This is a genomic window from Pseudomonas sp. NPDC086581 (genome assembly GCF_044746165.1).
Taxonomy (GTDB): Bacteria; Pseudomonadota; Gammaproteobacteria; order Pseudomonadales; family Pseudomonadaceae; genus Pseudomonas.
On the sequence record NZ_JBIVBR010000005.1, the window covers coordinates 225,185 to 282,855 of the forward strand.

39 protein-coding genes (2 of these 39 running past the window's edge) are annotated in these 57,671 nt (G+C 65.4%); 24 read left to right on the plus strand and 15 right to left on the minus strand.

The window, feature by feature from the left end; all coding sequences use genetic code 11:
* The 9 genes from ACIPK7_RS12670 to ACIPK7_RS12710 all read left to right on the plus strand — a co-directional run.
* Positions 1 to 1,096, plus strand: the 3' portion of a protein-coding gene (locus tag ACIPK7_RS12670) for a nitrate/nitrite transporter (protein WP_401088038.1). Its footprint begins 206 nt before the window's first position; only the last 1,096 of its 1,302 coding nucleotides appear in the window; its start codon lies beyond the left edge, outside the window; it ends in the stop codon at positions 1,094 to 1,096.
* Positions 1,097 to 1,108: 12 nt separating this feature from the next.
* Positions 1,109 to 2,512, plus strand: a complete 1,404-nt coding sequence (locus ACIPK7_RS12675; RefSeq protein ID WP_401088040.1) for a NarK family nitrate/nitrite MFS transporter — start codon at positions 1,109 to 1,111, stop codon at positions 2,510 to 2,512.
* Positions 2,513 to 2,607: 95 nt separating this feature from the next.
* Positions 2,608 to 6,387, plus strand: a complete 3,780-nt coding sequence (locus ACIPK7_RS12680; protein WP_401088041.1) for a nitrate reductase subunit alpha — start codon at positions 2,608 to 2,610, stop codon at positions 6,385 to 6,387.
* Positions 6,388 to 6,398: 11 nt separating this feature from the next.
* The gene (gene narH / locus ACIPK7_RS12685; RefSeq protein ID WP_401088043.1) at positions 6,399 to 7,934 is read left to right on the plus strand and encodes a nitrate reductase subunit beta; all 1,536 of its coding nucleotides are present in this window, start codon (positions 6,399 to 6,401) and stop codon (positions 7,932 to 7,934) included.
* A 5-nt stretch (positions 7,935 to 7,939) separates the two neighbouring features.
* Positions 7,940 to 8,680: a nitrate reductase molybdenum cofactor assembly chaperone gene (gene narJ / locus ACIPK7_RS12690; RefSeq protein WP_401088046.1), complete on the plus strand. Its 741-nt coding sequence runs from the start codon at positions 7,940 to 7,942 to the stop codon at positions 8,678 to 8,680.
* A 2-nt stretch (positions 8,681 to 8,682) separates the two neighbouring features.
* Entirely contained in the window at positions 8,683 to 9,369 is a 687-nt protein-coding gene (gene narI, locus ACIPK7_RS12695; protein ID WP_401088049.1) for a respiratory nitrate reductase subunit gamma, read from the plus strand.
* A 103-nt stretch (positions 9,370 to 9,472) separates the two neighbouring features.
* Positions 9,473 to 10,291 (plus strand): peptidylprolyl isomerase, encoded by an 819-nt coding sequence (locus ACIPK7_RS12700; protein WP_401088051.1) that lies wholly within the window; start codon positions 9,473 to 9,475, stop codon positions 10,289 to 10,291.
* 116 nt (positions 10,292 to 10,407) lie between these two features.
* On the plus strand, positions 10,408 to 11,394 hold the full coding sequence (gene moaA / locus ACIPK7_RS12705) for a GTP 3',8-cyclase MoaA (protein WP_401088053.1): 987 nt from the start codon (positions 10,408 to 10,410) through the stop codon (positions 11,392 to 11,394).
* A 770-nt stretch (positions 11,395 to 12,164) separates the two neighbouring features.
* Positions 12,165 to 12,941, plus strand: coding sequence for an ABC transporter substrate-binding protein (locus tag ACIPK7_RS12710; protein WP_401088055.1), 777 nt, complete (start codon positions 12,165 to 12,167; stop codon positions 12,939 to 12,941).
* A gap of 369 nt (positions 12,942 to 13,310) precedes the next feature.
* Here ACIPK7_RS12710 and ACIPK7_RS12715 read toward each other — a convergent pair whose 3' ends face one another.
* From ACIPK7_RS12715 to ACIPK7_RS12755, 9 genes are all read right to left on the minus strand, one after another.
* Positions 13,311 to 13,934: a transcriptional regulator gene (locus ACIPK7_RS12715; protein WP_401088057.1), complete on the minus strand. Its 624-nt coding sequence runs from the start codon at positions 13,932 to 13,934 to the stop codon at positions 13,311 to 13,313.
* 89 nt (positions 13,935 to 14,023) lie between these two features.
* On the minus strand, positions 14,024 to 15,154 hold the full coding sequence (locus ACIPK7_RS12720) for an NAD(P)/FAD-dependent oxidoreductase (RefSeq protein WP_401088059.1): 1,131 nt from the start codon (positions 15,152 to 15,154) through the stop codon (positions 14,024 to 14,026).
* A 13-nt stretch (positions 15,155 to 15,167) separates the two neighbouring features.
* Positions 15,168 to 16,115, minus strand: a complete 948-nt coding sequence (locus tag ACIPK7_RS12725) for an ornithine cyclodeaminase family protein (protein ID WP_401088061.1) — start codon at positions 16,113 to 16,115, stop codon at positions 15,168 to 15,170.
* Between the two features lie 182 nt (positions 16,116 to 16,297).
* The gene (locus ACIPK7_RS12730) at positions 16,298 to 18,256 is read right to left on the minus strand and encodes a methyl-accepting chemotaxis protein (protein WP_081516119.1); all 1,959 of its coding nucleotides are present in this window, start codon (positions 18,254 to 18,256) and stop codon (positions 16,298 to 16,300) included.
* A gap of 289 nt (positions 18,257 to 18,545) precedes the next feature.
* Positions 18,546 to 20,096 carry an ATP-dependent RNA helicase RhlB gene (gene rhlB / locus ACIPK7_RS12735; RefSeq protein WP_401088063.1) on the minus strand — a complete coding sequence of 517 codons (1,551 nt, stop codon included), beginning with the start codon at positions 20,094 to 20,096 and terminating at the stop codon, positions 18,546 to 18,548.
* Between the two features lie 96 nt (positions 20,097 to 20,192).
* Positions 20,193 to 21,350: a dipeptidase gene (locus ACIPK7_RS12740; protein WP_401088065.1), complete on the minus strand. Its 1,158-nt coding sequence runs from the start codon at positions 21,348 to 21,350 to the stop codon at positions 20,193 to 20,195.
* Between the two features lie 77 nt (positions 21,351 to 21,427).
* A complete protein-coding gene (locus ACIPK7_RS12745) occupies positions 21,428 to 22,366 on the minus strand; it encodes a GGDEF domain-containing protein (RefSeq protein ID WP_024767150.1) in 939 nt (312 codons plus the stop codon).
* Positions 22,367 to 22,518: 152 nt separating this feature from the next.
* Complete coding sequence (locus ACIPK7_RS12750; RefSeq protein WP_401088067.1) at positions 22,519 to 24,411, minus strand: acyl-CoA synthetase; 1,893 nt, start codon at positions 24,409 to 24,411, stop codon at positions 22,519 to 22,521.
* Positions 24,412 to 24,442: 31 nt separating this feature from the next.
* The gene (locus tag ACIPK7_RS12755; protein ID WP_401088069.1) at positions 24,443 to 25,096 is read right to left on the minus strand and encodes an alpha/beta hydrolase; all 654 of its coding nucleotides are present in this window, start codon (positions 25,094 to 25,096) and stop codon (positions 24,443 to 24,445) included.
* Between the two features lie 512 nt (positions 25,097 to 25,608).
* On the opposite strand from ACIPK7_RS12755, the gene ACIPK7_RS12760 reads away from it, so the two are divergent.
* The 5 genes from ACIPK7_RS12760 to pcsA all read left to right on the plus strand — a co-directional run bounded on the left by ACIPK7_RS12760 (position 25,609) and on the right by pcsA (position 30,883).
* On the plus strand, positions 25,609 to 26,637 hold the full coding sequence (locus ACIPK7_RS12760; RefSeq protein ID WP_081516109.1) for an amino acid ABC transporter substrate-binding protein: 1,029 nt from the start codon (positions 25,609 to 25,611) through the stop codon (positions 26,635 to 26,637).
* Between the two features lie 117 nt (positions 26,638 to 26,754).
* Positions 26,755 to 27,939, plus strand: coding sequence for an amino acid ABC transporter permease (locus ACIPK7_RS12765; RefSeq protein ID WP_401088071.1), 1,185 nt, complete (start codon positions 26,755 to 26,757; stop codon positions 27,937 to 27,939).
* 12 nt (positions 27,940 to 27,951) lie between these two features.
* Positions 27,952 to 29,049 carry an amino acid ABC transporter permease gene (locus tag ACIPK7_RS12770; RefSeq protein WP_401088073.1) on the plus strand — a complete coding sequence of 366 codons (1,098 nt, stop codon included), beginning with the start codon at positions 27,952 to 27,954 and terminating at the stop codon, positions 29,047 to 29,049.
* Positions 29,050 to 29,061: 12 nt separating this feature from the next.
* On the plus strand, positions 29,062 to 29,838 hold the full coding sequence (locus tag ACIPK7_RS12775) for an amino acid ABC transporter ATP-binding protein (RefSeq protein ID WP_192435274.1): 777 nt from the start codon (positions 29,062 to 29,064) through the stop codon (positions 29,836 to 29,838).
* Between the two features lie 328 nt (positions 29,839 to 30,166).
* A complete protein-coding gene (pcsA, locus tag ACIPK7_RS12780; RefSeq protein WP_192435272.1) occupies positions 30,167 to 30,883 on the plus strand; it encodes a phosphatidylcholine synthase in 717 nt (238 codons plus the stop codon).
* Between the two features lie 128 nt (positions 30,884 to 31,011).
* Here pcsA and ACIPK7_RS12785 read toward each other — a convergent pair whose 3' ends face one another.
* Positions 31,012 to 31,968 carry a GlxA family transcriptional regulator gene (locus ACIPK7_RS12785; RefSeq protein ID WP_401088076.1) on the minus strand — a complete coding sequence of 319 codons (957 nt, stop codon included), beginning with the start codon at positions 31,966 to 31,968 and terminating at the stop codon, positions 31,012 to 31,014.
* A gap of 146 nt (positions 31,969 to 32,114) precedes the next feature.
* On the opposite strand from ACIPK7_RS12785, the gene ACIPK7_RS12790 reads away from it, so the two are divergent.
* From ACIPK7_RS12790 to ACIPK7_RS12805, 4 genes are all read left to right on the plus strand, one after another.
* Positions 32,115 to 32,597 carry a nuclear transport factor 2 family protein gene (locus tag ACIPK7_RS12790; protein ID WP_192435268.1) on the plus strand — a complete coding sequence of 161 codons (483 nt, stop codon included), beginning with the start codon at positions 32,115 to 32,117 and terminating at the stop codon, positions 32,595 to 32,597.
* A 73-nt stretch (positions 32,598 to 32,670) separates the two neighbouring features.
* Positions 32,671 to 33,372, plus strand: coding sequence for a glutathione S-transferase C-terminal domain-containing protein (locus tag ACIPK7_RS12795; RefSeq protein ID WP_192435266.1), 702 nt, complete (start codon positions 32,671 to 32,673; stop codon positions 33,370 to 33,372).
* Positions 33,369 to 33,674 (plus strand): GIY-YIG nuclease family protein, encoded by a 306-nt coding sequence (locus ACIPK7_RS12800; protein ID WP_192435264.1) that lies wholly within the window; start codon positions 33,369 to 33,371, stop codon positions 33,672 to 33,674. The genes ACIPK7_RS12795 and ACIPK7_RS12800 overlap by 4 nt, the downstream gene beginning before the upstream one ends.
* A 63-nt stretch (positions 33,675 to 33,737) precedes the next feature.
* On the plus strand, positions 33,738 to 34,673 hold the full coding sequence (locus tag ACIPK7_RS12805; protein WP_192435262.1) for a glutathione S-transferase family protein: 936 nt from the start codon (positions 33,738 to 33,740) through the stop codon (positions 34,671 to 34,673).
* Here ACIPK7_RS12805 and ACIPK7_RS12810 read toward each other — a convergent pair.
* From ACIPK7_RS12810 to ACIPK7_RS12820, 3 genes are all read right to left on the minus strand, one after another.
* Entirely contained in the window at positions 34,654 to 35,490 is an 837-nt protein-coding gene (locus ACIPK7_RS12810) for a DUF4344 domain-containing metallopeptidase (protein WP_401088079.1), read from the minus strand. The genes ACIPK7_RS12805 and ACIPK7_RS12810 overlap by 20 nt on opposite strands.
* 249 nt (positions 35,491 to 35,739) lie before the next feature.
* Positions 35,740 to 36,747, minus strand: coding sequence for a nucleoid-associated protein YejK (gene yejK, locus ACIPK7_RS12815; RefSeq protein WP_184591109.1), 1,008 nt, complete (start codon positions 36,745 to 36,747; stop codon positions 35,740 to 35,742).
* Positions 36,748 to 36,862: 115 nt separating this feature from the next.
* The gene (locus tag ACIPK7_RS12820; protein ID WP_401088081.1) at positions 36,863 to 38,227 is read right to left on the minus strand and encodes a TAXI family TRAP transporter solute-binding subunit; all 1,365 of its coding nucleotides are present in this window, start codon (positions 38,225 to 38,227) and stop codon (positions 36,863 to 36,865) included.
* A gap of 134 nt (positions 38,228 to 38,361) precedes the next feature.
* On the opposite strand from ACIPK7_RS12820, the gene sbcD reads away from it, so the two are divergent.
* The 4 genes from sbcD to ACIPK7_RS12840 all read left to right on the plus strand — a co-directional run bounded on the left by sbcD (position 38,362) and on the right by ACIPK7_RS12840 (position 44,348).
* The gene (gene sbcD / locus ACIPK7_RS12825; RefSeq protein ID WP_401088083.1) at positions 38,362 to 39,582 is read left to right on the plus strand and encodes an exonuclease subunit SbcD; all 1,221 of its coding nucleotides are present in this window, start codon (positions 38,362 to 38,364) and stop codon (positions 39,580 to 39,582) included.
* Complete coding sequence (locus tag ACIPK7_RS12830) at positions 39,579 to 43,028, plus strand: AAA family ATPase (protein ID WP_401088085.1); 3,450 nt, start codon at positions 39,579 to 39,581, stop codon at positions 43,026 to 43,028. Before sbcD ends, ACIPK7_RS12830 begins: the two co-directional genes overlap by 4 nt.
* Positions 43,028 to 43,483, plus strand: a complete 456-nt coding sequence (gene aac(6') / locus ACIPK7_RS12835) for an aminoglycoside 6'-N-acetyltransferase (RefSeq protein ID WP_401088087.1) — start codon at positions 43,028 to 43,030, stop codon at positions 43,481 to 43,483. The genes ACIPK7_RS12830 and aac(6') overlap by 1 nt, the downstream gene beginning before the upstream one ends.
* A gap of 145 nt (positions 43,484 to 43,628) precedes the next feature.
* Positions 43,629 to 44,348: a Dps family protein gene (locus tag ACIPK7_RS12840; protein WP_401088089.1), complete on the plus strand. Its 720-nt coding sequence runs from the start codon at positions 43,629 to 43,631 to the stop codon at positions 44,346 to 44,348.
* Between the two features lie 45 nt (positions 44,349 to 44,393).
* Here the strand turns inward: ACIPK7_RS12840 and ACIPK7_RS12845 are convergent, their stop codons facing one another.
* Positions 44,394 to 45,209, minus strand: a complete 816-nt coding sequence (locus ACIPK7_RS12845) for a hypothetical protein (RefSeq protein WP_401088091.1) — start codon at positions 45,207 to 45,209, stop codon at positions 44,394 to 44,396.
* Positions 45,210 to 45,238: 29 nt separating this feature from the next.
* Entirely contained in the window at positions 45,239 to 46,474 is a 1,236-nt protein-coding gene (locus ACIPK7_RS12850; RefSeq protein ID WP_401088093.1) for a dienelactone hydrolase family protein, read from the minus strand.
* A gap of 397 nt (positions 46,475 to 46,871) precedes the next feature.
* Here ACIPK7_RS12850 and ACIPK7_RS12855 point away from each other — a divergent pair, with 397 nt between their 5' ends.
* The gene (locus ACIPK7_RS12855; RefSeq protein ID WP_401088095.1) at positions 46,872 to 48,605 is read left to right on the plus strand and encodes a ShlB/FhaC/HecB family hemolysin secretion/activation protein; all 1,734 of its coding nucleotides are present in this window, start codon (positions 46,872 to 46,874) and stop codon (positions 48,603 to 48,605) included.
* Positions 48,606 to 48,618: 13 nt separating this feature from the next.
* Positions 48,619 to 57,671: the 5' portion of a hemagglutinin repeat-containing protein gene (locus ACIPK7_RS12860; RefSeq protein ID WP_401088096.1), read on the plus strand. It continues 307 nt past the right edge of the window; only the first 9,053 of its 9,360 coding nucleotides appear in the window; it begins with the start codon at positions 48,619 to 48,621; its stop codon lies beyond the right edge, outside the window.

Below are 57,671 nucleotides of genomic sequence, written 5' to 3' on the forward strand. Positions count from 1 at the left end.
CGACCGCTTCGGCGGGCGCATCGTGTTCTTCATCCACATGCTGCTGGTGGCCATCCCGATCTACGGCCTGGCCTTCGCCACCCTCTACTGGCACTACCTGGTACTGGGTCTGTTCGTCGGCCTGGCCGGTGGCTCCTTCGCCGTGGGCATCGCCTACACCTCCTCGTGGTTCGAGAAGGAACGCCAGGGCACCGCTATGGGCATCTTCGGCGCCGGCAACGCCGGTGCGGCGATCACCAACCTGGTGGCGCCGATGATCGTGGTCGCCTTCGGCTGGCGCATGGTCCCGCAGATCTACTCGGTGGCCATGCTGGTGACCGCGCTGCTGTTCTGGTTCTGCACCTGGACCGACCCGGCCCATACCAAGGGCGGCGACGCCGACCCGAGCCGTCCGTGCCCGACACTGGCCAAGCAACTGGCACCGCTGGGCGAGCTGCGCGTGTGGCGCTTCGGCCTGTACTACTTCTTCGTCTTCGGCGGCTTCGTCGCCCTGGCCCTGTGGCTGCCCAAGTACTACATCGCCGAGTACGGCCTGGACCTGCGCACCGCCTCCTTCATCACCATGCTGTTCACCCTGCCGTCGGGCCTGATCCGCGCCCTGGGCGGCTGGTTCAGCGACAACTACGGCGCTCGTGCGGTGAACTGGGGCGTGTTCTGGATCTGCCTGGTCTGCCTGTTCTTCCTCTCGTACCCGCCGACCACCATGACCATCCACGGCATCCGGGGCGACGTCAGCCTCGGCATCGGCCTGAACGTCTGGCTCTTCACCTTTCTGGTGTTCGTCGTGGGAATCGCCCAGGGCTTCGGCAAGGCCAGCGTGTACCGGATCATCCACGACTACTACCCGCAGAACATGGGCACCGTTGGCGGCATGGTCGGGGTCATCGGCGGGCTCGGCGGCTTCTGCCTGCCGATCCTGTTCGGCTACGCCGCCGACCACATCGGCGTGCGCTCCTCCTGCTTCATGTTGCTGTTCGGCCTGACCGTGATCTGCATGGTCTGGATGCACTACGCGATCAAACAGCAGCAACGCCTCGATGGCCAGGCCCAGGCGGCCGACGTCGACGCTACCCCCATTCCTTCTCGTCAATCCTGAGGTAGTGCCGTCATGGGCATGATCAATTCCCAACTCAAAGCCGCCAGCGGTCCGCTGCTGATCGACTGGCGCCCCGAGGATCCCGAGTTCTGGGCGCGCAGCGGCAAGCGCATCGCCGCACGCAACCTGTGGATCTCGATTCCCGCGCTGCTGCTCGCCTTCGCTGTGTGGATGATCTGGAGCACCGTCACCGTGCGCCTGAACGCCGCCGGCTTCAGCTTCAGCAACGACCAGCTGTTTCTGCTCGCCGCGCTGCCGTCGATCTCCGGCGCCACGTTGCGGGTGTTCTACTCCTTCATGGTGCCGATGGTCGGCGGCCGCCGCTGGACCGCGCTGTCTACCGCCTCGCTGCTGATCCCCTGCCTCTGGCTGGGCTTCGCCGTACAGGACCCGAGCACCCCGTACTGGGTGTTCGCGACCATCGCGCTGCTGTGCGGCTTCGGCGGCGGCAACTTCGCATCGAGCATGTCCAACATCAGCTTCTTCTACCCCAAGAACCAGCAGGGCACCGCCCTGGGCCTGAACGCCGGCCTGGGTAACCTGGGCGTCTCGGTGATGCAGTTCGCTGTGCCGCTGGCCGTGGCCGGTGGCCTGTTCGGCGCCTTCGGTGGCGAGCCGCAGCAGCTGTCGGACGGTGGTCGCCTGTTCCTGCAGAACGCCGGCTGGATCTGGGTGCCCTTCATCGCCGTGGTCTCGGTGGCCGCCTGGTTCGGCATGAACGACATCGCTGATGCCAAGGCTTCCTTCCGCGACCAGTCGGTGATCTTCAAGCGCAAGCACAACTGGCTGATGTGCTGGCTGTACGTGGCCACCTTCGGCTCGTTCATCGGCTTCTCCGCCGGCTTCGCCATGCTCAGCAAGACCCAGTTCCCGGACATCAACCCGCTGCAGTACGCCTTCCTCGGCCCGCTGGTCGGCGCCCTGAGCCGCCCGCTGGGTGGCTGGCTGGCGGACAAGTTCGGCGGCGCGCGCATCACCCTGTGGAACTACGCGGCAATGATCGCCGGCGTGTTCGCGGTGATCAGCTTCCTGCCCAGCGCCGGCAACGCCGGCAGCTTCTTCGGCTTCCTCGGTTCCTTCATCGGCCTGTTCTTCTTCGCCGGCATCGGCAACGGCAGCACCTTCCGGATGATCCCGGTGATCTTCCGCAACGAGTGGGCCGCACGCCTGAAGCAAGGTGGCGTCAGCGAAGCCCAGGCGACCAGGAACGCCAGCATGGAATCGGCTGCGGTGATCGGTTTCTCCGCTGCCATCGGCGCCTTCGGCGGCTTCTTCATTCCCAAGGCCTTCGGCACTTCGCTGGACATGACCGGCAGTGCCGAGGGCGCCCTCTACGTCTTCGTCGCGTACTACCTGAGCTGCATCGTCGCCACCTGGTGGTGGTACGCGCGCAAGGGCGCCGAAAGCCCCTGCTGATTGCCGTGGCGGGCGCGCCTGCGCCCGCCGCCAAACCGTTCCGCGAGCTTGATTAGCGTTTGAACGCCCGGCGCAGACCGGGTGAGGAGATACAGATGAGTTACCTACTCGACCGCCTGCAATTCTTCAAGAAGAAGCAGGGTGAATTCGCCGATGGTCATGGCGAGGTCACCAACGAAAGCCGGGCCTGGGAAAACAGTTACCGGCAGCGCTGGCAGCACGACAAGATCGTTCGCTCTACCCACGGGGTGAACTGCACTGGCTCGTGCTCCTGGAAGATCTACGTGAAGAATGGCCTGATCACCTGGGAAACCCAGCAGACCGACTACCCGCGTACCCGCCCGGACCTGCCCAACCACGAGCCACGCGGCTGTCCCCGTGGCGCCAGCTACTCCTGGTACATGTACAGCGCCAACCGCCTGAAGTACCCCAAGGTGCGCAAGCCGCTGCTCAAGCTCTGGCGTGAGGCCCGCGCTGCCCACAACGACCCGGTGGACGCCTGGGCCAGCATCGTCGAAGACAAGGCCAAGGCGAAAAGCTACAAGAGCGAACGCGGCCTGGGCGGCTTCATCCGTTCGAGCTGGAGCGAAGTCACCGAGATCATTGCCGCCGCCAACGTCTACACCGCCAAGGCCTACGGCCCGGACCGCGTAGTCGGCTTCTCGCCGATCCCGGCCATGTCCATGGTCAGCTACGCCGCCGGTGCCCGTTACCTGTCGCTGATCGGTGGCGTGTGCCTGTCCTTCTACGACTGGTACTGCGACCTGCCGCCGGCCTCCCCGCAGATCTGGGGCGAGCAGACCGACGTGCCGGAATCGGCCGACTGGTACAACTCCAGCTACATCATCGCCTGGGGCTCCAACGTCCCGCAGACGCGTACTCCCGACGCGCACTTCTTCACCGAAGTCCGCTACAAGGGCACCAAGACCGTGGCCGTCACCCCGGACTACTCCGAAGTGGCCAAGCTCACCGACCTCTGGCTCAACCCCAAGCAGGGCACCGACGCCGCACTGGGCATGGCCTTTGGTCACGTGATCCTCAAGGAATTCCACCTCGAGAAACCCAGCGCCTACTTCGTCGATTACTGCCGCCAGTACACTGACATGCCAATGCTGGTGCTGCTCGAACCGCACACCGACGGCGTACTCAAGCCGACCCGCTACCTGCGCGCGGCTGACCTGGCGAACAACCTCGGCCAGGACAACAACCCCGAGTGGAAGACCATCGGCCTGGACGAAATCTCCGGCGAGCTGGTTTCGCCCACCGGCGCCATCGGCTACCGCTGGGGCGAGTCGGGCAAGTGGAACATCGAGGAAACCGAAGGCGGCGCCAAGCGTGAAACCCGCCTGGCCCTGACCCTGATCGATGGCCCGGAAAAGGCCTGCGACGTCGGCTTCCCGTACTTCGCCGGCCAGGAACACCCGCACTTCAAGGGCGTGGACAACGACGAGGTGCTGGTGCGTCGCGTACCCTTCCGCGAAGTCACCGGCGCCGACGGCCAGACCTTGCGCGTCGCCACCGTGTATGACCTGCAGATGGCCAACTACAGCGTCGACCGTGGCCTGGGCGGCCGCAACGTCGCTGCCTCCTACACCGACGCCGACGTGCCCTACACCCCGGCCTGGCAGGCCCGCATCACTGGCGTTCCGGCTGCCCGCGCCATCCAGGTGGCCCGCGAGTTCGCCGACAGCGCCGACAAGACCCACGGCAAGGCCATGGTCATCATCGGCGCCGCGATGAACCACTGGTACCACATGGACATGAACTACCGCGCAGTCATCAACATGCTGATGATGTGCGGCTGCATCGGCCAGAGCGGTGGTGGCTGGGCGCACTACGTCGGCCAGGAAAAACTCCGTCCGCAGACCGGCTGGGTCCCGCTGGCCTTCGGTACCGACTGGAGCCGTCCGCCGCGGCAGATGAACGGCACCAGCTTCTTCTACCTGCACAGCTCGCAATGGCGCCACGAGAAGATTTCGATGCACGAAGTCCTCTCGCCGCTGGCCGACACCAAGCAGTTCCCCGAGCACGCGCTGGACTACAACATCCGCGCCGAACGCATGGGCTGGCTGCCGTCCGCCCCGCAGCTCAACCGCAACCCGCTGCACATCGCCGCTGACGCCGAGCGCGCCGGCATCCCGGTGCAGGACTACGTGGTCCGCGAACTCAAGGCGGGCAACCTGCGCGTGGCCAGCGAGCAGCCGGACGATCCGCAGAACTTCCCGCGCAACATGTTCATCTGGCGTTCTAACCTGCTCGGCTCCTCGGGCAAGGGTCACGAGTACATGCTCAAGTACCTGCTGGGCGCGAAGAACGGCGTGATGAACGACGACCTCGGCAAGGCCGGCGGCCCCTGCCCGGGCGAAGTGGATTGGGTCGACGAAGGCGCCGAGGGCAAGCTGGACCTGGTCACCACCCTCGACTTCCGCATGTCCTCCACCTGCATGTACTCGGACATCGTCCTGCCGACCGCGACCTGGTACGAGAAGGACGACCTCAACACCTCCGACATGCACCCCTTTATCCACCCGCTGTCGGCCGCCACCGACCCGGCCTGGGAAGCCAAGAGCGACTGGGAGATCTACAAGGCGATTGCCAAGAAGTTCTCCGAAGTCTCCGTCGGCCACCTGGGCGTGGAGAAGGACCTGGTGACCGTGCCGCTGCTGCACGACACCGCCAACGAACTCGCGCAGCCGTTCGGCGGCAGCGACTGGAAGAAGGGCGAGTGCGAACCGGTTCCCGGCCGCACCATGCCGACCCTGCACGTGGTCGAGCGTGACTACCCCAACACCTACAAGAAGTTCACCTCCCTCGGCCCGCTGCTGGACAAACTCGGCAACGGCGGCAAGGGCATCGGCTGGAACACCGACAAGGAAATCAAGCTGCTCGGTGAGCTGAACCACAAGGTCACCGAGCCTGGCATCAGCGAAGGCCGCCCGCGCATCGAGAGTGCTATCGACGCCGCCGAGGTGATCCTCGCCCTGGCGCCGGAAACCAACGGCCAGGTGGCCGTGAAGGCCTGGGAAGCGCTGTCGAAGTTCACCGGTCGCGACCACACCCACCTGGCGCTGCCCAAGGAAGAAGAGAAGATCCGCTTCCGCGACGTCCAGGCGCAGCCGCGCAAGATCATCTCCAGCCCCACCTGGTCGGGCCTGGAAGATGAGCACGTGAGCTACAACGCCGGCTACACCAACGTCCACGAGATGATCCCGTGGCGCACCATCACCGGTCGCCAGCAGTTCTACCAGGATCATCCCTGGATGCAGGCCTTCGGCGAGGGCTTCGTCAGCTACCGGCCGCCGGTGAACACCCGCAGCACCGACAAGCTGTTCAACAAGAAGCCCAACGGCCACGCCGAGATCACCCTGAACTGGATCACCCCGCACCAGAAGTGGGGCATCCACTCCACCTACAGCGACAACCTGCTGATGCTCACCCTGTCGCGCGGCGGCCCGATCATCTGGATGAGCGAGCACGACGCGAAAAGCGTAGGCATCGAGGACAACGACTGGGTCGAGGTCTTCAACGCCAACGGTGCCGCCACCTGCCGCGCGGTGGTCAGCCAGCGCGTGAAGGACGGCATGGTGATGATGTACCACGCCCAGGAGCGCATCGTGAACCTGCCGGGCAGCGAGACCACCGGCACCCGCGGCGGCCACCACAACTCGGTGACCCGCGTGGTCCTCAAGCCCACCCACATGATCGGCGGCTACGCCCAGCAGGCGTGGGGCTTCAACTACTACGGCACCGTCGGCTGCAACCGCGACGAGTTCGTCGTGGTGCGCAAGATGAACAAGGTCGACTGGCTCGACGAGCCGGAGCAGGGCGGACTGGGCGGTGACGCTCTGCCGCAACCGCTGCCCCAGGACATTTGAGGATTACTGCCATGAAAATTCGTTCGCAAGTCGGCATGGTGCTGAACCTCGACAAATGCATCGGTTGCCACACCTGCTCCATCACCTGCAAGAACGTCTGGACCAGCCGCGAAGGCGTCGAGTACGCCTGGTTCAACAACGTCGAAACCAAGCCCGGCATCGGTTACCCGAAAGAGTGGGAAAACCAGGAGAAGTGGAAGGGCGGCTGGAAGCGTAATGCCGACGGCTCCATCGTCCCGCGCATCGGCGGCAAGTTCCGCGTGCTGGCGAACATCTTCGCCAACCCGGACCTGCCGGAAATCGATGACTACTACGAGCCCTTCGACTTCGACTACCAGCACCTGCACACCGCGCCCAAGGCCCAGCACCAGCCGGTTGCCCGTCCGCGCTCGCTGGTCTCCGGCCAGCGCATGCAGAAGATCGAGTGGGGCCCCAACTGGGAGGAAATCCTCGGTACCGAATTCGCCAAGCGCCGCAAGGACAAGAACTTCGACCAGGTCCAGGCGGACATCTACGGTGAGTACGAAAACACCTTCATGATGTACCTGCCGCGCCTGTGCGAGCACTGCCTGAACCCGGCGTGCGTGGCCTCGTGCCCGAGCGGCGCGATCTACAAGCGTGAGGAAGACGGCATCGTCCTGATCGACCAGGACAAGTGCCGCGGCTGGCGCATGTGCATCAGCGGCTGCCCGTACAAGAAGATCTACTTCAACTGGAAGAGCGGCAAATCCGAGAAGTGCATCTTCTGCTACCCGCGCATCGAGGCCGGCCAGCCGACCGTCTGCTCGGAAACCTGCGTGGGCCGCATCCGCTACCTCGGCGTGCTGCTGTATGACGCCGACCGCATCCACGAAGTGGCCACCTGCGAGAACGAGCGCGACCTGTACCAGAAGCAGCTGGAAATCTTCCTCGACCCGTTCGACCCGAAAGTGATCGAACAGGCGCGCAAGGACGGTGTACCGGACAGCGTCATCGAGTCCGCGCAGAAGTCGCCGGTGTACAAGCTGGCGATGGACTGGAAGCTGGCCCTGCCGCTGCACCCGGAATACCGCACGCTGCCGATGGTGTGGTACGTGCCGCCGCTGTCGCCGATCCAGAACGCCGCCTCCGAAGGCCATATCGGCAGCGACGGGGTGATCCCGGACGTCGAGTCCCTGCGCATTCCCGTGCAGTACCTGGCCAACCTGCTGACCGCTGGCGACACCGCCCCGGTGCTGCTGGCCCTCAAGCGCCTGCTGGCCATGCGTGCCTACAAGCGCTCCGAGCACGTGGAAGGCAAGCAGGATCTGGAAGTGCTGAAGAAGGTCGGCCTGACCGTGAACCAGGTGGAAGAGATGTATCGCTACCTGGCGATCGCCAACTACGAAGACCGCTTCGTCATCCCCACTGCGCACCGTGAAGAGGCGCTGTCGGATGCCTTCGCCGAGCGTTCGGGTTGTGGCTTCAGCTTCGGCAACGGTTGCTCCAGCAACTCCGGCGTGAACCTGTTCGGCGGCAAGGCCGTGGACAAGCGCAACGTCATCCAGACCGTGCAGATACAGGAGTGATGCTGATGGACAGTCATAGCCAACTGCTCAAGCTCAGCGCGCTGATGCTCGACTACCCGCGCGTCGAACTGCGCGAGGAAAGCCTGGCGCTGCATGCCCTGATCCGCACCTGCGACCTGCCAGAGAAGCAGCGCGACGGCCTCGCCGCGCTGCTCAACGAGCTGTGCAAGGGCGACATCCTCGACGTCCAGGCCCGTTACGACGGGCTGTTCGAGCGCGGTCGCTCGGTCTCCTTACTGCTGTTCGAACACGTGCACGGCGAAAGCCGTGACCGTGGCCAGGCGATGGTCGACCTGATGGACCGCTACACCCAGGCGGGCCTGGTCATCGACGTCAACGAGCTGCCGGACTACCTGCCGCTGTACCTGGAGTTCCTCGCCCTGCAGGACGCCGAGTCGGCCCACGCGGGTCTCGCCGAAGTCGCGCACATCCTGGCGCTGATCGCCCTGCGCCTGGAAGAGCGCGGCAGCAGCTATGCGGCGATCTTCAACAGCCTGCTGGAGCTGTCCGGCGAACAGCCCGACCTCGGCGCGCTCAAGCGCGACCGCGAACAGGAAGTGCGCGACGACAGCCTGGAAGCCATCGACAAGGCCTGGGAGGAAACCCCGGTGAGCTTTACCGAGCCCGCCGTTGGTTGCCCGTCCACCAGCGCCCGGCGGATTTCCTCCGCCGCCGAACAACCCATGCAGTGGGTCGCCCAGCCGGTGCCGCAAGTGCAGTACCGGGCGGCCAGAGAAGGAGTCTGAACATGTCCCTCGATCTTCTAGCGTTCGGGATCTATCCCTACGTCGCGCTGGCCATCTGCCTGATCGGCAGCTGGGCGCGCTTCGACCTCTCGCAATACACCTGGAAAGCCGGCTCCAGCCAGATGCTGAGCAAGAAGGGCATGCGCGTTTACAGCAACCTGTTCCACGTCGGTGTGCTGTTCATCCTCGCCGGGCACTTCGTCGGCCTGCTGACCCCGCACGCGGTCTACGAGCACCTGATCAGCACCGAGCAGAAGCAACTGCTGGCGATGGTCTCCGGCGGCTTCTTTGGCATCCTCTGCTTCATCGGCCTGACCGGCCTGATCCTGCGCCGCCTGACCAATGAGCGTGTACGCGCCACCGGCAACGCATCGGACCTGATGATCCTGCTGGTGCTCTACGTCCAGCTGATCCTCGGCCTGTCCACCATCGTCGCCTCCACCCATCACCTGGATGGTTCGGTGATGGTCATGCTCGCCAACTGGGCGCAGTCCATCGTCACCTTCCAGCCGCTGGCTGCCGCCGCAGCGATCGCGCCGGTCTCGCTGGTCTACAAGCTGCACGTGACCCTCGGCCTGACCCTGTTCGTGCTGTTCCCCTTCACCCGTCTGGTGCATATCGTCAGCGCCCCGGTGTGGTACTTCGGCCGCCGCTACCAGGTGGTCCGCACCAAGCGTCGCGCAGCGTGATGAAGCGGCGGATGGCGCTGGTGCGTCGTCCGCCCCACCTGAAGCTCTTCCCCCTCTCCCTTCAGGGAGAGGGCAGGGGAGAGGGTTACCGGAGGTAAGCGAAATGAGTTGCTCCCACTACGAAGCCAAGGTCGAACACGTCGACCTGCCTGCCATCTCCGTCAACGGCGTCGCTATCGCCGAGGACGACCTTGCTCGCGAGCTGCAATACCATCCGGCCGCCAGCCACGCCGAGGCCCTGTACTCCGCCTGCCGCGCGCTGGTGGTACGCCAACTGCTGGTGCAGCGCGCCGACGCGCTGGGCCTTGAGGCCGAAGCGGAAGAGGGCGAGGCGCTGGAAGAAGCGCGCATCCGCGCCCTGATCGACCGCGAAGTCGGCGTGCCCGAAGCCGACGAAGCCAGCTGCCGCCAATGGTACGCAGCCAACCCCACCCGCCTCACCGCGCCCTGGCGCATGCGCCTGCGCCATGTGCTGCTGGGCTGCGCGCCGGACGACCTGGAAGGCCGCGCCAAGGCCCGCGAACAGGCCGAGGAGCTGCTGGCCGAACTGCGTGAACACCCCGAGCGTTTCGCCGAGAAAGCGATGCGCTTCTCCGACTGCCCGTCCAAGGACGACGGTGGTGACCTGGGCTGGATCGAACCGGGTCAGACCGTCCCCGAGTTCGAGAGACGCCTGATGCAACAGCAACCCGGCCTGCTCGGTCATCCGCTGGAAAGCCGCTACGGCCTGCATGTGGTCGAGCTGATCGAGCGCGATGGCGGCGAGCCGCTGGACTTCGCGCATGCGCGTCCGCGCATCGTCGCCTACCTGCGCGCCCAGGTGCTGCAGCGCGCGGTCAGCCAGTACATCAGCGTGCTGGCCGGCGAGGCGCAGATCGACGGCTTCGTCTTCGACGGGGCGGAGTCGCCGCTGGTGCAGTGAACCGGTTCCGGGCCCCTCTCTCCCAATTCCTCCCCCCGAGGAGAGAGGGGCTTCGGAAACGGCCATGAATTTCGGCTTTCACCGTGGATAGTGAAGGCCGGCCGGAGTGAAATACCATGTCCGAATGGATCGACGGCCAGGGTCGCAAGATCGACTACCTGCGCCTGTCCGTAACCGACCGCTGCGACTTTCGCTGCGTCTACTGCATGTCGGAGAACATGCGCTTCCTGCCGCGTCAGCAGGTGCTCACCCTGGAAGAGATCGAACGGGTAGCGCGCCTCTTCGTCGAGCGCGGCGTGAAGAAGCTGCGTCTCACCGGCGGTGAACCGCTGGTGCGCCCCGGCATCGTCCACCTCTGCGAACGCCTCGCGGCGCTGCCCGGCCTGCGCGAGCTGTGCATGACCAGCAACGGCTCGCAGCTCAGCAAGCTGGCCGGTGACCTGCACGCCGCCGGCCTGACCCGGCTGAACATCAGCCTCGACACCCTGGATGCGCAACGCTTCGCCGCCATCACCCGCACCGGGCGCCTGGAGCAGGTGCTGCGTGGCATCGACGCCGCCCTGCGAGCCGGGTTCGAGCACATCAAGCTGAACTGCGTGGTGATGAAGGGGCGCAATGCCGACGAAGTGCCGGCGCTGGTGGATTACGCCATCGCCCACGGGCTGGACATCAGCTTCATCGAAGAGATGCCGCTGGGCCAGGTCGGCCGCGAGCGCGAGGAAAGCTTCTGCTCCAGCGACGAAGTCCGTGCGCTGATCGCCGAGCACCACGAGCTGCTGGACAGCGCCGAGCACAGCGGTGGCCCGGCACGCTACGTGCGGCTGGCGCAGCATCCGGGTACGCGCATCGGTTTCATCTCGCCGCATTCGCACAACTTCTGCGCCACCTGCAACCGCCTGCGCCTGACCGCCGAAGGCCGCCTGCTGCTGTGCCTGGGCCACGAGAACTCCCTGGACCTGCGCGGCCTGCTGCGCCGCCATCCGCTGCACGACGAACCGATCCTCGAAGCCCTGCGCGGCGCCCTGCAGCGCAAGCCGGCGCGCCACGAGTTCACCGTCGGCGACGTGCAAGTGTTGCGCTTCATGAATCTCAGCGGCGGCTGAAATAGTCCTCCCTCGGTGGGCAATATGCCCGCCGCGTGCCTTGCGTTCCTGAATAGAAAAACTCTCCCCAGCGCCGTGCTGCCCGGGTTCTGTAGGAGCGAGCTTGCTCGCGAACCCCTTCTGCCGGTGATGCCGGTGTCGTGCGATTCGCGAGCAAGCTCGCTCCTACCCAAAAGACCACCTTTGCAGCGGGCATAAAAAAGCCCCAGCGACATGAGCGTATCGCGGGGGCTTCGGGCATCTGCCAAAGGTATAACCGTGGAAGCTACGGTAAATCATGCGAAAGAATCGATTCGAATCCTCCTCGGATCGCTTCGGAACGCCTCCAGACTAAGGCTGCAGTGCGCTGCGCCACATCCCTCCGAAGGAGTAGCGGCGGGTAGCAAAAGGAGGTTGCGCCGGGCTGTCGCGGGGGGAGCCGATGCAACCCGTAGGGTGCATAAAGCGGAACGCTTTATCCGTCGTCCCGGCACGCATGGCCTAGGACGGCGGATAACGCCCGAGGCGTTATGCGCCCTACTGTCGCGGCCATGGCGGGGGTGATTGACGTTGTGTACTTTTTGGTCCAGATTGGATTTTAAGTTTACGCGCGCCCGCGCGTGGACGGAGCAGAACAAGCCAGAACAAGAAGTCGTTCGCCTGGGTGAGGGCAAGGCAATGCCGCTGCAACCTCCTGTGTTGCGCCCTTGGACGAACCCAAAAATGCCGTACTCACTGCCAAGACGTACCGGCCGGCGCTCGCCCCGGCGACCACACAACGGAGTTCATCGATGAATCGCAAAGCCCTGCTGGGCGGCCTGATGCTGGCCGCCTTCGCCACCTTCTCCCACGCCGACGACAAGCCGCTGCGCATCGGCATCGAGGCGGCCTACCCGCCCTTCGCCTACAAGACCCCGGAAGGCGGCATCGCCGGCTTCGACTACGACATCGGCAATGCTCTGTGCGAAGAGATGAAGCGCAAGTGCCAGTGGGTCGAGCAGGAATACGACGGCCTGATCCCCTCGCTGAAGGTGCGCAAGATCGACGCCGCGCTGTCCTCCATCACCATCACCGAAGAGCGCAAGCACTCGGTGGACTTCACCCACAAGTACTACTTCACCCCGGGCCGCCTGGTGATGAAGGAAGGCTCGCAGCTGGACGAGCAGTTCAGCCAGCTCAAGGGCAAGAACATCGGCGTGCAGCGCGGCTCCACGGCTGACCGCTTCGCCACCGAGGTACTGGGCAAGGCCGGCGCCAACGTGGTGCGCTACACCAGCCAGGACGAGATCTACCTGGACCTGCTGGCGGGCCGCCTGGACGGCACCTTCGCCGACTCCATCCCGCTGCAGATCGGCTTCCTGGACACCCCGCGTGGCAAGGGCTTCGCCTTTATCGGGCCGGAGTTCAAGGATCCGAAATACTTCGGCGAGGGTGCCGGTATCGCGGTACGCAAGGGCAACACCGAACTGGTCGGCCAGCTCAATGCCGCCATCGACGCGCTGCGCGCCAATGGCAAGTACAAGGCCATCGAGGGCAAGTACTTCAAGAGCGATATCTACGGCGATTGATCTTCCGCCGATCGATACAAAGGCCGCCTTCGGGCGGCCTTCTGCTTTTCCTAGGACAGAGGGGGATGCCAAGTTCGTGGTCGCGAACTTGCCCATTGCCGGTGTATCGGCTCTTCGTAGGAGCGAGCTTGCTCGCGAACCCACCCAACTCGGCACTGCCCATAAGAGTGGACCTTGTCCGCGAATCTACCCATCTGCACGGCGGCAACAGGAAAACCTCGCCGTAGGATGGCGTGGAACGCAGCGATACCCATCGATCCGCGCGCCCAGGTCGCAAGGGGATTGCGAGCATCCCCCCGTGAGTGCGGCAGAGTGCGGTTCGCGAGCAGGCTCGCTCCTATAGGTGGCGGCAAGCGAGGAAGGAAAGCCTCAGACCTCCTCCCTCAACTCCTTCAGGTGCTTGTACACCGTCGCGCGCCCCATGTTCAGCACGTTGGCGACGTAATTCGCCGCGCTCTTGCCCTTGAACGCGCCCTCGGCATGCAGCGCCAGGACCAGTTCGCGCTTGTGGTCGCGGCTCAGGGTGGAGAGGCTCAGCTGGCGCTGCTGCAGCCAGCCATGCAGGAAGGTGTTGATACGCTCCTGCCAGTCGTCGCGGAACAGCGCGTCCGGCTGCGGGATGACCTTGCTGGAGGAGAGGAACAGGTCGAGCGCCGCCTTGGCGGTCTCGAAGAGGGTGATGTTGAGGTTGATGCACAGCACTGCGAGCGGCTCGCCCCTGGCATCGCGCAGCACGGTGCTGATGGAGCGGATCTTCTGGCCGTCCCAGTTGAGCTTCTCGTAGGGGCCGATGTTGCGTTCGTCGTGGCCGCCTTCGAGCATGTCTTCCAGTGCCGAGTCGTCGCCGATCTCGCGCTTGGAGATGTTGTTCGCCAGGTAAGCCACGCGCTGGTTGCGCAGGTCGTGGAGGACCACTTCTGCGTGTGGGAAGAACAGAGCGGCGATGGCGTCGGCGATGGCCTTGTAGTTGTCCAGCGGATCAGCGGCGGTCATGGGCAAGGCTCTCGAGACGATGGGACGGGCAATGGCGCGGGCGCTGGCGAGTGTGCCGCAAGCGCCCGCGGGCTGTCACGAACGGCGGCTCACTCGGCCAGCAGACGCGCCGGGGATAGCATCTCGGCAGTCAGGCCGTGGCGGGTCAGATGCTCGGGCAGGGCCTCGCGGCGGATCAGCGCGGCGCTGGCCTCGCCCATCGCTGCGGAGGTCTGGATGCCGTAGCCACCTTGCCCTGCGACCCAGTACAGGCCGGGCGTGGCCGGGTCATAGCCGGAGACCAAGTCGCCATCGGCGAAGAACGAACGCAGGCCGGCCCAGGTGTGGCTCGGGCGGCGGATGCTGAGGGTGGTGTGCTCCTCGATCTGGTAGATGCCCAGGGCGATGTCCAGCTCTTCGGGCTGCACGTCGTGGGGCTCCACCGGGTCGGCATTGGCCGGCGAGCCTAGCAGCATGCCGGCATCGGGCTTGAAGTAGAAGGACTCGTCCAGGCTTACCAGCACCGGCCAGGCGTGGCTGTCCACGCCCTCCGGCGGGCTGAACAGGAAGGCGGCGCGGCGCTTGGGCGTGAGGCCCAGGGGAGCGGCGCCGGCGAGTTCGGCGATCTTGTCGGACCAGCTGCCAGCGGCGTTGACCAGCACCGGCGCACGGTAGGTCTGCTGCGCGCAGCGTACTTCCCACGCGTCGTCGATGCGGCTGATTTCCAGGGCTTCGCTATCCAGTTGTACGCTGCCGCCGTTGCGCCGGATGCCGCGCAGGTAGCCCTGCAGCAGGCCGTCGGTGTCGATGTCGGCAGCGCTGGGGTCGAGCATCGCGCCGTGGACTTTCTCGCGGCGCAGCACCGGGACGATGGCGCAGGCTTCATCGGCATCGAGCAGGCGCATTTCCGGCACGCTGGCGAGGGCGCTTTCGTATTGGCGCTGGAGTTCTTCCGGGTTGCCTTCGAAGTCCACCGTCATCTCCCCGCGCGGGGTGAGGATCGGGTGTTCGACGAAGCCCTCGGGAGGGTTGTCGAAGAAGTCGCGGCTGGCGGCGGTCAGGGCGCGCACCTGTGGCGTGCCGTAGGCCACGGTGTACAGCGCTGCCGACCGGCCGGTGGAGTGGTAGCCGGCGTGGGACTCGCGCTCCAGCACGACGACCTTGCCGTGGCGGGAGAGAAAGTAGCCGGTGGAGGCGCCGGCGATGCCGCCGCCGATGATGAGGAAGTCGACTTCGATCATGTTCGTCTCCGACTCAGGCGTTCTTGCGTTGCAGATGGTAGAGCGCATTGGCCAGGGCGACGTCTTCCAGGCCCAGGCCGATGGAGCGGAAGAAGGCATGGCGCTGGTAGTCCGGTTTGGCGACCTGTCCGCTGACCAGTTCCGGCAGGTCGCCGAGGATGGCGCCGTCCCAGCCGTGCTCGTCGCGGGCCAGGCGCATCTCGCCGGCGGATGCCGGGGTGGTGGCGCGGTAGTCGCAGTACACGTCCATCTGCGCCAGCGACCGCGGTGGCACTTCGTGGGCGCGGGCGACGTTGGTGCTGATGGAAGTGATCAGCGCCGGTTTGGTCAGGATCGCGGGATCGAGCACCGGGGTACCGGACGAGGTGCACAGCAGCACTACGTCGGCGTCGGCCACGGCGGCTTCTACGCTGGTGGCGGGTTCGGCGCGGGAATCAATGGCGCCGAACTGGGCCAGCACGCCAGCGCTCAGGTTCGGAGAGTAGATACGGATGCTTTGCCAGTCACGCAGGCCAGCTGCGTAGCGCAGGTGCGTACGGGCGACTGGACCGCTGCCGACGATAGCCAGGCGCTTGGCGTCCTGGCGGGCCAGTTCCTGCACGGCGAGGGCGGTGGTAGCGGCAGTGCGCGCCGTGGTCAGGCTGCCGGCGTCGCACAGCAGCAGCGGCTGACCGCTGTCCATGGACATCAGCAGGCTCCACGCGGTGACCAGCGACTTGGGCTGGCGCACGATGTACGGCGAGGTCTTCACGCCGTAGACCTTCTGCGAGGCCAGCACGCCCAGGTAGTTGATGAAGTCGCCGCCCCCATTGGGGAATTCCACCAGTTGCTGCGCGGGTTGTACGGCGCTGCCGGCGGCCAGCTCGACGAACATGTCGCGCATCGCCTGAAGCACGTCGACCTGTTCGAGCAGACGTTCGGCGTCAGCCTGGTTGAGGGTGAAAGGCGTGGCGGCGGACATGGCGAGACTCCAGGTGTGGATTTATTTTTCCATTCTGGACTCTGCTGTCTTTATCGGCAAGGGCGTGTGGTCGGGAGGTGTATGCGCTTTTTCCGATGGCCAAACCGACAGCGCTGGCCTGTAGGAGCGTCCGATGGGCGCGATCGCGGGCATGGCCCGCTCCTACAGGGAGTGGACGCCACCTACAGCTTGAACTGCGCCACCAGCTCTTCCTGGCTGCCGGCCACGCGGCGCAGGTGCTCGCCGCAGTCGCGGGTGTGCGCGGCGGTCTTGCGGTTTTCCACGGTCATGTCGCTCAGGCGGTGCATGTGCTGGTTCACTTCCTGGGTCGTGGCGGCCTGCTGTTCGGCGGCGGCGGCGATCTGGAAGGCCATGGCATGCACGCCCTGCAGCGAATCGTCCAGCGCGCCGAGGGCTTCCAGCACGGCCTGGGTGTCCTGCTCCAGGGTATGGGCCTGTTCGCTGGCACCACTCATGCTCGACTGCGCCTGGACGGAGGAGTCGCCCAGGCTGCCAACGATGGCGACGATCTCGTCGGTGGCGCTGCGGGTGCGCTGGGCCAGACTGCGCACCTCGTCGGCGACTACGGCGAAACCACGGCCCGCCTCACCGGCGCGGGCGGCTTCGATGGCGGCGTTGAGGGCGAGCAGGTTGGTCTGTTCGGCGATGGAGCGGATCACGTCCAGCACCGAGCCGATCTGCTGGCTCTCGCCGGCCAGGGTCTGCACCACGCCGTCGGCCTGGCGCAGGCCGACCAGCAGTTGGTCCTGGCGGCCGATCATGTGCTGCAGGGTGCCCTGCATGGCGACGAAGGCTTGCCGCGCGGCGGCGCTGCCATCGGCGCTGCGGCTGGCGCTGCCGGCAATTTCCTGCACGGTGGCGGCCATCTGGTCGACGGCGCTGACCACCATTTCCAGTGCTTCCTGCTGCTGGTCGAGGTGGTGGCTGGTGCGCCCGGCGGCGTCGAGAATGTCGCCGCTGGCGTCACCCACGGCCTCGCTGGCCTGGCGCAGACGCTCGACCACCTGGCGCCAGGCCGTGGTCATCTCACGCAGGGCCTGCATCAGGCCGCTGCTGGCGCTGGCGTCGTCGCTCAGGCGCAGCTCGCCGCTGGCCAGGCGCTGGGCCAGGGCGGCCATGCTGGCCGGCTCGCCACCCAGCGGGCGCATCACGCTGCGGCTGACCAGCCAGGTGCCGGCGGCGACGCCGAGCAGGGTCAGCACGCCGAGCACGAGGATCTGCCACATCAGCTTGCGCACCGGGGCGAAGGCTTGGTCCTGGTCCATTTCCGCCACCAGCGCCCAGTGCAGGCCGTCCAGGTTCAGCGGGACGAAGGACTTGAGCGCCGGCTCGTTGCTCAGGCCCGTCTCGGAAAGACGGCCCTGCTCGCCGGCCAGGGCTTTCTCGATGGCCTGGCCGGGCAGGGCGGTGGGGCTTTCCTTGTCGCGGCGTACGTGGTGATCGGCAAAGCGCACCGAGTCCGAGCGCAGGCTGCCGTCGCCGCCGACCAGGTAGGTCTCGCCGTCGTCGCCCAGGCCCTGGCGGTTCTGCATCACTTCGTTGATCGAGGCGAGCGGCAGTTCCAGCACCAGCAGCAGTTGCAGCTTGCCATTGTCCTTGATCGGCGCGGCCAGCCATTGCACCGGCTGCTGGTCGTTGGGCGCCTGCTCCAGGTCGCTGATGCTGGCCTTGCCGCTGTCCAGCGCCTTGCGGATGAACTGGCCGAACGGCGTGTCGCGCCACTGCGGATCGCCGATGTTCTGCTGGTAGTCGACGCCACGGCCGAGGCTGAACACCACCTTGCCGTCGCCGGCCACCAGGCGCAGTTCGCGGTAGCCGAAGGTCTTGATGAAGTTCTCGAACACCGGGCGGTCGTAGTTGGCGGTGGTCACCAGCGACTCGCTGTCCAGCCCGGCGTAGTTGCTGCCCAGGTTGGTGGCGAGGCTGCTGAGCTGGTCATTACGGGCCTTCCAGGCGTCCATCAGCTGCCGCTGCTTGATGCTGGCGACCGCCTCCAGGGCGTTCAGGCTTTGTTCTTCGAGGGCACGGCTGGCCTGGAGATAGACCACGATGGCCATCACCAGCACGGGGATCAGGCCGACCGAGAGGAAACTCAGAGCAAGTTTGGCGCGCAAGGGCATGGGAGGATTCCGACGAGTTCTTGGAATTGTTCTCGCGTGCTTTGCAAGAAGCGTGCGAATTTTTTTACGTCTGTAAATAAAACTGAGCAGAAACGGCCGGGGGCAGGCCTATTGCGCGGGTAATGGCGCGTGGCCATTGTTTGCGGGGGGATGCCGTACGGTCGTCCCAGCGGGTCCGGCAGGAGGAATGGCAGGCTCTAGCAAGGGGAATTCGTCACCCGCGGTAACGCCGGTGGAAACAAAAAAGGCGAAGCCATGTGGCTTCGCCTTCTTCTGGTGCAACAAGCGATCAGTGCTTGCGCGGTACCGGCTTGAGCAACTCGGTGGGCGGCATCTCGCAATTGATCTTGCGGCCCAGCAGTTCCTCGATCGGCGGCAAGGCGAAGGCATCGTCCTCGCCAGCGAAGCTGATGGAGGTACCGGTGCTGCCGGCGCGGCCGGTGCGGCCGATGCGGTGCACGTAGTCGTCCGGGTCTTCGGGCAGGGTGAAGTTGATCACGTGGCTGATGCCATCGACGTGGATGCCGCGGCCGGCGACGTCGGTGGCGACCAGGACGCGGATCTTGCCTTCACGGAAGCCTTCCAGGACCTTGATGCGCTTGTGCTGCGGCACGTCGCCGGACATCTGGGCGGCGCTGATGCCGTCCTTGGTCAGGCGTTCTTCGATGCGGCGCACTTCGTCCTTGCGGTTGGCGAAGACCATCACGCGGGTCCAGTCGTTCTGCGCGATCAGGTTGTACAGCAGCTTGTACTTGTCGCTGCCGGCAACGGCGTAGACGTGCTGTTCGACGGTATCGCTGGCGACGTTTTCCGGCTCGATCTCGACGATGGCCGGCTCGACGGTCCACTGCTTGGCCAGGTTCATTACGTCGTCGGTGAAGGTGGCGGAGAACAGCAGGGTCTGGCGCTCGCCCTTGTACGGGGTCTGGCGGATGATCTGGCGGACCTGCGGAATGAAGCCCATGTCGAGCATGCGGTCGGCTTCGTCCAGCACCATCACCTCGACCATGTCCAGGTGCACCTCGCCGCGCTGGTTGAAGTCCAGCAGACGGCCGGGGGTGGCGACCAGGATGTCGCAGAAGCGCGATTCCAGGGTCTTGAGCTGCTTATCGAAGTCCATGCCGCCGACGAAGCTCATGACGTTCAGGCCGGTGTACTTGGCCAGGCCGATGGCGTCGTTGGCGATCTGCACCACCAGTTCGCGGGTCGGCGCGATGATCAGCGCACGCGGCTCGCCCATGTAGCGCTCTTTCGGCGGCGGGGTCTGCAGCAGCTGGGTGATGATCGAGATGAGGAACGCCGCGGTCTTGCCGGTGCCGGTCTGGGCGCGGCCGATGGCGTCCTGGCCACGCAGGGTGAAGCCCAGTACCTGCGCCTGGATTGGCGTGCAGTACGGGAAGCCCAGGTCATGGATGGCGTGCATCAGGCGCGGATCGAGGTTGAAGTCGTGGAAGCGCGTTTTGCCTTCAGCCGGCTCGACTACGAAGTCTTCCAGCTTCCAGTTGTCCACCACCGGCGGGCGCGGCTTGCGCTCGCGGCGCGGTTTCGGCTCGCGGGGCTTGTCTGCACCCTCGGCCTTGGCATGCTCGTGCTTCGGCGCGTGCTCGCGCTTTTCGCCGCGTTCGCCTTTGTCGGAACGCTCGGCGCGGGGTTTGTCGCTCTTCGGACCGCGGGCCGGCTTCTCGGCGTTTTCGCCATCGGGGCGCGGATTGCGCGGTTTGCGCGGACGCTTTTCGCCGCTCGGGGCGGGCTGGGAGGCAGCGGGTGCGGGGGCTGCCGGCGTGGTGACGGGCTGCTCGCCATCACCCTTGCTGAAGATTTTCTTGAGTGCTTTGAGCACGTTGATCTCGTACTGGTTAAGGAATGAACGGCCGCCAGTGTAATGCAAGATGCCCGCAGGGCGAAGTGCCACGGGCATTCTGCCTATTGACTTGGGCTACGGAAGGTTCTCCAGCAGCAGCCGGCGGACGTTTCCACCCATGATGGCGGCGATGTCCTGGTCACTAAAGCCGGCTTTCGCCAGGCCCTGGGTCAGTTGGGCTAGGCCGGTGGTGTCGAAGGGCGCGTTGACTGCGCCGTCGAAGTCCGAACCCAGCGCCACGTGCTCGACGCCCACCTTGTCGGCGGCGTAGCGCATGGCCTTGACGATGGCCTCCACCGAGGTTTCGCAGACTGCGCCGTCCCAGTAACCGATGCCGATCACCCCACCCGTGTTGGCGATGCCGCGCAGGTGGGCGTCAGTCAGGTTGCGCGGGCCGGGGCAGGTGCCGGCGACGCCGGTGTGGGAAACGATCACCGGGCGCCTGGCGATCACCAGTACATCGTCGATCAATGGGCGCGAGGCGTGGGCCAGGTCGATCAGCATCTTCTTGTCTTCCAGGCGCGGGATGACCTCGCGGCCGAATTTGGTCAGCCCGCCTTTCTTCAGGCCATGGGCGGAGCCGCCGACTTCGTTGTCGAAGAAATGGGTCAGCCCCATGATGCGGAAGCCCGCGTCGTACATGCGGTCGATGTTCTCGAGCTTGCCTTCGAGCGGGTGCAGGCCTTCGGTGGCGAGCACGGCGGCGAGCTGCTTCGGGTCTTTCTGCCAGGCCGCGAGGTAGCGGGTTAGGTCTTCGCGGCTGCGCACCAGGGTGAGCTTGCCCTGGCTGTCGGCGGCGGCCTTGTCCAGCAGTTCGCCCTGGTAGAGCGCGCGTTCGAGCAGGCTGTTCCAGGTGCGCGCGGGCCAGCGCTGGGCGATGACCAGCGGGGTTATGTTGTCGCTGTCCGCGCTGTTGCTGTCGTAGTTCAGGCCGCGCGGGGTCTTGGTGACGGTGGAAAACACCTGCAGGCCGACGTGGCCTTCGAGCAGGCGCGGCAGGTCGGTGTGGCCGTGGTCGTGGCGATCCAGCAGGTTGCGGTCCCAGAGCAGAGCGTCGTCGTGCAGGTCGGCGACGAACAGGGTCTGGTGCAGCGCCTGGGCCTCGGGCGAGGCGGGGTAGGGCGGCGGGCTGGCCACGGTGTTCATCTTGCGGTCCATGTAGCCCGGCAGGTTGAAGAAGATTCCCAGGCCAACGGCCAGCAGGACGAGCAGGATGATCAGCAGTTTGCGCATGTCAGCTTCCCAGCTTTGTTATTGGTTTTCTTGCTGGGGCGCAATCTAGCAGAAGGGCTGGCGAAGGGAAGCGGAGCTCAGCCGCAGAGGCAGTTGCGGCCCTTCTGCTTGGCCTGGTAGAGGGCGCCGTCGGCGCGCAGGATAAGGCTTGGCAGGTTTTCCTGGATATCCATCTCGGCCAGCCCCAGGGACACGGTGACGCCGGGCAGCACGCCCACCGGCGAATAGAAGGAGGTGACCTGCTCGAGGCTCTGGCGGAGGCGGTTACCGATACGCCGGGCTTCATCGATGGCGATTTCCGGCAGCAGGATGACGAACTCCTCGCCGCCGTAGCGCGCCATGCTGTCTTTGGGGCGCAACTGGCTGCGCAGCGTATGGGCAACCAGACACAACGCGTAGTCGCCGGCCAGGTGGCCGTGTTCGTCGTTATAGTTCTTGAAGTGGTCGACATCGAGCATGAGCATGCACATGGGCTGTTCGTTGAAGGCACAGCGCGTGCTCTCGCGGTCGTAGATGTGTTCCAGCCAGCGCCGGTTGAACAGGCCGGTGAGGGTGTCGATGTTGGCGTTCTGCTCGGTGTCGAGAATGATCCGATTTCCCTCGCGCACCCGCTCGCAAAGCACCGAGAGGAGGTTCTGCATGACCTGCGGGGAGTGCTCGAACAGGCCGATCAGCGCTTCGCGGTGCAGGCGTAGCACGGTGGTCGGTTCGCTGGCGACGACGTAGGCGGAGGGGTGGTCGCTGTCGATGAAGCTGATCTCGCCGGCGCAGTCACCTGGATGCAGGGTGCTCACCGGTTGGTTGTCCAGCGACCCCAGATACACCGTCAGGTGCCCGGTGAGAACCATATAAAGGAAGTGGTTGCGGTTGAATGGCGACAGCAGGATTTCCCCGCGCTCCAGTTCGCAGGCGCGGAAATCCTTGAGCAGTTGCTCCAGATTGGCCGCGGCCACGTTCTGGAACAGGCGCAGGTGCTGGAGTTGGCGGATGTCCTCTTTCCACTGCGCGGCTTTCATGGCGCAGGGGAAGTCGGACGGCGGCTGATGATGTGCACGACTGACTCTCCCTGTAGTCCTCTTCGCACATTTGAGCCATCAGTATTAGTCAGATTTGAGTACTGGCAATTCGCGGTCAGACCCGGCCGACCGGCGGTCGGCCGGGTGTTTCATCAGTGTTCCACTAGCTCCACATGCACAGCGTAACCGCCCAGGCGGTCAGCCAGTGCGGCGCGAGAGTCTAGGTCGAGGCCGCCAACGAAAAGACGCGCTTTCTGACCAAAGCGGTCATCGGCGATCACTTCGATGCGAGGTGCCGGGGACAGGTGCCGTGTCTCGTCCTCGAACACGCGACGAATGGCATCCAGACGCAGCGCCGGCTTGAAGGTCTTGCCCACCGCGGTGACCGGGATGGCATCCAGCAGCCAGACGTCCTTGGGCACCGCCGCGCGTTCGGGGACGTGCCGGGCAGCGTGTTCCAGCAGTTCCGCTTCGCTCGCCTGCATGCCTGGCTTGAGCTGGATATACACCACCGGCAGCTCGCCGGCCTTCAGGCACGGCTTGCCCACGGCAGCGGCCATGGCCACGGCGGGATGGCGGTGCAGTGCTTCCTCGATCATCTGCGGGTCGATGTTGTGGCCGCCCCGGATGATCAGGTCCTTGCTACGGCCGGTGAGCCAGATGTAGCCGTCGGCGTCGATGCGGCCCAAGTCGCCGGTGTTGAACCAGTCGCCGTCGACCCAGATGTCCTTGTTCTTGCTGGCCTGCAGGTAGCCCTTGAAAACGGTGGGGCCGCGCAGGCAGATGGTGCCGATCTCGTCCACGGCGGCGTCGCGCAGGTACTGGCCGTCGCCGTCGAGGATCACCGATTTCAACTCGCAGTAGGGCAGGCGCAGGCCGATGGAGCCGGGGCGACGCTCGCCGCCGCGGGGGTTGCAGCTGGTGCCGCAGGTGCCTTCGGTCATGCCGTAGCCTTCGATGACTTTCAGGCCGGTCTTCGCCTCGAACTGGCGGATTAGCTCCACCGGCATCGGTGCCGCGCCGCATAGAGCGAAGCGCAGGCTGGAGAGGTCGCGGCCCTCGCTGGGCACTTGCAGCAGCGCGGCGTAGATGGTCGGCACGCCGCTGAAGCTGGTGACCTTGTAGCGCTCCACCAGCTTCCAGAAGTCCTGGATCAGTGTCGGGTTGCGATAGCCCTGGGGGCCGACCAGCAGCACCTCGCCGCCGCGCATGAAGGGCGCAAGGCCGGTGACCATCACGCCGTTGACGTGGAACAGCGGCAGGCCGCACAGCAGCACGTCGTTGCCGTCGTAGCCGGAGTTCAGACCCATGATTTCGGCCATCGCCACTTCGTTGAAATGGCTGTGCGGGGCGAGCTTGGGGGTGCCGGTGGTGCCGCCGGTGTGGAAGTAGGAAGCGACTTCGTCCGGGCCGATCACCCGGCCGCTTTCCAGGTGGTCCGCCGGGCACTGGGCGAGCAGTTCGTCGAAGTCCAGCACGCCTTCGGGCAGCGCGCCGCGCGCGATCTTGATCGCCGAACGCTGTGGATCGGGCAGCAGGTTGGCGATGTCGACGGTGACGATGGCGTTCAGTTCCGGCAGGTGCTCGCGCAGGCTGGCGACCTTGCTCCAGAGATCGGTACCGGGGAAGGGCGCCAATGTCACCAGTACGCGGGAGTCGGCAGCACGCACCAGTTCGGCGATGTGCTCGGGATCAAGCAGCGGGTTGATCGCGTTGACGATCCCCGCCGCTTCGCCGCCCCAGATCACATAGTGGGTCTGCGGTAGGTTGGGAAGCAGGAACGACACCGCAGTGCCCGGCCGCACGCCCAGGCGGTGGAAGGCGTTCGCCGCCTGGGTGACGCGGGCGAACAACTGCTCGTAGCTGACCTTGACCGGCTCCTCCGCCGCCGAGCCTTGCAGCAGGAAGCTCAGGGCAGTGGACGGGCCGAACTGCTGCGCCGAGCGGCGCAGCAGTTCATAGGTGTTGGGCGGCAGGTCGCGCTCATGCAGGGGGACCTGTTCCAGGGCTTCAACGTCACGCAGGCTGCTGATCGGGGCGTTCATGCTTGTTCTTGTTCTCCGCAGGGTCAGGGGATCACAGGCGCTCCCGCAGCCAGGCGCCGATATCGCCAAGCTCCTCGTTGCTCACTTCGTGGCTCATCGGGTAGGTGCGCCATTGGGCGGGCACCTGGTTGGCCTGCAGGAAGTCGTACGCGGCGCGGCCCATGGCCGGCGTCACCACGTCATCGAAAGTGCCATGCAGGCAAAGGGCGGACAGTTGTCTTTTTGTAGCCGGCAGGCTTATGCCTTCGCTGAATGTCGGGCCATAGGTGGAGAGGGCCATGACCCCGCCCAGTTCGCCGTTCCAGCGCAGGTAGCCAGTGTGCAGCACCACGGCGCCGCCCTGGGAGAAACCGGCGAGGATGATGCGTTTGGGCGCGATGCCCTGGTCGATCTGTCCCTGGATCAGCGCGATCACGCTGTCGGCCGAGGCTTCCAGTTGCGCGTCGTCGATGGCGCGGGCCGGAGCCATGGCGAGGATGTCGTACCAGCTGGGTGCGGGCATGCCGTTGAACACGGTGACCGGGCGGGTCGGCGCCTGGGGCAGGATGAAGCGCGTCGAGGTGAAACTGCGCTGCAGCATCTGTGCTACCGGCTCGAAGTCGTAACGGTCGGCGCCCAGGCCGTGCAACCAAATGACGCAGGAGTCGACGCTCTGGCTGGGTTCGAGGATCAGTGGCTGGGTCATGGAGGCTCCAGGATGGGGCAGGCGCTCTAGGAAGGGGCGCTGCGTGGGAAAAAGGGAGGAGGGGCGATGCAAGAAGATGTCGCATGGCCATAACTTGTGGGACTTGACTGCACGAAATTACACGAACGTTCCTAGGCTGGTACGGCCCTTGCTATCGCTACTGGCAGGCTGTGCGGCCCCACTTCCGGTAACACTCTACCGACCCCATCCGGAAAGCTGTACCGGAAGTGGCGCCGCGAAAGCCTTGGGCTGCTTCAGGGCCCGCCGTGCCGACTGCGGTCAACAGTCGGCGCGGCGAGCCTTCGCCTTCACGCAATGATCCCTTGATGACCCGTTCCAGCGCGCAAGACCTGTGCGCTCGAAGGTGTGTTCGCGGCGTCCGTAGGATTTTTCATAGGCCGTCTAGACTCACCTTCAGGTCTCCATCCCGTTTGTTGTCTTGCTGGTGCCTCACGAGGGTACGGCGGTGGAACCGGGACTCCAAAACACTAAAAAAGCAACGGAGAAGATCGATGAAGATGGTGAAATCCACCCTGGCAGTGCTGACCACCGCCGCCGTGTTCGGCATCAGCGGCCTCGCGCATGCCGGCGCCACCCTGGATGCTGTGAAGAAGAAAGGCTACGTGCAGTGCGGTATCAGTGACGGTCTTCCCGGCTTCTCGTATGCCGATGCCAAGGGCCAGTACAAGGGCATCGACGTGGACGTCTGCCGCGCCGTGGCGGCGGCCGTGTTCGGCGACTCGACCAAGGTCAAGTACAGCCCCTTGACCGCCAAGGAGCGCTTCACTGCGCTGCAGTCCGGCGAGATCGACATCCTCTCGCGCAACACCACCTGGACCAGCTCCCGCGATAGCGCGATGGGCCTGAACTTCGTCGGCGTGACCTACTACGACGGCCAGGGCTTCCTGGTGAACAAGAAGCTCGGCGTCTCCAGCGCCAAGGAACTCGACGGCGCCACCGTGTGCATCCAGGCCGGCACTACCACCGAGCTCAACCTGTCCGACTACTTCCGCTCCAACAACCTCAAGTACACCCCCATCACCTACGACACCTCCGACGAGAGCGCCAAGTCGCTGGAGTCCGGCCGTTGCGACGTGCTGACCTCCGACCAGTCGCAGCTCTACGCCCAGCGCATCAAGCTGGCGGCGCCGGACGACTATGTGGTGCTGCCCGAAGTGATCTCCAAGGAGCCCCTCGGCCCGGCCGTGCGCCAGGGTGACGAGGAGTGGTTCGACATCGCCCGTTGGACGCTCTTCGCGATGCTCAACGCCGAGGAACTGGGCATCAACTCGAAGAACGTCGAGGAACAGGCCAAGAGCACCAAGAACCCGGACGTCGCGCGTCTGCTCGGCGCCGAGGGTGACTACGGCAAGGATCTCAAGCTGCCCAAGGACTGGGCGGTACAGATCGTCAAGCAAGTGGGTAACTACGGCGAGATCTTCGATCGCAACGTCGGCGACGGTAGCGACCTGAAGATCAAGCGTGGCCTCAACGCCCAGTGGAACAAGGGTGGTCTGCAGTACGCACCGCCGGTGCGCTGACCTGACCCGCTCCGGCGCCCGGAGTCTGGGCGCCGGACAGTTTCGAACGACGTGAAGCCTTCCGGGCGATCTCGGGCGTAGCCCTCGGTCGCCCGGCGGCCTTCCGAGAGGGCTTACATGCAGAATTCCGTCAAGGCCCAGCGTCCGCGGGGGGTATCGCTCAACGATCCCGTCGTGCGCGGCTGGGCATTCCAGGTCATCGCCGTCATCATCGTTGTGGCGGTCGGCTGGTTCCTCTTCGACAACACCCAGACCAACCTCGCCCACCGCGGCATCCAGTCTGGTTTCGGCTTTCTCGACCACAGCGCCGGCTTCGGCATCTCCCAGCACCTGATCGACTACAGCGAAAGCGACACCTACGGACGGGTGTTCATGGTCGGGCTGCTGAACACGCTGCTGGTCACGGTGATCGGTATCGTCTTCGCCACCATCCTCGGCTTCATCCTCGGTGTGGCGCGGCTGTCGCCCAACTGGCTGATCCGCAAGCTGGCGACCCTGTATATCGAGACCTTCCGCAACATCCCGCCGCTGCTGCAGATATTCTTCTGGTACTTCGCCGTGCTCGGCCCGCTGCCGAACCCGCGGCAGAGCATCAGCTTCGGCGACCTGTTCTTCGTCAACAACCGTGGCCTGCAGATGCCCGCGCCGATCGCCGCCGACGGCCTCGGCCCGTTCATCGTCGCGGTGATCCTGGCGCTGGTCGGCTGGACGGTGATCTGGAAGTGGGCCAAGGCCCGCCGCCATGCCACTGGCAAGGCCTTCCCGGTGTTCCTCAGCGGCCTGGCCCTGTTGATCGTGCTGCCGGGTCTGGTGTCGCTGGTGGCCGGCGCGCCTTTCCACTGGGACGTGCCAGTGCTGCAGGGCTTCAACTTCCGTGGCGGCTGGGTGGTGATCCCGGAGCTGGTGTCCATCGTCCTTGCGCTGTCGGTCTACACCGCCGCCTTCATCGGCGAGACGGTGCGCGCCGGCATCCAGGCGGTCAGCCACGGTCAGACCGAGGCGGCCGGCTCCCTGGGCCTGCGTCCGGGGCAGACCCTGCGCCTGGTGATCATCCCGCAGGCGCTGCGGGTGATCATTCCGCCGCTCACCAGCCAGTACCTGAACCTGGCGAAGAACTCCTCGCTGGCCGCCGCCATCGGCTATCCGGACATGGTCTCGCTGTTCGCCGGCACGGTGCTCAACCAGACCGGCCAGGCCATCGAAACCATGGCTATCACCATGAGCGTGTACCTGGCCATCAGCATCAGCATTTCGCTGCTGATGAACGGGTACAACAAGCGCATCGCGCTGGTCGAGCGGTAGAGGGAGCAGACCATGACAACTCATACCTTCAAGCCCGACCTGCCTCCACCCGCGATGAGTGTGGGCGTGCTCGCCTGGTTGCGCGCGAACCTGTTCTCCAGCTGGTTCAACACCCTGCTGACGCTGGTCGGCCTGTACCTGGTCTACCTGATCGTGCCGCCGCTGCTGGAGTGGGCGATCATCAAGGCCGACTGGACCGGGACTACCCGCGCCGACTGCTCCCGCGAGGGCGCCTGCTGGGTGTTCATCGGCTCGCGTTTCGGCCAGTTCATGTACGGCTTCTACCCCGAGGAACTGCGCTGGCGCGTGGACCTCACCGTGCTGTTCGTGGTGTTCGGTGCGGCGCCGCTGTTCCTCAAGCGCTTCGCGTACAAGGTGAAGTACGGCCTGTGCTTCCTCGTGGCGCTGCCGATCGTGGCCTACTGGCTGCTGCACGGCGGCTTCCTGGGGCTGGAAACCGTGCCGACCAGCGCCTGGGGCGGCCTGATGCTCACCGTGGTGATCGCCGCGGTCGGCATCTGCGGGGCGATGCCGCTGGGCATCCTGCTGGCGTTGGGGCGACGCTCGAAGATGCCGGCGATCAAGGTCATCTGCGTCACCACCATCGAGTTCTGGCGTGGCGTACCGCTGATCACCGTGCTGTTCATGTCCTCGGTGATGTTGCCGCTGTTCCTGCCCGAGGGGATGAACCTGGACAAGCTGCTGCGGGCGATGGTGATGGTGGTGCTGTTCGAGGCCGCCTATATCGCCGAGGTGGTGCGCGGGGGCATGCAAGCCATTCCCAAGGGCCAGTACGAAGCGGCGGCGGCCATGGGCCTGGGCTACTGGCGAACCATGGGCCTGGTGATCCTGCCGCAGGCGCTCAAGCTGGTGATCCCCGGCATCGTCAACACCTTCATCGCGCTGTTCAAGGACACCAGTCTGGTGATCATCATCGGCCTGTTCGACTTCCTCAACAGCATCAAGCGCGCCACCGCGGACCCGGCTTGGCTGGGCATGGCCACCGAAGGCTATGTGTTCGCCGCGGTCGTCTACTGGATTTTCTGTTTCGGCATGTCCCGCTACTCCATGCACCTGGAGCACAAGCTGGACACGGGCCACAAGCGTTAGGAGCGAATCATCATGTCTGAAGCCACCAACAAGACCGCACAGCCGGCCATCGGCGATCACGTGATGATCACCATGAAGGGTGTGAACAAGTGGTACGGCCAGTTCCACGTGCTCAAGGACATCAACCTGGAGGTCAGGCAGGGCGAGCGCATCGTGCTCTGCGGGCCGTCCGGCTCGGGCAAGTCCACCACCATCCGCTGCATCAACCGCCTGGAAGAGCACCAGCAGGGCAGCATCGTGGTCGACGGCACCGAGCTGACCAATGACCTCAAGCAGATCGAGGCGATCCGCAGCGAAGTCGGCATGGTGTTCCAGCACTTCAACCTGTTCCCGCACCTGACCGTGCTGCAGAACTGCATCCTGGCGCCCATGTGGGTGCGCAAGATGCCCAAGCGCCAGGCCGAGGAAGTCGCCATGCATTATCTGGAGCGCGTGCGCATCCCGGAGCAGGCCAACAAGTTCCCCGGCCAGCTCTCCGGCGGCCAGCAGCAGCGCGTAGCGATTGCCCGTGCGCTGTGCATGAAGCCGAAGATCATGCTATTTGACGAACCCACCTCGGCGCTCGACCCGGAAATGGTCAAGGAAGTGCTCGATACCATGATCGGCCTGGCGCAGAGCGGCATGACCATGCTCTGCGTGACCCACGAGATGGGCTTTGCGCGCACCGTGGCGAACCGGGTGATCTTCATGGACAAGGGCGAGATCGTCGAGCAGGCACCGCCAGACCAGTTCTTCGACAACCCGCAGTCGGACCGCACCAAGCTGTTCCTCAGCCAGATCCTGCACTGACAGAGGGCTCTTCGTAGGAGCGAGCTTGCTCGCGAACGGATTCCCCGGTCACTCAGGTGCCGGGCGGTTCGCGAGCAAGCTCGCTCCTACGGCGATTTTCCCCCTTCCCTCATCCCGCCAGGCCAACCTTGCAACGCTCGTCTCCCCCGATGGCAAGCCAGCGCCGCAACGGCGTATGCTGCCGGTTCCACCGCAACAAGGTGCGCATCGGGAAAACCGGCTGAACTCGGCCGCCCCATCGGTGTTCCCATGTGCAGTGGTTTGTCAGGGATGGGCTACCGTTTCAGGTAGCTCCCCTGCATCCGCCGTCCAAAGGAAGAGAGCCGACGTGAACCTGATCCTATCGCCATTGAACCTCAGCAAAGCCAAGGCCTGGGGCGCCCACGCGGTGACCTCCAGCGGTGTCATCCTCGCGCTGCTTGCGCTCCTCGCGCTGGTCGACAACAAGCCTCAGGCCTGCCTGCTGTGGCTGGGCGCGGCCTTGTTGGTGGATGGTCTGGACGGCACCCTGGCGCGCAAGTTCGACGTCAAGGCGGTGCTGCCTCACTTCGATGGCTCGACCCTGGACCTGGTGATCGACTACCTCACCTACGTCTTCATCCCTGCGATCTTCATCTACCGCTACGTGCCGCTGCCGGTGCATACCGAGCTGCTGGCGGTGGGGGTGATCCTGGTGTCCTCGCTGTTCTGCTTCTGCAACGTCAACATGAAGAGCAAGGACAACTACTTCGTCGGCTTCCCGGCCGCCTGGAACGTGGTGGCGGTGTACTTCTTCGTGCTCGACCCGAACCCCTGGGTGAGCTTTGTTACCGTGCTGGTGCTGGCCGCGCTGACCCTGACCCGCATGAAGTTCCTGCACCCCTTCCGCGTACGCCAGTTCATGCCGCTGAACATCGCCGTGACCTTCGTCTGGATGCTCAGCAGCGCGCTGCTGATCCTCCAGCATCCGGTGGACCAGCCCTGGCTGCTGGGCCTGTGGTTCGTGGCTTCGGCTTACTTTGTCGGCGTTTGCGTGTGGCGTACGGCGATGGAGTGGTTCCACTGATTCTTCCGTCGATCCACATATCCGCGTAGGAGCGAGCTTGCTCGCGAACGGTGTTGTCCGGCGGCTTCCACGTCCGGCGGGTTCGCGAGCAGGTCCGCTTCCACGACAATCCCACCATCGGCTTGACGTCAGGCCTGCCGCCCCATCAGCCGCTGCCGGAAAGCTCCCGGCGTCTCCCCGCACACTTGTTTGAACAAGCGCGCGAAGCTCGCCCGGTCGGCATAGCCGACATCGCTGGCGATGCGCTCCAGCGAGCGCCCCGGATCACCCAGTGCCTCCTGTGCCGAAGCAATGCGCAGGCGTTGCACGTAATCGTTCGGCGACATTCCGACCTGCTCACGGAAGCGCCGCAACAGCGTGCGCGTGGAACAGTGCACGCGCTGCGCCAGGCTGGCCAGGTCGAAGGGCTGCGCGTAGTTGTCTTCCAGCCAGGCCAGCAGCGGCTCCAGGGGCGACCCCGCGGGCAGCGGGTCGGGTAGCAGTGGAGTGAAGCGCCGCTGGCGGCCGCGCCCGTGCTCGAACACCAGGGTCCCCGCCGCGCGACGCGCCAGTGCCGCGCCGGCATGGCGCTCGATCAGGTACAGGCACAGGTCCAGCCCGGCCTGGGCGCCGCCTGAGCAGAGGCGCCCCCTGTCGTCGGTGCACAGGGCGTCGATGTCCAGCCGCACCTGCGGGTAACGCTCGCGGAACGCCGCTTCCAGTGCCCAGTGCGTGGTGGCGCGGCGCTCGTCCAGCACGCCGGCTTCAGCCAGCAGGAAGGCGCTGCTGCACAGGCTGCCCAACTGCACGCTGGCGGGAGCGCGGCGCAGCCAGGCTAGCAGCGGTTGATTGGCGGCAAAGGTGGCGTCGATATCCGCGCCGGTGGCGGGGATCAACAAGAGATCGCAGTGCGCTGCAAGGTCCAAGGCGCCTTCCACTTCCACACGGCCGAAGGGCAAGGCGACCGGCGCACCGTCAGCGCTGACCCGCAGTACTTCAAAGCGTCGCTCGCCGGCCAGGCGGTTGGCGAGGTGGAAACTGTCCATGGCCAGGCCAAGGCTGGAACACAAGGTTTGCGGGCAGACGAACAGGGCTATCCTGAACATGGCGTCTCGCTTCTGGTCTGGCGATTCAAGTCTACTGTTCCGACGATACAGCTGGCGCTATTGATCATAATGTTGTCGATATTGCCAATCGTGTCCAGTCGATCCATCCCCGATACTGCGTCATCTCTCCTGACACGAGCCCCGCCATGGCCCATCCCAACGCCCAACTGATCGAACGTTTCTACCAGGCCTTCCAGCGCCGCGACGGCGAGGCCATGGCCGCCTGCTACAGCGCTGACGTGCAGTTCAGTGACCCGGTCTTCACCGACCTGCACGGCGCCGAGGCCGGCGATATGTGGCGCATGCTCACCGCTCGCGCCCAGGATTTCTCGCTGACCTACGAGGGGGTCGAAGCCGACGAAACGTGTGGTTCGGCGCGCTGGGTGGCGTCCTACACCTTCACCCAGACTGGTCGGAAAGTGATCAATCATATTCAGGCACATTTCCACTTCCGCGATGGACTGATCTGTCAGCACGTGGACAGCTTTGACCTCTGGAAGTGGTCGCGCCAGGCCCTCGGCGCCAAGGGCGCCCTGCTAGGTTGGGCGCCGCCGGTGCAGGGCGCGATCCGCGCCCAGGCGGCCAAAGGCCTCGCGGCATACCGCGCACAACGCGTAGGGAAGGCCTGATAGCGGGCTTTCGGGCTCGCCCGCGGCGGCCGGATAGGCTTAAATGACAGGCGACTGAGAGCCGGACGCCGCCATGATCACACTTTTCCAGTTCCCGCCCGCCTTCAACGTACCCAACGTCAGCCCTTTCTGCCTGAAGCTGGAGACCTTCCTGCGCCTCGCCGGCCTGGAGTATCAGGTCAAGCCCGTGATGGACCCGCGCAAGGGGCCCAAAGGCAAGCTGCCGTTCATTACGCTGGATGGCAAACCCATCGCCGACACGGCGATCATCATGCGTACCCTGCAGCAGTACTACGAGTTCGACCTCGACGCCGGCCTCGACGCCCGCGGACGTGGCTGGGCGGTGTCGATCACCCGCCTGTGCGACGAGCACCTGGTGCCGCTGCTGGTTTACTTCCGCTGGCTCGACGAGCAGGGCTTCCGCCAGGTGAAGGACGTGATGCTGCGCAGCATCCCCGCCCCCCTGCGGCCCGTGGTGGGCGCCATGCTGCAGCGCAAGATCCGCGGCGACCTGAAGGGCCGCGGCCTGCTGCGCCACAGCCGCGAGGAGTTGCTGGGCTTCGCCCGCGACGACCTCGAAGCCCTGGACGGCATGCTCGGTGACTTGCCGTATTTCGGCGGCGCCCAGCCGTGCAGCGCCGACGCGGCGACCTACGGCGTGCTGGCCAACCTGATCCTCAGCACCCTGGAAACCCCGCTCAACGACATGGCGCGCAGCTACGAGCGTCTGGTTGCGTACTGCGATCGCATGCAGGCGCGAGTCTGGGCGTCGTGACCGCCGCCGAGCCAAAGCCCTGGTTCGTTTACCTTGTGCGCGCCGAGAACGGCGCGCTCTACTGCGGCATCAGCGATGACGCGCAACGGCGTTTCGAGACCCACCGCACTGGCAAGGGGGCGCGCTTCTTCCATTCCAGCCCGGCCCAGGCATTGGTCTATGTCGAGGCCTGCCCCGGCAAGGGCGATGCGTTGCGCCGCGAGCGCGCGATCAAGGCCCTGACCAAGCAAGCCAAGGAGCGCCTGGTGCTGGCCAATCCCTTCACCATCAGCGCCGTGGATGTCGTCCCATCCGAGGGATGAGGTAGGACTCGTCCTACGTACGGGTTAAGCTGCCGGACCACCTTCCGGCCGCTGGAGCCACCCATGTCCGAGCTGATCCTGCACCACTACCCGACTTCGCCCTTCGCCGAAAAGGCGCGTCTGATGCTGGGCTTCAAACAGCTGTCCTGGCGCTCGGTGACAATCCCGCCGCTGATGCCCAAGCCGGACCTCATGGCCCTCACCGGTGGCTACCGCAAGACGCCGGTGCTGCAGGTCGGTGCTGACATTTACTGCGACACCGCGCTGATCGCCCGCCGCCTGGAGCAGGAAAAGGCCGTGCCGACGCTGTTCCCCGAAGGCCACGAATTCACCTCGGCCAGCTTCGCCCTATGGGCCGACTCGGTGATCTTCCAGCATGCCGTCAGCCTGGTGTTCCAGCCCGAATCCATCGCCATGCGCTTCGGCAAGCTGCCGCCGCAGTTTCTCCAGGCCTTCGTCGCTGACCGCAGCCAGCTGTTCAGCGGCGGCACCGCCAGCCGGTTGCCGGCCGAGCAGGCCAAGCACCAGTGGCCGGCTTTCATGGCGCGTGTCGACGAACAGCTGTCCCGCGAGGAAGGCGACTTCCTGTTCGGCGAGCCTTCCATCGCCGATTTCGCCCTGGCCCACTGTCTGTGGTTCCTCAAGGGCACGCCGGTCACCGCGCCGCTGGTGGACGATTACCCGTCGGTCGCCGCCTGGCTCGGCCGCGTATCGGGCTTCGGCCACGGCGCCGCCAGCGAGATGAGCGCCGAGGAAGCCATCGCCGTGGCCCGTGACAGCCAACCGGCGGCACTGCCGGAAGAAGCCTTCATTGATCCCAACGGCTTCAAGGCCGGCCAGCGCGTGGTGATTGCCGCCACCGACTATGGCTGCGACCCGGTGGAGGGCGAGCTGCTGCATGCCGGGTTGGAGAGTCTGATCCTGCGCCGCGAAGACCCGCGCGCCGGCACCGTCCACGTGCACTTCCCGCGTATCGGCTTCAGCATCCGCCCGGCCTGAGTCCGGCCGGGCCGGGGCATTGCCGCGTCACCGGTGTACGCAGGCGCGGCAGGTTCTCGGCCATTTCGCGGAAGTGCTCCAGGCGCTCGTAGCAGAGCGCCATTTCCCCGCTGTTGCTGTTGTACCAGGCGTCCGGTGCGCCGCAACTGACCAGCCGCAGGTTCAGTGGGCGCGGCGGGTGGAACAGACGGAAGACCTCGTTGATCATCAGCTGCAGGTGATCACCGTCGCGTAGCAGGGCGATCAGCGGCCCGGCTTCATCCGGGTTAATCGAAGGCGTGTCCCAGGTCAGGTGCCAGGCCGCGTGGTGCTGGATCGATGACGTACGTCGGGTGTGCCTGATCCATTCGAACGCCTTGTTCGCCTGGCGGAATTCCTGGTCGCAGTAGACCGCCCGTTCGTAGGGCAGGCCAGTGAGCGGCGGTAGCCAGTCCAGCCGCGCCATGTCGCTGCCGTAGAGCAGGCAGGCGATGTTGTAGTAGCGCTGCTCGTCCAGCGGGTGGCTGTCCCAGGCCAGCACCTGGTCCGGCGGCGGCTTGGGCGTCTGCCACTCGAGCCGCCAGTAGTCGGCGATGTCCAGCAGGCGCGCGTCCACCTCGTCACGCGGCAATTTCGCGTAAAGGTGGAACAGCAGGATGAAGCCGAGCTGGTCCGCGGCATCCTCTTCACGCCCGAGCACCGGCAGGTCGTACTCGGCGATCAGCATGTGTCCCATCTCGTGCATTACGCTGAATTCCGCGTTGGCCAGCACGAAGCGTGCGACGCTTGGCGTGAGGGGCGTCGGCTCGGCGAAAAGCAGGCGAGTGCAGAGGAGCAACAGCAGCGCCCAGCACGAGCAGTGCATCCGGGGATGCCCGGAGAGCGGGGACGCTGCGACAGTAGGGGCGTGCAAGGCGGGCATGGCGGCCACCGCGAGCGAGAGGCGCCTGATTTGACTCTAGCAGCGCGGAACCTCTTGCTCTGGGGTGTTTTGTCGGAAGTTGGCTTGCTCGCGAACCGCAAGGCGACACTCGTCAGGCACAAAAAAGCCCATCGCGGGATGGGCTTTTTTGTGAGCGCACGGACCTCAGTCCTTGCGGCGCTTGAGCTGGTCCTGCAGTTGGGTCGGCAGGCCGCGGATGATCAGCATGTCGCGGGCCTCGTCGTACTCCACCTTGCTGCCCAGCAGGTGCGCCTCGAAGCTGATAGACAGCCCCTCGGCGCGGCCGGTGAAGCGGCGGAACTGGTTGAGGGTGCGCTTGTCCGCTGGGATCTCCGGCGACAGGCCGTAGTCCTTGTTGCGGATGTAGTCGTAGAAGGCCCGCGGCGCCTGGTCGTCCATCAGCTCGGAGAGCGCGTCCAGGGCCATCGGCTCGCCGATCTTGGCCTGGCTGGTGGCGTAGTCCACCAGCACGTCGGTCTTCTCGCGGGCCTGCTCTTCGGGCAGGTCTTCGCTCTCCACGAAGTCGCTGAAGGCCTTGAGCAGGGTGCGGGTCTCGCTCGGGCCGTCGACGCCTTCGGTGCAGCCAATGAAGTCGCGGAAGTAGTCGGAGACCTTCTTGCCGCCCTTGCCCTTGATGAACGAGATGTATTGCTTGGACGTCTTGTTGTTCTGCCACTCGGAGATGTTGATCCGCGCCGCCATGTGCAGCTGGCCAAGGTCCAGGTGGCGCGACGGGGTCACTTCCAGCGCGTCGGTCACCGCCACGCCTTCGCTGTGGTGCAGCAGGGCGATGGACAGGTAGTCGGTCATGCCCTGCTGGTAATGGCAGAACAGCACGTGGCCGCCGGTGGAGAGGTTGGATTCTTCCATCAGTGTCTTCAGGTGTTCCACCGCCTGCTTGGAGAAGGCGACGAAATCCTTGCCGCTGTCCAGGTACTCGCTCAGCCAGCCGCTGAAGGGGTAGGCGCCGGACTCGCCCTGGAACAGGCCCCAGGCCTTGTTCGGCTTGGCGTTGTAGCTCTCGTTGAGGTCGGCCATCAGGTTCTCGATGGCCTGGGAGTCGCCCAGCTCGGCGTCGCGCGCGTGCAGCGTCGCGGGGTTGCCGTCGGGCTTCTTGTCGATCAGGTGGACGATGGCGTGACGAATCGGCATGGCGGACCCGGAAGTTCAGTGCCGGCGGCGCCGCACGCATCGAAGCGGCGGCGGGGCGGGCGGATTGGAAAACGCCAGAGTTTACCCGACCCGGCGCCGGGATGCGCGACGCCGATCAGTCCGCCGCCGGCGCCAGCCCCTCGTCGCGCTCGCGGCGGTTGCGGCGCAGCTGGCGCAGGCGGCGAATCACGTAGTTCAGGTGCAGGTGCAGTTCGTACAGCTCGTTGTAGTAGGACAGCGGTACCTCGACCTTGGCCAGCTCGGCCTCCAGCTGCTCCAGGCGTTCGATCTCGGTGCTCAGCTCAGCGCTGCCGGTGCGTTCGTCCAGGCGCCGGTCGATCTCGCGCAGATAGCGGTACCAGCGGTAGATGCGCGCGCGGATGCGCCAGCGGTACAGCGGTCCGATGGATTTGAGCAGCGGGATGAGGATGGCGATGAAGGGGATCAGCAGGATGATGTAGCGGTCTGCCAGCGAGGCGATACGGAACGGCAGGAAGCGCTGCAGCAGTGGCGGGCCGCTCTTGTAGTAGCGCTCGGCATCTTCCTGCAGGGCCAGGGTGCGCGGCTCGGCGCTGGGGAAGGCGCCGGCCGCGTCGAGCAGGGTGCCGCTTTTCATCACCGCGCGTGCGGCTTCGAGGATCAGCGGAGTGAGCGCCGGGTGGAAGTCGCCGTTGACCACCAGGGTGGCGACCGGCGAGAGGGTCGCAAGGTCCTCGTCCGGCACGTTCTGCGCCAGGTTCAGCAGGCCTTCGCTGACTTCCACGCGCTTGAGGAAGGGAATCCGCGCTTCATAGGCATGGGCGCGGCGAAAGCCGGTGAGCTTCAGGTCCGGACTCGCGGCCAGGCGCTGGATCAGCGGATTCTCCGCCGGGCCGACGAAAAAGGCGGCGTCCAGTTCGCCGGCCAGCAACTGGTTGGCCACTGCGTTGCCGCCGTGCGCTTGCCAGCCGGCGGGCAGGGGATCGGTGGGAATCTCGTTGGCCGTGAGGATGGCCTCGGTCACCGCCTCGGTGCCGCTGCCGGAGCCACCAATGGCGACGCGCAGGGCGAGCAGGTCGGCCAGGCGGTCGATCTTCGCCTCGCGGCGCTGGAACAGCCACAGCGGCTCCTGAAACACTGCGCCTAGTGTCTTCAGGTGCGCGCGTTGCTCGGCTTCCAGCTGTTGCTCCTGGCCGCTCTGCACCAGCGCCAGGTCCACGCCGCTCTTGCCGTCCAGCAGTTTGCCGAGGTTGTCCCGCGAGCCTGCCGTGCGCACCAGCTGCAGGTCGAAGCCCTGCTTGGCCAGTTCCTCCTTCAGCCGCTGGCCGAACACCGCGTAGCCGCCACCCGGGGCGCCGGTGGCCAGAGTGGCGCTCATCGGCGGCGGCGGCGCGACGAAGTAGAAGACCGCGGCGACCAGCGCGGCCAGCACCGGCACCAGCCAGAGGTTGGCGCGTACCAGGATGGCGAGGTCCTTGAGCATGTTCAGAAGGCGTTGCATGGAGAGTCCTTGTGGCGACGTGCTGTCCTGAAAAGATAGTCAGCCTGCGCGGAGGCGGCCGGCGAATCCGCCCTCGCGAAGGCGGAAGCCGCTATCATCCGAAACCTTCGAAACACGGCTGCGGACTTCACGGCATGCGCATTCTCCACACCTCCGACTGGCACCTGGGCCAGCATTTCATGGGCAAGAGCCGCGAGGCCGAGCACCAGGCGTTCTGCGCCTGGCTGGTCGAGCAGGTGCGCGAACGGGCCGTGGACGCGGTGATCATCGCCGGCGACGTGTTCGATACCGGCGCGCCGCCCAGCTATGCCCGCGAGCAGTACAACCGCTTCATCGTCGAGCTGCGCGACACCGGCGCGCGGCTGGTGGTGTTGGGCGGCAACCATGACTCTGTGGCGATGCTGGAGGAGTCCCGCGACCTGCTGGCCTGCCTGGATACCCAGGTGATCGCTGCCGTCGGCACCGACCTCGACCGCCAGTTGCTGGTGCTGCCGCAACGTGACGGCCAGCCCGGCGCGATCCTCTGCGCGATCCCCTTCATCCGCCCGCGCGACGTGCTCACCAGCCAGGCCGGGCAGAGCGCGCAGGACAAGCAGCTGGCGTTGCAGCAGGCGATCCAGGCGCATTATCGCGAGCTGTTCGAGCGTGCCGAGGCCGAGCGGGAAAAGCTCGGCCGACACCTGCCGATCATCGCCACCGGTCACCTCACCACCGTCGGCGCCAGCGCCACTGAGTCGGTGCGGGAAATCTACGTCGGCACCCTCGAAGCCTTCCCCACCAGCGCCTTCCCGGCGGCGGACTACATCGCCCTCGGCCATATCCACCGGCCGCAGAAGGTCGGCGGCCTGGAGCACATTCGCTACTGCGGCTCGCCGATTGCGCTCAGCTTCGACGAGGCGACCCAGGGCAAGGAAGTGCTGCTGGTGGACCTGGATGACAGCGGCCTGCGTAGCGTCACCGCGCTACCGGTGCCGCGCTTCCAGCCGCTGAAGTCGGTGTGCGGCAGCCTCGCCGAGCTGCCCGCCGAACTGGCCCGCGTCGCCCGCGAAGGCAGCGCGGAGCAGCCGGTCTGGCTGGAAGTCATGGTGCACACCGACGATTACCTGACCGACATCCAATTGCGCGTCGATAAGCTCTGCGAAGAGCTGCCGGTGATCGTCCTGCGCACCCGCCGCGAGCGCGGCACCGCGCAGGCGGCGTTGTTCAGCGAAGCCAAGGAAACCCTCGATGAGCTCAGCCCCGAAGACGTATTCCGCCAGCGCCTGGACGCCGAAGACCTGGAGACGCCGTTGCGCGAGCGCCTGACCGGGCTCTATCGGCAGGTCGTGGCCGATCTGCAGGAGGAGCACCCGTGAAAATCCTCAGCCTGCGTCTGAAGAACCTCAACTCGCTCAAGGGCGAATGGAAGATCGACTTCACCGCCGAACCCTTCGCCGGCAATGGCCTATTCGCCATCACCGGGCCGACCGGGGCAGGCAAGACCACGCTGCTCGATGCCATCTGCCTCGCGCTCTACCACCGCACGCCGCGTATGGGGGTGTTGTCGCAAAATAGTAACGAGTTGATGACTCGGCACACTGCAGACTGTTTGGCCGAGGTGGAGTTTGAGGTAAAGGGGGTTGCCTATCGCGCCTTTTGGAGTCAGCGACGTGCGCGTGATCGTGCTGAAGGGGCACTGCAGCAAGCGAAGGTCGAACTTGCTCGGATCGACCAGAGTACTGGTGAAGGTGACGTTCTCGCAGACAAGGCCACCGAGAAGCTTCGCGTTATTGAATCTCTAACAGGCTTGGATTTCGAGCGCTTCACCAAGTCCATGTTGTTGGCTCAGGGTGGTTTTGCTGCGTTTCTTGAGGCGAACTCCAACGAGCGAGCGGCATTACTGGAACAACTTACGGGGACCGAGGTTTATGGTCTCATCTCCAAACGCGTGTATGAGCGGACAAAGACGCTAGCCGAAGAACTGCGCCTGCTCAGGGCTCGATCTGATGGTGTTGAGTTGCTCAGCGCCGAACAACGCGGCGACCTGGAGCAGCAGGGTCGCGACGCCGCCGTGCAGGAATCCGCCATACAGGCACAACACGCAGCACTCCAGTCACAACGCCGCTGGCGCGAGGACCTGACCCGCGCGCAGCAGCAGGTCGAGCAGGCCGGCGCGAAAGAGGCCAGTGCGCGCCTGGCGCTGGAGCAGGCACAACCCGATCTGCAGCGTTTGGCGGACAGTGAGCCCGCCGCGCGACTGCAACCTTTGCACGAGGCTTGGCGTAGCACCCACGAGAGCGTCGAGCAGGGCCGCGCGGCGCTGGAAGAAAACCGCACACAGCAGGCGTCCAACCGCGAAGCGCTCGCCCAGGCTCTGTGGGCGGCCAGCCAGTACGCGCAGCTGATGCTGGCTGCGCGCGAGAGCGAGCACAAGGCTGTCAGCGAACAACACCAGGAACTGCAGGCGCGTCTGGCGCAGCATCCTCAGCGCGCCAGGCTGGGAGAACTGCTCGGCGGCTGGCGCGCACAATTCGCCCAGCGCTCGCGTCTGGCCCAGGCCATTGCCGGCTTGCAGCAACAGGCCCATGTCGCCGATCAAGCATTGCAGGCAGCGACCACGCAGCGCCAGATGCTGCAAGGCAACGTCGCCTTCATGCGACAGCAGTTCGACGCGGCCGGGACGCAGGAGACGCAGCATCAGCAGCAGCTCGATGCCTTGCTTGGTGGCGCTACCGAGACAGACCTGCGTGAGCGTTTGCAGCAGTCGCAGCTGCAAAGCCGCGGACTGGACCGTCTCGAACAACTGGCCCAGACCCGCGCCCAGGCCGCCGGGCAAGTTGCGCGCTGGCAGCCCGAGCTGGATGCGCTGCGTCTGAAAAAGGCTGAACGCGACACGGCCATCGTCGCCCTGCGCGAGCGTTATCAGGCGACCAAACAACAGGTCGCCGACAAGGAAAAACTCCTGCAGCAGGAGCAGCGCATCCACCAGCTGGAGCATCTGCGCGCGCAGTTGCAGCCCGGCGAGGCCTGCCCGTTGTGCGGCTCGCCGGAGCACCCGGCGGTGGCGGCTTACCAGGCGCTGGATGTGTCCTCAACGCAGAAGGCGCTGGAGCAGGCGCGCCAGCAACTGGCCGAGCTGGAAAGCCAGGGTATCGCCCTGCGCGGCGAACTGGCCGAGCTGGATGCGCAACTGCAGCAGGGGCAGCGCCAGCTGGACGAGGCCCAGGCCGCATTGGCGCAGCACCAGCAGGCTTGGCAGCAACAGTGTGAGGCGCAGGGGCTCGCGCTGCCGGATGACCAGCACCTCAGTGCCGAGCGGGAGCGGCATGAGGCGTCGCTGACCGCCTTGCAGCAGCAACTGAAAACGCTGGAAGACCACCGCGTCCAACTCCAGCAGGCGCAACAGCAACGCCAGCGCGCCGAACGCGATCATGCCGAGGCAGCGCAGCAACTGGCGCTGTTCGACCAGCAGCAGACCCACGAACGCCAGCGCCAGGAAGAGCGTGCGCAACAACTCGCGACCCAGCGTGCTGATCTGCAACAGCAGGATCAGGCGCTGGCAACCTCGCTGGGTGGGCTGGGCTACGAGGTTCCGCAAGACGGCGAGCAATGGCTGGCCGAGCGCACGGCAGAGTGGCAGCAATGGCAGCAGGACCAGCAGCGCAGCCAGGAACTGGTCACGGCCGAGCGCAATGCCGAACAGGCTGCCCACGCCGCGCAACAGATCGCCGCGCAATGGCAGCAGCGTTGGCAGGCCGCTGGCTTCGATGCGCGCCCGCCGCTGGCAGCTCATGCAGCGCCGCAGCAGGCATTGGCAAACGCCGAGGAGCAACTGGGTACCGCCCAGCGTCACGCTGACGCCTTGCAGGGCCGTGAGCAATCGCTACTGGAACGACTGGAACAGGAGCAGGTGCGCCTGGCGGAGCGCCTGGCGAACTGGCAGAAAGCGCTGGCGGCAAGTCCGTTCGCCGATGAGTCGACCTACTTTGCTGCGCTGCTGGACGATGCCCAGCGCAACGAACTCAGCCAGCTGCGCCAGCGCCTGGAAACGGCCATCACCGAAGCGGTCACCCTGCACGCCGCCGCAACTCAGGATGTCGAGCGCCTGCAAGCCGAGCCCCACGGAGAACTGCCGCTCGAAGAGCTCGACCAGCAGTTGCAGGCACTTGCCACCCAGCTGCGCGAACTCGGTCAGCGCCAGGGCGAGATTCGCGCCCAGCTGCAAGGCGACGACAACCGCCGCGCGAGCCAGCAGAGCCTGTTCGCGGAAATCGCCCGGCAAGAGGAAGAACACGATCTCTGGCAGCGTCTCAACAGTCTGATTGGTTCTGAGAGTGGCGCTAAGTTCCGACGCTTCGCCCAGGGCCTGACCCTCGACCACCTGGTGCACCTTGCCAACCGCCAACTGCAGCGCTTGCACGGGCGCTACCAGCTGGCGCGACGCAGCGATGGCGAGCTGGAACTGGAGGTGGTGGATACCTGGCAGGGTGACACCGCGCGGGACTGCAAGACGCTGTCGGGTGGCGAGAGCTTCCTGGTCAGCCTGGCTTTGGCGCTGGCGCTGTCGGATCTGGTGAGCCACAAGACCAGCATCGATTCGCTGTTCCTCGACGAAGGCTTTGGCACCCTTGACGGCGAGACGCTGGAGGTGGCGCTGGACGCCCTCGACAGCCTCAACGCCACGGGCAAGACCATCGGCGTGATCAGCCATGTCGAAGCGCTGAAGGAACGCATTCCGGTGCAACTCAAGGTGCACAAGGGTGTCGGCATGGGCTACAGCCAGTTGGATAACCAGTTCCGTTTCAACCCGGAGAAGGCCTGATGGAAACGTCGGTGCGCCGCTGCGAAGCGTACGATCTTGCCGATTGGGTCGAACTGCGGCTGCAACTCTGGCCTGGGGATCATTCGGAATCTTTCTTTGAGGAAGCACGCGACATTCTCGCGCAGCCATCACGCTTCGGCGCGTGGCTGGCCCGTGATGAACAGGGCAGGGCGCTTGGGCTGGCGGAGGCCTCCGTGCGCCGCGATTACGTGAATGGCACTGACGGATCGCCGGTGTTGTTTCTCGAAGGCATCTATGTGCGCGAAGACGCCCGCCGGCAAGGCGTGGCGCGGGCTCTGGTGTGTGCAGTACAGGCCTGGGGTTGTGCCCGCGGCTGCGTGGATTTCGCCTCCGATGCGGCACTGGACAACACCATCAGCCATGTCCTGCATCGCGCCTTGGGTTTCGTCGAAACCGAGCGTGTCGTGTACTTCCGCAAGCCACTCCACGATTGATCCATATCAGTCGGAACGCGAGCTTGGTACTGCGGTCAACTTGCAATCGACGTCAGGCGAGATAGGCTCAAGACCGCGTAAGTCAGCCGTTCCCGCCTGGGTCGGCATCCACAGGTATCGTGATCTTTCGTAGAGGTGATTTGTGATGAAGCAATCCGCATCGGCTCCGAAGAAACCCGCAGCGGCCAAACCCGCCGCGAAGCCGGCTGCGAAAGCGGCCAGCAAACCTGCCGCAAAACCCGCTGCTGCCAAGCCGGCCGCCAAGCCTGCTGCCAGCAAACCCGCCGCCAAGACTGCCGCGGCCAAGCCCGCCACCAAGGCCTCTGCTGCCAAGCCAGCCGCTGCCAAGACCGCGCCGCGCCGCGCCCCTGCGCTGGCCACGCCGTCGGACCTGAGCAAGAACGCCACCCGCGATCTGTCGGCAGCGCTGAACCGCCTGCTGGCGGATGTCTTCGCGTTGTACCTGAAGACCAAGAACTTCCACTGGCACGTGAGCGGTCCGCACTTCCGCGACTACCACCTGCTGCTGGACGACCACGCCACCGAAATCTTCGCGATGACCGACGCGATTGCCGAGCGCAACCGCAAGATCGGCGGCAATACCATCCGCTCCATCGGCCACATCGCCCGACTCAAGCGCATCCTCGACAACGATGCCGAGTTCGTCCAGCCGCTGGACATGCTGGCCGAGCTGCAGGAGGACAACAAATCGCTGACTTCCTACATGCGCGAGGTCCATGACCTGTGCGACGAGTATCACGACATCGCCACGGCCAGCCTGATCGAGAACTGGATCGACGAAACCGAGCAGCGTACCTGGTTCCTCTTCGAGACCAGCCGCCGCGGGGACAGCACCGGGCACTGACCCTTGTGCCGGCAATTAAAAAGGCCCCGTGAGGGGCCTTTTTCGTTACTGCGCTGCCGGTGGCTGGCTCTGCCAGAAGGTCGAGAATTCTTCGAACGGATAGCGCGTGCCGTCGTAGCTGACGGTCTTGCGCACGGTCTTCGGTGCATCGACGGCGTCGCCTTCGTGCTCGCGCTGCACTTTCGAAGTCACGATCAGGTCGGTATAGCCGTGGTGACTGTCCTTGCCCATGGCCAGGGTGAGCTGCGAACGCTCGATGACCAGCTTGCCACCGCCGCCGCAGACCACGCCTTCCAGCGTCGTCCACTGCCGCAGGTAAGTGCGGAACACTTCCTTGAGCTGGTCACCCTGCGGCGCGTAGAGGCTGAAGTCGTCATAGGACCAGGCGTCCGGGCAACTCGCGCCGCGCGCCACGCTGCCAATGACCAGGCCGAAGCCGCGCACCTCCGGTGCCAGGCGATAGCGCGCGGTGTCCAGCCACAGGCTGGAGCTGTCGATTTCCACCATGGCGTCTTCGCCGATGCTGTCGTCGTTGCGCGTCACCAGCTTGCCGCTTTGTGTGTCGAGCTGGCCGACCAACAGGTTCAGGTTGCGCTCGCCAGGCTCGGCCTTGTCGCCTGCCGTGCTGTAGGCGACGGCTATCACCTGCAGCTTCGGATCGTCCGGCCAGGCCTTGCAGGCCGCGGCTACCACGGGCGTTGCCGCTCCGGACTCCGGTGCCTGCCAGCCCTGCTGGCCGAGGAGCCCGGCCAGTGTCTGCAAGGTAGCTGCGTCGCAGGGCTGCGCGGTGCGTTCCGCCGCGCCGGCGCTGCCGGCAAGGGCCAGCAGCGCGGCGCAGGTCCATTTCCCTATGGGGTACATCGGGTGCTCCTTGGGTTCTTCGAGGAGGATCAGCGGCCTTCGCTGTCCTTCCACTTGGTCATCAGGGTGTTCGATTCCAGGCTCTCGTCGAGGAGCTTCTTCGCCGTCTCCACGCCGGCCACTGGCAGCCCGGCGGGGTCGAGCAGGCCGATCTGCACCAGCACGCTGGCCTGGTCCCAGTAGATGTGTTCGTGGCACAGCTTGTCGCCACGGAAGCGGATCACGCCGAGCATGGGGATCTCCACGTACTTGCCGGTTGGTGCTACGCCGGGGAGCATCCAGTCGATCTCGCTGGTGTGCGTGAAGCACATGACGAATTCGTCGACCACCTGCAGCGCGCCCACGGTGCGGGAGATCGGCACCAGCTTCATGTCCGGCGGATTGCCGTGCACGAAGTGGTTGTGGTAGAAGCGCGCCAGGTCGTCCTGGCCGACGCCGCCGGTCATGGTCGGGATGTGGTTGACGTAGGGCTGGGCGACCATGGTCGCCATGGTGGCAGGCACGTCGCGGGCGGCGAACTCGTGGTGGATGTGATCTTCCCACAGCTGCGACAGGTCGAAGTCCGGGCCGATCTCGCGCTTGAGCGCGCCGATGCTGCGCTCGTGGGCCATCAGTGCGGCGGGCTTGTCGAAGTGCATGCCATTAGGGCGGGCGAAGGCGTGGTCGACACCGGGGTAGCTGTAGATTTCCGTCTTTGGCAATTTGCCGAGGACTTCGCCGATGGCGGCGCGGGCGTTGGCGTCGCAGTACACGTCCTGCTCGGCGAAGTGCAGCACGAGGCGGCCCTTGATGTTCTGCGCCTCGTCGAGCATCTGTTCGATACCCATTCCGTAGTAGCCCACTGAGCAGGCGGCATCGGTGCGCGCGGCGGTGAGGTAGGCGAGCTTGCCGCCCAGGCAGAAACCGACGTAGCCGATGCCGCGATCCTCGACCTCCGGCAGGGCGCGCAGGGCGTCCATGGCGGCGGCGATGTCGTCCACGCCCTTGTCCACGTCGAAGCGCTGGAACAGGCCGATGGCCTGGCCGAATTCGGCCTCGCTGTAGCCCAGCTCCAGGTTCGGCTGCAGGCGCCAGAACAGGTCGGGCACCAGGGCGACGTAGCCTTCCTCGGCATAGCTGTCGGCGATGCTGCGCATGTTGGCGTTGACGCCGAAGATCTCCTGGCCGATCACCACGCCGGGGCCGTGTCCGCTGGCCGGTACCGCGAGATAACCGCTGAAGCTGCCGCTGCCGTCACGCGCGGCGATGCTGATGCTCTTGCCCATGGTCCACTCCTGTCAGGCTCGTTGTTGTTCTGTCGGACGGGATTATTCCGGTATTCACCAGCATCGGAAAGGCCGGTGCTCCCGCATCAGAAGTGTCTCAAAAATACGACACTTGCCGTATGTGCCGACTGGGGCTCTCCCCCTAAGCTGATCCCACCCCAAGGACGCAGTTCGAAGGATCATGGAGAGACCCAGGGCACGTTCGAGTCGTCGTGCCCGCTTCCGACAGCCGCTGTGGCTGTCGCCCGTTCGATCTCCTGAGCGCCGCTGCTACGGCAGCCTTCTCCTCGTCCCCCAGCCTTCCGTCGTACCGGGCATCTGTCTGCTCGGCGCCTTGCGGTGGGCGATCCCAACCCCGAGGAGAGGTTCGACGATGTCCCTGCCAGGATGTGCATCCATGATCGGTAGCGCACTGCGCACGATCGCCCGCTGTTCCCTTTTGCTGTGCGCTGCTTTGTGGGCCGGCGCTGGCAATGCCGCTGGGCCGGATGCGGTGGTCGAGAACGCCGTGCGCCAGGCCGATCGCCTGCAGCGCGACTCGATCGAGCGCCTGCAGCAGCAACAGCAGCAGGACCGCACTTCCGCCGAGCCGCCCACGCACCTTCAGGTGTCGCCCGATAAGCCACGCGAGCTGCCCGCAGGGCCCTGCCGGGAGGTTCGGGATATCCAGGTCCGCGGTGCAACGCTGATCCGCTCCGCGAGTATCGATCTGCTGGTAAAACCCTACGAGGGCAAGTGTCTGGGCGTGCGTGAGATCGAGCACGTACTGTCAGCCGTCACCGCCGCGTATATCGCCAAAGGCTACGTGGCGGCACGGGCCTACCTGCCCGCGCAGGACCTTTCCACTGGTACGCTGACGGTGAATGTGGAGGAGGGCCGGGTCGAGGCAATCCGGGTTGAGGACGGCGGCGCCGGCTCGATCTCGATTCCCAACGTCGCTCCGGGCGTGATCGGCGAGCCGCTGAACCTGCGCGATCTGGAACAGGCGCTGGACCAGATCAACCGTTTGTCCTCCAACGACGCGGTGATGGACATCGCCCCAGGCAGTTCGCCGGGCGATAGCGTGGTGCTGTTCAGCAATCATCCGGTGCGACCGGCACGGCTCAACCTGACCTACGACAACTACGGGCAGGACTCCACCGGGCAGAACCAGGCAGGCGCCAACCTGGCACTGGACAACCCGTTGGGCTTCAACGATTTCCTCAGCCTCACCCATCGCCGTGCCGTGCCCTATGACGCTGGCAGCCGCGCTTCGTACCTGAGCAACCTGAGCTACGTGGTGCCGTTCGGCTATACCACGGTCAGTTTCAACGCCTCCGACACCCATTACGCCAGCCACATCCGCACGGCAGGCGGCACCCGGCTGCGCACCAGCGGTGACTCCAGCTTCTACTCGCTGCGCACGGACTACCTGGCCTGGCGTGGACAGCAGTCCTTGTGGAATCTCTCCGCGACGCTGACCCGCAAGGACTTCAAGAACTACCTGGAGGACATCTACCTGGACGTCAGCAGCCGCAAGCTGACCGTGCTGGATCTGGATTCGTCCTTCACCACCCAGTTGCTCGGCGGCTCGTTCACGGTGAATGGCGGCATTTCTCGCGGCCTGAAGCTGTTCGACGCGCTGGACGACCCATCCGGGCTGCCGGACTACGCGCCCCGTGCGCAGTTCACCGCGTTCAAATACGGGGCCAACTGGTACCGGCCGTTCCTGATGCTGGGGCAGTCGTGGAGTTTCACCTCGCAATTCGCCGGGCAGAAGGCGCAGGACGTGCTCTACGGCTCCGAGCAGATGCTCGTCGGTAGCCTCTACAGCGTGCGTGGTTTCGATGACCAGAGCTTGTCGGGCGACAACGGCTGGTTCCTGCGCAACCAGCTCAACCTGCACCGTACCTTCGCCGTGCGCCAGGGGTTGGCCGGGCAGATCCGCCCCTACGTGGCGCTCGATCACGGCAAGGTGTGGAACCGCGAACCCGGCCTGCCACAAGGCGAGTTGACCGGCGCTGCCCTTGGCGTCAGCACCACCCTGGGGGTGTTCAACCTCGATGTCTTCCACGCCTGGCCCCTCGAGAAGCCGGACTTCCTCGATCGTCCCAGCGATTCCACCTACTTCAGCGCCAGCCTGACCTTCTGAGGGAACAGCCATCATGAACCATGTCTTTCGAGTGATCTGGAGCTTGAGCCGCAATGCCTTCGTCGTCGCCTCGGAGCACGCCTGTTCCCACGGCAAGCGCGGCGCTGCCGGCGCGGGAAGCGCAGGAACGGGAAGCAGGATCGGAGTGTTTGTCCTGGGCAGCCTGTCTGCCGCGCTTTATGCGCAGTCGGCATTGGCCGGTGGCGCGCAGAGCGCCGACGGCAACACCCAGGTCTATCGTGCAGGCAACGGCGTGCAGGTCATCGACATCGCCGCCGGCAATGCTGCCGGCGTCTCGCACAACCGCTACATCCAGTACAACGTCGACCCCAGCGGCCAGGTACTCAACAACAACTCCGCAAAGACCGGCGCTGGCGCTCTGCAATCGCAACTGGCAGGTCAGGTGATGCCAAACCTCAACCTGAACGATCAGGCGCGGGTCATCCTCAACGAGGTGGTGGCGAACAACCGTTCCAGTCTGCAAGGCTATACCGAAGTGCTCGGCGGCGAGGCCGACGTGATAGTCGCCAACCCCTATGGCATCACCTGCGCCGGCTGCGGTTTCATCAACAGCGACCGCGCCACCCTTACTACCGGCCAGCCCGTGCTCGGCGCGGACGGCTCGGTGAGCGGCTTCCAGGTCAACCGTGGCGACATCCTCATCACTGGCAAGGGCCTCGATGGTCAGCGCCAGGACGTGCTCGACCTGGTGGCGCGCAATGTTCTTATCGATGGTCAGGTGAACGGCAAGGACGTCAGCGTCGTCGCGGGTAGCAACCGCTTCAACTACGCCGATCGCTCGGTCACTGCCCAGGCGGCGGACGGCAACAAGCCGGCCTACGCCATCGATTCCACGGCGCTGGGTGGCATGTACGCCAACCGCATCCGGCTGCTCGCGACCGAAGACGGCGTCGGAGTCCGCATGCGCGGCGAGGCCGCAAGCGCCAGCGACTTCACCCTCAGTGCTTCAGGACGGATCGAGCTCAACGGGCGGGTCAGCGCGGAGCAGAACCTGGCGGTGAAATATGCCGGCAGCCAGGCGGATGGCAACGCCGTGCAACTCAATGGCGGCAACGCCGAGCTCAGCGCGAAGGGCGATATCGCACTCGATGCGGGCGGCGGTGGTGTCAGCCTGACCGCTGGCAAATTGACGGCCGATCGCGACCTCGGTGTCAGCGCCGGCAGCCTGCTGGACAGCTCCACCGGGCAGAGCCGCTTTGCCGGCCGCAATTTGCGCCTGAGCATCAGCGGCAATGCTGCGGTGGACGGCTCCGCCTGGGGCGCCGGTGATGCGTCGACCCTGCGTTTGGGCAGTCTTCAAATAGGCGCCAAGGGTGCGAACCTGTATGCCGGCGGTAGCCTCGATCTGCACGGCCGGGGCGACGTGAACCTGGGGGCGGCGTCCCTGAACGCCGGCAGCCGCGCTCAACTGGTCTCGGAGACCGGCAGCCTGAGTAGCGCAGGGCAAGTGAAGGCGCAGAAGGGCCTGAGCCTGGATGCGGCCGGGCAGGTGGAGAACGCCGGGCAGATGCTCAGCGGTGGCGATCTCGACCTGCAAGGTGCCGGCTTGAGCAACAGCGGCACCGTGCAGGCGGCAGGCGCGCTGCGGCTGGGCACCGCGGCGCGCGAGTTGAATCTGGACAACCGGGCAGGCGGCCAACTGTTGGGCGATACCCTGACGGTCCAGGCTGGCACGCTGAGCAACCTGGGTACGCTGCAAGCGAGCCAGGGCAGTGAGATCAGTGCGCGGAGCCTGAGCAACCAGGGCAAGGTGCTCGGCTCGACAGTGGCTGGCAAAGACACGCGGATTCGCGTAAACGGCGCGCTGGTCAACCAGGGCTCGGTACAGTCGGCCGGGGCGTTGCGTATCGACGCCGATGGGGTGCTCGGCAACAGCGGCAAACTGCTTGCGCTCGATGGCGCGCACGGTGGTAGCAATGGTGTGCTGGAAGTGAGCGCACAGCGAGTCGACAACAGTGGAGTGCTGGATGCCGGCGGCGACCTGAGCGCCACCGCGCGTGCGTCAGGGACCGACAGCTTCGTCAACAGCGGCAAGCTGCAAAGCGCTGGCAACCTGCGCCTGGATGTAGGCGGTGCGCTGAGCAATGCTGCCGGCGCCCAGATCATCGCCGATGGCGCACTGAGTGTGACCTCGGCATTGGGCGACTTCGGCTTGGGCAACCTTGGCCTGTTGCAAGGACGCGCCGGCCTGTCCGTTGGAGAGCTGAACCGCCGGGTCGCTTTGCTCAACGACGGCCAGATGCTGAGCGGCGGTCGTCTCGTGCTTGTGGGATCGACCTTGGATAACCGCGGCTCGATCCAGGCGGGGACGGGTACGCAAGTCACCGCGAACAGCCTGCTCAATACGGGAACCGGCAAGCTACTGGCGTCCACCGTGGCGGGCAGCCAGGACAACTTCAGCCTGGGCAGCTTCGATAACCAGGGCCAACTGCAATCGGCCGGCAGCCTGAACATCACCACCAGCGACGTGCTACAGAACAGCGGCACGCTGTGGGCGCAGCACGCCTCGGGCAGCCTGCTGCTCAAGGGCAAGGCGGTGGATAACCGCGGCAACGTCGAAGGCGCGGGTGCCACGACGCTGATCAGCACTGGGTTGCTGAGCAACAGCGGGCAGGTGCACAGCGCGGGTGACCTGGCATTGGACGGCACGGGCGGGATCGACAATACCGGCAAGCTGCTGGGGGAGCGCAATCTCAGCCTGGATACCTCCGAAACCGCCACTCTCAGCAACAGCGGGCGTATCCAGGCTGCCGGCAACCTGCGCATCGGCGACATCGGCGCACAGTTCGCTGTGCTGAACAATGGCCTGTCCGGGATATTGCTGGCGGGCCAGGCACTGAGCCTGTCTGGCAATGAGTTGAACAACCAGGGCAAGGTCAGCGCAGCGGGCACGATCACCGCGCAATTGAACTCGCTGACCAACGGCGCTGCGACCAACTACAACGCCGCGATTGTCGCCGGAGGCTCCACCGGCGACAGCCAGTTCACTCTTGGCGATGGGCTGGACAACTACGGCGCCATTCACGCCAACGCCAACCTCAATCTGAACGCCCGTCGTATCAACAACCACAAAACTGGTGGGCTGTCGTCCCTGGGTGAGCTTGCTCTGAGAGCCTCCAGCGGTGCGATCGACAACGACGGTGCGCTGTATGCCGGGCAATGGTTGTGGTTGAACGCCAGCGAAGGGGGGATCTACAACCGTGTCGGCGGCACAGTCGACAGCAGTGGCGGCGTTACCAGCAGCAGTTACGACTTCGTCAACAACAGCTCGCTGGTGGCACAGGGCGACATCTCCATCAGCGTTGTCCGTAGCTTCATAAACGAAACCACGCTGGCCGACGGACAATCCATCAGCAAGGCGCTGGGGGGCGTAGAGAACGTTCGTAACCGCGACTCCTGGAAGATTGCCAACGAGGGCGCTCTCGACAAGGGGATAAATGCCTGGGTCTACGAAGAAGATTTCACTCGGCGCGAGCATTTGGTGGGAATCAGCGAGGACGCGCTGCGGGCGTTGCCCAAGGCGGGGATCATTGCCACGGGTGCTGGATCGCAGCTGAGCATCAACTACGGTAGTTCCGGTCTCAACAAGATCGCCGTGCTTTCGGCAAGCAACGTCTCGATTGGCGGCACGGGCACGTTCACCAACGAGGACATGACCCTCTATTCATTCGACTACACCCGGCGCTGGATTCGGGTTGACGATGAGAAGTCTTCGGCGGATGACCACTTCGTTACCTGGGCCAGGACCGATCCCAGTCGTGATAGCTGGGACGGTGACCCGGATGACGATGACAATGACCTGTGGGATTGGAACCCCGGTTGGGGCTGGACTCGCAGCGAGGAGATGTCCGGCGGCAGCTTCCCTTCGGAGCTGGAAAGCTGGGCCCAGCAGGCCTCGATCGCCGGGGCTGTGCGCAAAGGGTCCGCCAGTACCGTGGGTAGTTTCGGTGCCGGGATCTTTGCGAGCAGTTTCCACTTCACCTCGGGCACCTTGAACAACGCCGGTTCTCCCTATGCCAGCGACACCAGCAAGGTTGCCCAGAGCGGCCTGATCTCCGGCTCCGTCAAGACCCGAGGGAGTACAGGGGAGGGCAGCGAAGAGGCCAAGGGAATCGGCTCGCTGGAAGCCATCGAAGCCGCTGCGAGGCTGGGGATCGTCGCTGGCGGCCCCTTGTCCTTCGCCTCGCTTGACCTGCGGTTGCCGAGCAACCCCAACGGTTACTTCGTGATTAGCCGCGCATCGGACGCCGGCTACCTGATCGAGACCAACCCACTGTTCGCCGTGGGCTCTGCGTACCTGGGCTCGGATTACCTGGCGCGGCTTTACGGCTACGACACGGATGCCCTGCAGAGGCGCCTGGGCGATGCCGATTACGAGGCCTACCTGATCCGCCAGCAACTGATCCGGCAAGTCGGCAGCAACGTCATCCACGGCTACGCCAACGAAGCCGAACAGATGAAACAGATGATGGACCAGACCTACGCCCAGAGCGGAGCACTGGGGCTGGAATTCGGCAAGGCGCTGACGGCCGAGCAGGCATCCGCGCTGACCCAGGACATCGTCTGGATGGAGGAAGTCCAGGTGGGTGGCCAGAAGGTGCTGGCGCCGCGCGTCTACCTCGCGGCGAACACCATCGCCGCGGTTGCCACGGGGGCCGTGATTGCCGCCAATGACGTCAACATCGGCGGCTCCGGTCTGAACAACACCGGCGGCACCATTGCGGGCAGCAACCGCCTGACGGTGAATACCAGCGGCGATATCAACAACACCAGTGGCACTTTGCGCGGCGGCGACGTCAGCCTGACGTCCAGCCAGGGCAGCATTCGCAACCAGACCCTGGCCGAGCAGAGCGGCGACAGCCATACCGCTTCGACGAATATCGGCAACACGGCGAGTATCGAATCGACTGGCAACCTGGCGATGAACGCGGCCAAGGACATCGCCGTCACCGGCGGCAATGTAACGGCGCAAGGCAACGCCTCGCTGACTGCCGGAGAGAATGTCACCTTCGAGACCCTTGTCGACCACACGGCCAGCACCACTGGCTATGTCGCACCGGAGCACAGCGGCGGCAACGCCTGGGGATCGCAGACCACCACCCGCGATCAGCACATCGGCTCCACGTTGAACAGCGGCGGCAACCTGGCGATCACGAGTGGCGGGGATACCACCATTGCCGGCTCGAAGGTCGGTGCGGGAGGCGATCTGGCCGTGAGCACTGGCGGCGACTTCAGCGTCGAGGCCCGCCAGGACAGCCAATCCACCCAGACCACCAGCCATGAGTCAGGGCTGGGCGTAGGTGGCGGGATAGCGGGCCACGAGACCATTACCACCGACGACTTCAAGGGGACCAACGCCGGGTCCGGTATCACCGTCGGTGGCAACGCCAGCGTGGACTCCAAGGGCAGCATGACCCTGCAGGGGTCATCGATGAAGGTGGCGGGTGATGCCGACATCGATGCCACCCAGGGCATCAACGTGCTCGATGGGATGGATGAGGAGCGCCACAGCAAGACCACCGAGACGACCACCTTCCTCAAGGTTGGCGGTTCGGGCAGTGCCTCGTCCGGTTCGGGCACCGGCGCGCACGCCGGCGTCGAGGGACGCAAGGCTTCGGCGGGCGCCCAGGCGTCGGCGGATGCGCAAGCCTCCGGCAGTGGCGATCTGAAGTTCTCCGAACACACCACCACCACCAGCAACTCCGGCTCGCGCACCAGCGTAGGCTCGACCTTGCGGGCCGGCGGCGACTTGCGCGCCAGTACCGATGGGACGCTGAAGGTGCAAGGCTCGACAGTGGAATCGGGCAAGGACATGACACTGGCGGCCGGCAATACCGAAGTGCTGGCCGGCCGCAATGAAACCTGGAGCAACAGCAGCACCTCCCGCCAATCCACCGGGGTCTTCAGCGATGGCAGCGCACAGGCTGAAGCCCAGGCGAGCGCCGAGGGGCAGGCCGGTGTACCCGCTGGTGCCAGGACCGGTGCCCAGGCCGGAGCCTCGACCAGCGCCGAGGGCACCGCGACCATCGGTGTACGCTCCGAGCACGACAGCAGCTCGGACTACGCGCTGCGCAACAGCGGTTCGACGCTCAGGTCCGGCGGTGACCTGAGCCTCAACAGCCAGGGGAATGCCACCTTCGTCGGGGCGCATGTGGAGTCCGGTGGCGACATGAACATCGCCGCGAAGAACATCGACAACCGCGCCGCGCAGGACATCGACGAACACTCCAGCGACCATTCCTCGCAAACGGCGGGCGTCTACTTTGGCGGTGATGCCAGCGCCCAGGCGTCTGCTGGCGCGCACGGCAAGGTGGGTACCACCGGTGCCGGCGCCAAGGCCGAGGCCAGCGTCGGCGGCGAGGCCAACGGGAGTGCCGGGCTGCGTTACCAGAGCGAGGAAAGCAGCCAAACCAGCGGTTCGGTGACTCAGGTGACCTCCAGCTTCAAGGCCGGCGGCAATCTCACCCGCACCGCCACGGACACCATCACTGACCAGGGCACCCAACTGGAGGCCGGCGGCGATATCAATCAGTCCGCACGGGAAATCCGTGATCTGGCTGTGAGCGATAGCCAGTACAGCAGCAGCGATGGTAGCCACCATGAGGCTCGGGCCGGCGTTGGCGCGAGTGCCGGCGCGGAGGCCGCCGCCGGGGCCAATCACAAGGGTGAGACTCAGGCCGGCGCGGGTGCCAGCGCGGGTATCGGCCTGCGCGCCAGCTATGAGGGTGGTAGCGAAAGCGCCGAGCAGCGCGATACCCAGGCGGTGACGACGCGCTACAAGGCGGGCGGCAACATCAATTCCAGCTCCAGCGGCGCCACCCAACTGATCGGGACGCAGATGCAGGCCGGCCGCGATGTCAATCTGCAGGCGGGCAGCCTCGATTACCAGTCTGCCCGCAACACCAGCAGCAGCGAGAGCCATTCGCAGAGCACCAATGCCGAGCTCAAGGTGGATGTGGTGGGCAAGGCCGGCGGCGAGATGACCGCCGGCCACAGCCAGTCGCAGTCCGGCTCAAGCAGCAGCACGGCGCAGGTTGGTGGCATCGCCGTAGGCGGCAACATCAACATCCGCACCCAGGGCGACACCACCCTGGAGGGCACCCAATTGGCGGCCGGCAACGGTGCGAGCATCGATGCCGGCGGCAACGTCAACTTCAAGGCTGCCCACGACACCGCCGAGAGCCAGTCCAGCTCCACCAGCGTCGAGGTCGGCGGCAGCACGGAGCGGGCGGGCAGCTCCTCGGCCAGCGGTGGATTCACCCACGATGAGTCCAGCGACCAGAGTGATGTGGCACGCAGTGGCAGCATCAAGGCCGGCAATGGCGGTATCAGTATCCGCAGTGGCGGCGACAGCAAATTCGAGGGCACTCGACTGAGCACCGCCGGGGATACCGATATCGCTGCGGGCGGCAACGTTCGCCTGGGGGCCAGCACCGGCACCGAGAGCGGCGATGGCAAGCGCCTGGAACTGTCCGGTGGCATGGAAACCAACGCGGCCGGTGCCAAGAAGAAGGGGAGCTTGGGCGCCGGCGAATCGACCACCGATCGCGCAGCATCCAGCGGCACGGTGATCCAGTCGGGGGGCAGCACGCGAATCTCCGGCGGTACCGTGGTGGACCAGCAGGCGACCATCGAGTCCGGCCAGGGCACACAGATCAGCGGGACGCTGGTGAAGGCCGGCGCTGACGATCACGACAACGGCGACGAGCGCCAACTCAACTTGAAGATGAACCAGGACCCGAAAGACAGTCCGGCAGCGGACGCTTCGGCTCACCCCCAGGCTGCCACCAGCCTTCCGGTGCCCGGTGGCGCGACTGCCGGTACTGCAGCGATGCTCAAGCCGCCGGCCCAGAGCGTGCCCGGTCAGATTGATAGCGTCAGGGCGAACGCGGCGATGGTGCAGCCGTTGGACCTTACTGGGTTGCTTAAGGATGCCTCGCCGCAACTGTTGGAGGATTTCCTGAAAACCAAGCAGCAGACTGATGCGGAGAATGCTGCCTTCATCGCGCAGAAACAGCAGGAAATGGCTGGCGTACTCGGCGGCGATAGTTCGGCTGAGCTCGCGGTGGCTGAGCAACGTGTGACCGACTTGATTGACCAAGCGGCGAGAACTGCCAAAGGCAATCGGGATACCGCGCAGTTGAATACGCTTATCGAACAGGCACAGAAGAGACAGACCGGCACGCCGGATCTGACCCAGAGTCGCCCGCTGGAGCCGAGCGATGCGGGCGCGCGGGAGCAGGCGCAGCAGAAGCTGGAAGCTGCTTTGAAGGCGCAGGCCGGTGCCGCCGCTGATGCGAGAAGTGAGCAGATGAAGAAGCTTCAGGCGCAGAAGGAGGCGGTGCTCAAGGCAACACAACAGTCCACCGGCAAGCCCGCCGAGAGTGCCGCTTCGGCATCGCCAGCCGCTCTGGCCAGCGTGGCGCAGACTGGCCTGGGGGCGGCGGCAGGACTGTCAGCCCTCGGCGGCGCGGCGCGCATTGACGCCCAGCAGCAATTCCAGGACGCCATGAATCAGGCCGACGCTACCGTCATGCAGGCTGAAGGTGAGGTGAGCCCGCAGCAGGGCCAGATGCAAGCACAGGCGCGGCAACTGGTGGCCGAGTTTAAGGCTTCCGGCGATCAGCAGGTCGCTGCTCAGCTTCTGACACTGTTGGCGTCGATGGCCAACGGCGACGGCAGTGATAGCGCTTTGCAGGCGCGGGCCGCTGCTGCCAAGCCCGCACAGAGCGACCCTGCCATATCGCCGCCGGCGAGCAGCAATGCCGGCAGCGTTGGAGCCGCGGGCAATGGAACTCAGGCTTCGCTTCAGAGCGTTTCGGATCTGAGTCTCGAGGATATGCAGAAGCAGGTGCAGGATCAGCGGGATCGGCAGCTGGCCGCCCAGCTGAAGAGCCAGGTGGCCGCGATTCAGCAAGCAAACAGCGAGATTGCCGCCCGCAACCAGACACTGGGTGCGCTGAGCCAGGCGCAGCAGATACTTCAGCAATTGTCGGGGACAACGGGGACTGATGGACTGAAGCAGGCGCAGGAGCGGATAGGCCA

What these genes read in the sequence shown, in the direction of transcription:
- ACIPK7_RS12725 (WP_401088061.1), bottom strand. Translation starts at nt 16,115, where the DNA reads ATGTCCGCCGCCACGCCTTTCACCCTCAACCAGGCTGACGCCGAACGT.
- ACIPK7_RS12850 (WP_401088093.1), bottom strand. Translation starts at nt 46,474, where the DNA reads ATGGGCAAGAGCATCAGCATCGCCGCGCGTGACGGCAGCGGCAGCTTC.
- ACIPK7_RS12710 (WP_401088055.1), top strand. Translation starts at nt 12,165, where the DNA reads ATGAATCGCAAAGCCCTGCTGGGCGGCCTGATGCTGGCCGCCTTCGCC.
- ACIPK7_RS12805 (WP_192435262.1), top strand. Translation starts at nt 33,738, where the DNA reads ATGTCCGAGCTGATCCTGCACCACTACCCGACTTCGCCCTTCGCCGAA.
- ACIPK7_RS12745 (WP_024767150.1), bottom strand. Translation starts at nt 22,366, where the DNA reads ATGAAAGCCGCGCAGTGGAAAGAGGACATCCGCCAACTCCAGCACCTG.
- ACIPK7_RS12765 (WP_401088071.1), top strand. Translation starts at nt 26,755, where the DNA reads ATGCAGAATTCCGTCAAGGCCCAGCGTCCGCGGGGGGTATCGCTCAAC.
- ACIPK7_RS12840 (WP_401088089.1), top strand. Translation starts at nt 43,629, where the DNA reads ATGAAGCAATCCGCATCGGCTCCGAAGAAACCCGCAGCGGCCAAACCC.
- ACIPK7_RS12730 (WP_081516119.1), bottom strand. Translation starts at nt 18,256, where the DNA reads ATGCCCTTGCGCGCCAAACTTGCTCTGAGTTTCCTCTCGGTCGGCCTG.
- ACIPK7_RS12845 (WP_401088091.1), bottom strand. Translation starts at nt 45,209, where the DNA reads ATGTACCCCATAGGGAAATGGACCTGCGCCGCGCTGCTGGCCCTTGCC.
- ACIPK7_RS12750 (WP_401088067.1), bottom strand. Translation starts at nt 24,411, where the DNA reads ATGAACGCCCCGATCAGCAGCCTGCGTGACGTTGAAGCCCTGGAACAG.
- ACIPK7_RS12720 (WP_401088059.1), bottom strand. Translation starts at nt 15,154, where the DNA reads ATGATCGAAGTCGACTTCCTCATCATCGGCGGCGGCATCGCCGGCGCC.
- ACIPK7_RS12820 (WP_401088081.1), bottom strand. Translation starts at nt 38,227, where the DNA reads ATGCAACGCCTTCTGAACATGCTCAAGGACCTCGCCATCCTGGTACGC.
- ACIPK7_RS12795 (WP_192435266.1), top strand. Translation starts at nt 32,671, where the DNA reads ATGATCACACTTTTCCAGTTCCCGCCCGCCTTCAACGTACCCAACGTC.
- ACIPK7_RS12760 (WP_081516109.1), top strand. Translation starts at nt 25,609, where the DNA reads ATGAAGATGGTGAAATCCACCCTGGCAGTGCTGACCACCGCCGCCGTG.
- ACIPK7_RS12770 (WP_401088073.1), top strand. Translation starts at nt 27,952, where the DNA reads ATGACAACTCATACCTTCAAGCCCGACCTGCCTCCACCCGCGATGAGT.
- ACIPK7_RS12755 (WP_401088069.1), bottom strand. Translation starts at nt 25,096, where the DNA reads ATGACCCAGCCACTGATCCTCGAACCCAGCCAGAGCGTCGACTCCTGC.
- ACIPK7_RS12775 (WP_192435274.1), top strand. Translation starts at nt 29,062, where the DNA reads ATGTCTGAAGCCACCAACAAGACCGCACAGCCGGCCATCGGCGATCAC.
- moaA (WP_401088053.1), top strand. Translation starts at nt 10,408, where the DNA reads ATGTCCGAATGGATCGACGGCCAGGGTCGCAAGATCGACTACCTGCGC.
- ACIPK7_RS12715 (WP_401088057.1), bottom strand. Translation starts at nt 13,934, where the DNA reads ATGACCGCCGCTGATCCGCTGGACAACTACAAGGCCATCGCCGACGCC.
- narJ (WP_401088046.1), top strand. Translation starts at nt 7,940, where the DNA reads ATGGACAGTCATAGCCAACTGCTCAAGCTCAGCGCGCTGATGCTCGAC.
- yejK (WP_184591109.1), bottom strand. Translation starts at nt 36,747, where the DNA reads ATGCCGATTCGTCACGCCATCGTCCACCTGATCGACAAGAAGCCCGAC.
- narI (WP_401088049.1), top strand. Translation starts at nt 8,683, where the DNA reads ATGTCCCTCGATCTTCTAGCGTTCGGGATCTATCCCTACGTCGCGCTG.
- ACIPK7_RS12855 (WP_401088095.1), top strand. Translation starts at nt 46,872, where the DNA reads ATGATCGGTAGCGCACTGCGCACGATCGCCCGCTGTTCCCTTTTGCTG.
- ACIPK7_RS12675 (WP_401088040.1), top strand. Translation starts at nt 1,109, where the DNA reads ATGGGCATGATCAATTCCCAACTCAAAGCCGCCAGCGGTCCGCTGCTG.
- ACIPK7_RS12700 (WP_401088051.1), top strand. Translation starts at nt 9,473, where the DNA reads ATGAGTTGCTCCCACTACGAAGCCAAGGTCGAACACGTCGACCTGCCT.
- narH (WP_401088043.1), top strand. Translation starts at nt 6,399, where the DNA reads ATGAAAATTCGTTCGCAAGTCGGCATGGTGCTGAACCTCGACAAATGC.
- sbcD (WP_401088083.1), top strand. Translation starts at nt 38,362, where the DNA reads ATGCGCATTCTCCACACCTCCGACTGGCACCTGGGCCAGCATTTCATG.
- ACIPK7_RS12740 (WP_401088065.1), bottom strand. Translation starts at nt 21,350, where the DNA reads ATGCGCAAACTGCTGATCATCCTGCTCGTCCTGCTGGCCGTTGGCCTG.
- ACIPK7_RS12680 (WP_401088041.1), top strand. Translation starts at nt 2,608, where the DNA reads ATGAGTTACCTACTCGACCGCCTGCAATTCTTCAAGAAGAAGCAGGGT.
- ACIPK7_RS12785 (WP_401088076.1), bottom strand. Translation starts at nt 31,968, where the DNA reads ATGTTCAGGATAGCCCTGTTCGTCTGCCCGCAAACCTTGTGTTCCAGC.
- ACIPK7_RS12790 (WP_192435268.1), top strand. Translation starts at nt 32,115, where the DNA reads ATGGCCCATCCCAACGCCCAACTGATCGAACGTTTCTACCAGGCCTTC.